This window comes from Knoellia terrae, from assembly GCF_048606435.1.
GTDB lineage: Bacteria > Actinomycetota > Actinomycetes > Actinomycetales > Dermatophilaceae > Knoellia > Knoellia terrae.
The window spans coordinates 1-55785 of the sequence record NZ_JBMBWH010000008.1 but is presented as its reverse complement, the minus strand read 5'-3'; the positions used below and the strand labels follow the sequence as shown (position 1 = coordinate 55785).

General features: G+C 71.8%; 57 protein-coding genes, 1 tRNA gene and 1 pseudogene (1 of these 59 only partly in view). 34 read left to right on the top strand and 25 right to left on the bottom strand.

Annotated elements, in window-relative coordinates; all coding sequences use genetic code 11:
* The 5 genes from ACOJV9_RS12115 to ACOJV9_RS12095 form a co-directional block, all read left to right on the top strand.
* Positions 1–126, top strand: the end of a protein-coding gene (locus ACOJV9_RS12115) for an aspartate kinase (RefSeq protein ID WP_420185582.1). Its footprint begins 1149 nt before the window's first position; 126 of the gene's 1275 nt are visible here — the last part of the coding sequence; the start codon falls outside the window, past its left edge; it ends in the stop codon at positions 124–126.
* Between the two features lie 16 nt (positions 127–142).
* Positions 143–1210: an aspartate-semialdehyde dehydrogenase gene (locus ACOJV9_RS12110; RefSeq protein ID WP_420185473.1), complete on the top strand. Its 1068-nt coding sequence runs from the start codon at positions 143–145 to the stop codon at positions 1208–1210.
* A 125-nt stretch (positions 1211–1335) separates the two neighbouring features.
* Positions 1336–2412, top strand: a complete 1077-nt coding sequence (locus ACOJV9_RS12105) for a LytR C-terminal domain-containing protein (protein WP_420185472.1) — start codon at positions 1336–1338, stop codon at positions 2410–2412.
* Between the two features lie 99 nt (positions 2413–2511).
* Complete coding sequence (locus tag ACOJV9_RS12100; protein WP_420185471.1) at positions 2512–3711, top strand: pyrophosphate--fructose-6-phosphate 1-phosphotransferase; 1200 nt, start codon at positions 2512–2514, stop codon at positions 3709–3711.
* 90 nt (positions 3712–3801) lie between these two features.
* Positions 3802–4764, top strand: a complete 963-nt coding sequence (locus ACOJV9_RS12095; RefSeq protein ID WP_420185470.1) for a hypothetical protein — start codon at positions 3802–3804, stop codon at positions 4762–4764.
* 27 nt (positions 4765–4791) lie between these two features.
* Here ACOJV9_RS12095 and ACOJV9_RS12090 read toward each other — a convergent pair whose 3' ends face one another.
* From ACOJV9_RS12090 to ACOJV9_RS12080, 3 genes are all read right to left on the bottom strand, one after another.
* Positions 4792–5640 carry an SDR family NAD(P)-dependent oxidoreductase gene (locus tag ACOJV9_RS12090; protein WP_420185469.1) on the bottom strand — a complete coding sequence of 283 codons (849 nt, stop codon included), beginning with the start codon at positions 5638–5640 and terminating at the stop codon, positions 4792–4794.
* A gap of 93 nt (positions 5641–5733) precedes the next feature.
* Positions 5734–6504 carry a sulfite exporter TauE/SafE family protein gene (locus tag ACOJV9_RS12085; protein WP_420185468.1) on the bottom strand — a complete coding sequence of 257 codons (771 nt, stop codon included), beginning with the start codon at positions 6502–6504 and terminating at the stop codon, positions 5734–5736.
* Between the two features lie 6 nt (positions 6505–6510).
* Entirely contained in the window at positions 6511–7158 is a 648-nt protein-coding gene (locus tag ACOJV9_RS12080; RefSeq protein WP_420185467.1) for a FadR/GntR family transcriptional regulator, read from the bottom strand.
* Between the two features lie 124 nt (positions 7159–7282).
* Between ACOJV9_RS12080 and ACOJV9_RS12075 the strand changes: the two genes are divergently transcribed.
* Genes ACOJV9_RS12075 through ACOJV9_RS12065 form a run of 3 tightly spaced genes read left to right on the top strand, consistent with a single transcriptional unit; the run spans position 7283 to position 11348 of the window.
* The gene (locus ACOJV9_RS12075) at positions 7283–8650 is read left to right on the top strand and encodes an SLC13 family permease (RefSeq protein WP_420185466.1); all 1368 of its coding nucleotides are present in this window, start codon (positions 7283–7285) and stop codon (positions 8648–8650) included.
* Positions 8641–9837 (top strand): CaiB/BaiF CoA transferase family protein, encoded by a 1197-nt coding sequence (locus ACOJV9_RS12070; protein ID WP_420185581.1) that lies wholly within the window; start codon positions 8641–8643, stop codon positions 9835–9837. The genes ACOJV9_RS12075 and ACOJV9_RS12070 overlap by 10 nt, the downstream gene beginning before the upstream one ends.
* Positions 9834–11348 carry a carboxyl transferase domain-containing protein gene (locus ACOJV9_RS12065; protein WP_420185465.1) on the top strand — a complete coding sequence of 505 codons (1515 nt, stop codon included), beginning with the start codon at positions 9834–9836 and terminating at the stop codon, positions 11346–11348. Before ACOJV9_RS12070 ends, ACOJV9_RS12065 begins: the two co-directional genes overlap by 4 nt.
* A 117-nt stretch (positions 11349–11465) precedes the next feature.
* Here the strand turns inward: ACOJV9_RS12065 and ACOJV9_RS12060 are convergent.
* Together ACOJV9_RS12060 and ACOJV9_RS12055 are read right to left on the bottom strand one after the other, a co-directional pair.
* Positions 11466–11542 (bottom strand) — tRNA-Pro (locus ACOJV9_RS12060).
* 101 nt (positions 11543–11643) lie between these two features.
* Positions 11644–12588 carry a metallophosphoesterase gene (locus tag ACOJV9_RS12055; protein WP_420185464.1) on the bottom strand — a complete coding sequence of 315 codons (945 nt, stop codon included), beginning with the start codon at positions 12586–12588 and terminating at the stop codon, positions 11644–11646.
* Positions 12589–12630: 42 nt separating this feature from the next.
* Here ACOJV9_RS12055 and ACOJV9_RS12050 point away from each other — a divergent pair, with 42 nt between their 5' ends.
* Positions 12631–13092, top strand: coding sequence for a GatB/YqeY domain-containing protein (locus ACOJV9_RS12050; protein WP_420185463.1), 462 nt, complete (start codon positions 12631–12633; stop codon positions 13090–13092).
* A 7-nt stretch (positions 13093–13099) separates the two neighbouring features.
* Here ACOJV9_RS12050 and ACOJV9_RS12045 read toward each other — a convergent pair whose 3' ends face one another.
* Positions 13100–15553, bottom strand: coding sequence for a transglycosylase domain-containing protein (locus ACOJV9_RS12045; protein ID WP_420185462.1), 2454 nt, complete (start codon positions 15551–15553; stop codon positions 13100–13102).
* Positions 15554–15761: 208 nt separating this feature from the next.
* Between ACOJV9_RS12045 and ACOJV9_RS12040 the strand changes: the two genes are divergently transcribed.
* On the top strand, positions 15762–16073 hold the full coding sequence (locus ACOJV9_RS12040) for a WhiB family transcriptional regulator (RefSeq protein WP_420185461.1): 312 nt from the start codon (positions 15762–15764) through the stop codon (positions 16071–16073).
* A gap of 100 nt (positions 16074–16173) precedes the next feature.
* On the opposite strand, the gene bagB is transcribed toward ACOJV9_RS12040, so the two are convergent.
* Both bagB and bagA read right to left on the bottom strand, forming a co-directional pair.
* Entirely contained in the window at positions 16174–17334 is a 1161-nt protein-coding gene (gene bagB, locus ACOJV9_RS12035) for an ArsA family ATPase (RefSeq protein ID WP_420185460.1), read from the bottom strand.
* Positions 17334–18347 (bottom strand): ATPase BagA, encoded by a 1014-nt coding sequence (gene bagA / locus ACOJV9_RS12030; protein ID WP_420185459.1) that lies wholly within the window; start codon positions 18345–18347, stop codon positions 17334–17336. Before bagA ends, bagB begins: the two co-directional genes overlap by 1 nt.
* Before the next feature lie 39 nt (positions 18348–18386).
* On the opposite strand from bagA, the gene ACOJV9_RS12025 reads away from it, so the two are divergent.
* The 3 genes from ACOJV9_RS12025 to ACOJV9_RS12015 are packed head-to-tail and all read left to right on the top strand — an operon-like array spanning position 18387 to position 19729.
* Complete coding sequence (locus ACOJV9_RS12025) at positions 18387–18545, top strand: Sp36 family protein (protein ID WP_156996655.1); 159 nt, start codon at positions 18387–18389, stop codon at positions 18543–18545.
* 2 nt (positions 18546–18547) lie between these two features.
* Complete coding sequence (locus tag ACOJV9_RS12020) at positions 18548–19021, top strand: RidA family protein (RefSeq protein WP_420185458.1); 474 nt, start codon at positions 18548–18550, stop codon at positions 19019–19021.
* Positions 19022–19036: 15 nt separating this feature from the next.
* Positions 19037–19729 (top strand): NUDIX hydrolase, encoded by a 693-nt coding sequence (locus tag ACOJV9_RS12015; RefSeq protein ID WP_420185457.1) that lies wholly within the window; start codon positions 19037–19039, stop codon positions 19727–19729.
* Positions 19730–19846: 117 nt separating this feature from the next.
* Here the strand turns inward: ACOJV9_RS12015 and ACOJV9_RS12010 are convergent, their stop codons facing one another.
* Positions 19847–20737 (bottom strand): hypothetical protein, encoded by an 891-nt coding sequence (locus tag ACOJV9_RS12010; protein ID WP_420185456.1) that lies wholly within the window; start codon positions 20735–20737, stop codon positions 19847–19849.
* A 177-nt stretch (positions 20738–20914) separates the two neighbouring features.
* Here ACOJV9_RS12010 and ACOJV9_RS12005 point away from each other — a divergent pair, with 177 nt between their 5' ends.
* On the top strand, positions 20915–21712 hold the full coding sequence (locus ACOJV9_RS12005) for an MBL fold metallo-hydrolase (RefSeq protein ID WP_420185455.1): 798 nt from the start codon (positions 20915–20917) through the stop codon (positions 21710–21712).
* An 18-nt stretch (positions 21713–21730) separates the two neighbouring features.
* Here ACOJV9_RS12005 and ACOJV9_RS12000 read toward each other — a convergent pair whose 3' ends face one another.
* Complete coding sequence (locus ACOJV9_RS12000; protein ID WP_420185454.1) at positions 21731–22408, bottom strand: Crp/Fnr family transcriptional regulator; 678 nt, start codon at positions 22406–22408, stop codon at positions 21731–21733.
* Between the two features lie 14 nt (positions 22409–22422).
* Here ACOJV9_RS12000 and nth point away from each other — a divergent pair, with 14 nt between their 5' ends.
* Both nth and ACOJV9_RS11990 read left to right on the top strand, forming a co-directional pair.
* Positions 22423–23274, top strand: a complete 852-nt coding sequence (gene nth, locus ACOJV9_RS11995) for an endonuclease III (protein WP_420185453.1) — start codon at positions 22423–22425, stop codon at positions 23272–23274.
* The gene (locus ACOJV9_RS11990) at positions 23271–23942 is read left to right on the top strand and encodes an NUDIX hydrolase (RefSeq protein ID WP_420185452.1); all 672 of its coding nucleotides are present in this window, start codon (positions 23271–23273) and stop codon (positions 23940–23942) included. The genes nth and ACOJV9_RS11990 overlap by 4 nt, the downstream gene beginning before the upstream one ends.
* Before the next feature lie 9 nt (positions 23943–23951).
* Here the strand turns inward: ACOJV9_RS11990 and ACOJV9_RS11985 are convergent, their stop codons facing one another.
* From ACOJV9_RS11985 to acs, 3 genes are all read right to left on the bottom strand, one after another.
* Positions 23952–24338, bottom strand: a complete 387-nt coding sequence (locus ACOJV9_RS11985; RefSeq protein ID WP_420185451.1) for a phage holin family protein — start codon at positions 24336–24338, stop codon at positions 23952–23954.
* Positions 24339–24396: 58 nt separating this feature from the next.
* Positions 24397–25746: a Na+/H+ antiporter NhaA gene (nhaA, locus tag ACOJV9_RS11980; RefSeq protein ID WP_420185450.1), complete on the bottom strand. Its 1350-nt coding sequence runs from the start codon at positions 25744–25746 to the stop codon at positions 24397–24399.
* A gap of 170 nt (positions 25747–25916) precedes the next feature.
* The gene (acs, locus tag ACOJV9_RS11975; RefSeq protein ID WP_420185449.1) at positions 25917–27896 is read right to left on the bottom strand and encodes an acetate--CoA ligase; all 1980 of its coding nucleotides are present in this window, start codon (positions 27894–27896) and stop codon (positions 25917–25919) included.
* 360 nt (positions 27897–28256) lie between these two features.
* Between acs and ACOJV9_RS11970 the strand changes: the two genes are divergently transcribed.
* Positions 28257–29150, top strand: coding sequence for a phenylalanine 4-monooxygenase (locus ACOJV9_RS11970; RefSeq protein ID WP_420185448.1), 894 nt, complete (start codon positions 28257–28259; stop codon positions 29148–29150).
* Positions 29151–29164: 14 nt separating this feature from the next.
* Here the strand turns inward: ACOJV9_RS11970 and ACOJV9_RS11965 are convergent, their stop codons facing one another.
* The 3 genes from ACOJV9_RS11965 to ACOJV9_RS11955 form a co-directional block, all read right to left on the bottom strand.
* Positions 29165–29701 (bottom strand): AMIN-like domain-containing (lipo)protein, encoded by a 537-nt coding sequence (locus ACOJV9_RS11965; RefSeq protein WP_420185447.1) that lies wholly within the window; start codon positions 29699–29701, stop codon positions 29165–29167.
* A gap of 208 nt (positions 29702–29909) precedes the next feature.
* Positions 29910–31550 (bottom strand): solute symporter family protein, encoded by a 1641-nt coding sequence (locus ACOJV9_RS11960; protein ID WP_420185446.1) that lies wholly within the window; start codon positions 31548–31550, stop codon positions 29910–29912.
* Between the two features lie 3 nt (positions 31551–31553).
* On the bottom strand, positions 31554–31895 hold the full coding sequence (locus tag ACOJV9_RS11955; RefSeq protein ID WP_420185445.1) for a DUF485 domain-containing protein: 342 nt from the start codon (positions 31893–31895) through the stop codon (positions 31554–31556).
* Positions 31896–32127: 232 nt separating this feature from the next.
* Here ACOJV9_RS11955 and ACOJV9_RS11950 point away from each other — a divergent pair, with 232 nt between their 5' ends.
* The 4 genes from ACOJV9_RS11950 to ACOJV9_RS11935 all read left to right on the top strand — a co-directional run bounded on the left by ACOJV9_RS11950 (position 32128) and on the right by ACOJV9_RS11935 (position 35509).
* A complete protein-coding gene (locus ACOJV9_RS11950; RefSeq protein WP_420185444.1) occupies positions 32128–32631 on the top strand; it encodes a GNAT family N-acetyltransferase in 504 nt (167 codons plus the stop codon).
* Between the two features lie 28 nt (positions 32632–32659).
* Positions 32660–33700 carry an L-threonine 3-dehydrogenase gene (gene tdh / locus ACOJV9_RS11945; RefSeq protein ID WP_420185443.1) on the top strand — a complete coding sequence of 347 codons (1041 nt, stop codon included), beginning with the start codon at positions 32660–32662 and terminating at the stop codon, positions 33698–33700.
* 80 nt (positions 33701–33780) lie between these two features.
* Positions 33781–34980 carry a glycine C-acetyltransferase gene (locus tag ACOJV9_RS11940; protein WP_420185442.1) on the top strand — a complete coding sequence of 400 codons (1200 nt, stop codon included), beginning with the start codon at positions 33781–33783 and terminating at the stop codon, positions 34978–34980.
* A 64-nt stretch (positions 34981–35044) separates the two neighbouring features.
* Positions 35045–35509 carry an SRPBCC family protein gene (locus ACOJV9_RS11935; RefSeq protein ID WP_420185441.1) on the top strand — a complete coding sequence of 155 codons (465 nt, stop codon included), beginning with the start codon at positions 35045–35047 and terminating at the stop codon, positions 35507–35509.
* Positions 35510–35539: 30 nt separating this feature from the next.
* On the opposite strand, the gene ACOJV9_RS11930 is transcribed toward ACOJV9_RS11935, so the two are convergent.
* The 7 genes and pseudogenes from ACOJV9_RS11930 to ACOJV9_RS11900 form a co-directional block, all read right to left on the bottom strand.
* On the bottom strand, positions 35540–36025 hold the full coding sequence (locus ACOJV9_RS11930; protein WP_420185440.1) for a heme-degrading domain-containing protein: 486 nt from the start codon (positions 36023–36025) through the stop codon (positions 35540–35542).
* A gap of 98 nt (positions 36026–36123) precedes the next feature.
* A complete protein-coding gene (gene arr, locus ACOJV9_RS11925; RefSeq protein WP_420185580.1) occupies positions 36124–36576 on the bottom strand; it encodes an NAD(+)--rifampin ADP-ribosyltransferase in 453 nt (150 codons plus the stop codon).
* Between the two features lie 114 nt (positions 36577–36690).
* Positions 36691–37044 (bottom strand): annotated as a pseudogene (locus ACOJV9_RS11920) (putative immunity protein); the annotation flags it as partial.
* 84 nt (positions 37045–37128) lie between these two features.
* Positions 37129–38661 carry a sodium/solute symporter gene (locus ACOJV9_RS11915; RefSeq protein WP_420185439.1) on the bottom strand — a complete coding sequence of 511 codons (1533 nt, stop codon included), beginning with the start codon at positions 38659–38661 and terminating at the stop codon, positions 37129–37131.
* Entirely contained in the window at positions 38658–39050 is a 393-nt protein-coding gene (locus tag ACOJV9_RS11910; RefSeq protein WP_420185438.1) for a hypothetical protein, read from the bottom strand. The genes ACOJV9_RS11915 and ACOJV9_RS11910 overlap by 4 nt, the downstream gene beginning before the upstream one ends.
* A gap of 2 nt (positions 39051–39052) precedes the next feature.
* Positions 39053–39862, bottom strand: a complete 810-nt coding sequence (locus ACOJV9_RS11905; RefSeq protein ID WP_420185437.1) for a LytR/AlgR family response regulator transcription factor — start codon at positions 39860–39862, stop codon at positions 39053–39055.
* Positions 39863–39880: 18 nt separating this feature from the next.
* Positions 39881–41074 carry a sensor histidine kinase gene (locus ACOJV9_RS11900; protein WP_420185436.1) on the bottom strand — a complete coding sequence of 398 codons (1194 nt, stop codon included), beginning with the start codon at positions 41072–41074 and terminating at the stop codon, positions 39881–39883.
* Between the two features lie 72 nt (positions 41075–41146).
* Between ACOJV9_RS11900 and ACOJV9_RS11895 the strand changes: the two genes are divergently transcribed.
* The 11 genes from ACOJV9_RS11895 (at position 41147) to ACOJV9_RS11845 (ending at position 49487) form a co-directional block, all read left to right on the top strand.
* The gene (locus ACOJV9_RS11895; protein WP_420185435.1) at positions 41147–41956 is read left to right on the top strand and encodes a thioesterase family protein; all 810 of its coding nucleotides are present in this window, start codon (positions 41147–41149) and stop codon (positions 41954–41956) included.
* Positions 41953–42822, top strand: coding sequence for a Fic family protein (locus tag ACOJV9_RS11890; protein WP_420185434.1), 870 nt, complete (start codon positions 41953–41955; stop codon positions 42820–42822). Before ACOJV9_RS11895 ends, ACOJV9_RS11890 begins: the two co-directional genes overlap by 4 nt.
* 540 nt (positions 42823–43362) lie before the next feature.
* Complete coding sequence (locus ACOJV9_RS11885) at positions 43363–44073, top strand: CpaE-like family protein (protein WP_420185433.1); 711 nt, start codon at positions 43363–43365, stop codon at positions 44071–44073.
* Positions 44070–45332 (top strand): TadA family conjugal transfer-associated ATPase, encoded by a 1263-nt coding sequence (locus ACOJV9_RS11880; protein WP_420185432.1) that lies wholly within the window; start codon positions 44070–44072, stop codon positions 45330–45332. Before ACOJV9_RS11885 ends, ACOJV9_RS11880 begins: the two co-directional genes overlap by 4 nt.
* Positions 45329–46048, top strand: coding sequence for a hypothetical protein (locus tag ACOJV9_RS11875; RefSeq protein ID WP_420185431.1), 720 nt, complete (start codon positions 45329–45331; stop codon positions 46046–46048). Before ACOJV9_RS11880 ends, ACOJV9_RS11875 begins: the two co-directional genes overlap by 4 nt.
* On the top strand, positions 46045–46623 hold the full coding sequence (locus ACOJV9_RS11870) for a type II secretion system F family protein (protein ID WP_420185430.1): 579 nt from the start codon (positions 46045–46047) through the stop codon (positions 46621–46623). Before ACOJV9_RS11875 ends, ACOJV9_RS11870 begins: the two co-directional genes overlap by 4 nt.
* A gap of 236 nt (positions 46624–46859) precedes the next feature.
* A complete protein-coding gene (locus tag ACOJV9_RS11865; RefSeq protein ID WP_420185429.1) occupies positions 46860–47432 on the top strand; it encodes a hypothetical protein in 573 nt (190 codons plus the stop codon).
* A 423-nt stretch (positions 47433–47855) separates the two neighbouring features.
* Positions 47856–48290, top strand: a complete 435-nt coding sequence (locus ACOJV9_RS11860; RefSeq protein WP_420185428.1) for a class F sortase — start codon at positions 47856–47858, stop codon at positions 48288–48290.
* Between the two features lie 140 nt (positions 48291–48430).
* The gene (locus ACOJV9_RS11855; RefSeq protein WP_420185427.1) at positions 48431–48625 is read left to right on the top strand and encodes a DUF4244 domain-containing protein; all 195 of its coding nucleotides are present in this window, start codon (positions 48431–48433) and stop codon (positions 48623–48625) included.
* A gap of 149 nt (positions 48626–48774) precedes the next feature.
* Complete coding sequence (locus tag ACOJV9_RS11850) at positions 48775–49101, top strand: TadE family type IV pilus minor pilin (RefSeq protein ID WP_420185426.1); 327 nt, start codon at positions 48775–48777, stop codon at positions 49099–49101.
* Positions 49098–49487, top strand: coding sequence for an Rv3654c family TadE-like protein (locus ACOJV9_RS11845; RefSeq protein WP_420185425.1), 390 nt, complete (start codon positions 49098–49100; stop codon positions 49485–49487). Before ACOJV9_RS11850 ends, ACOJV9_RS11845 begins: the two co-directional genes overlap by 4 nt.
* Before the next feature lie 92 nt (positions 49488–49579).
* On the opposite strand, the gene ACOJV9_RS11840 is transcribed toward ACOJV9_RS11845, so the two are convergent.
* Together ACOJV9_RS11840 and ACOJV9_RS11835 are read right to left on the bottom strand one after the other, a co-directional pair.
* A complete protein-coding gene (locus tag ACOJV9_RS11840) occupies positions 49580–50068 on the bottom strand; it encodes a hypothetical protein (RefSeq protein ID WP_420185424.1) in 489 nt (162 codons plus the stop codon).
* A gap of 56 nt (positions 50069–50124) precedes the next feature.
* On the bottom strand, positions 50125–52416 hold the full coding sequence (locus ACOJV9_RS11835) for a DEAD/DEAH box helicase (protein ID WP_420185423.1): 2292 nt from the start codon (positions 52414–52416) through the stop codon (positions 50125–50127).
* Between the two features lie 110 nt (positions 52417–52526).
* On the opposite strand from ACOJV9_RS11835, the gene ACOJV9_RS11830 reads away from it, so the two are divergent.
* Together ACOJV9_RS11830 and ACOJV9_RS11825 are read left to right on the top strand one after the other, a co-directional pair.
* Positions 52527–52898, top strand: coding sequence for an STAS domain-containing protein (locus tag ACOJV9_RS11830; RefSeq protein WP_420185422.1), 372 nt, complete (start codon positions 52527–52529; stop codon positions 52896–52898).
* A 158-nt stretch (positions 52899–53056) separates the two neighbouring features.
* Positions 53057–55537 (top strand): sodium-translocating pyrophosphatase, encoded by a 2481-nt coding sequence (locus tag ACOJV9_RS11825; RefSeq protein WP_420185421.1) that lies wholly within the window; start codon positions 53057–53059, stop codon positions 55535–55537.
* Positions 55538–55785: the final 248 nt, after the last annotated feature.

The window sequence follows — 55785 nt, the reverse complement described above, 5'->3', positions numbered from 1 at the left end:
GAGATCCGCATCTCCGTCGTCACCCGCAGCGAGCTGCTCGACGAGGCCGTCCGCGCGGTCCACACCGCCTTCGGGCTGGACTCCGAGGACGGCGAGGCCGTCGTCTACGCCGGCACGGGCCGCTGAGGGGCCGACTGCAGGGATGAGCCTCTCCACCGCAGGACCCACTCTCGCGATCGTCGGAGCCACCGGTGCCGTCGGCACCGTCATGCGCGACGTCCTGCCCATGCGCCGTCACGTCTGGGGTGAGGTGCGCCTCGCCGCCGGAGCCGAGGACGTCGGCTCCATCTGCCGGGTGGCCGACGAGGACCTCAAGGTCGAGGCCCTCACCCCCGACTTCTTCGACGGCGTGGACGTCGCCGTCGTCGACATCCCCCCGGAGATCTCCGCCGAGTGGGCCGGGGTCGCAGTCAGCCGCGGCGCCGTCGTGGTCGACAACAGCCCCACCTTCCGACGCGACCCCCTCGTCCCGCTCGTCGTGCCCGAGATCAACCCGGAGGCCGTGCACGAGCGCCCTCGCGGCATCATCGCCAGCCCCGGAGCCACGGTGATGACGATGATCGACGTCCTCGCCGTGCTCCACGCGCAGTGGGAGCTGACCGAGCTCGTCGTGACGAGCTTCCAGGCGGCGTCGGGCATGGGCCGCGCCGGGATGACCCGGCTGCACGACGAGATCGCCGTGGTCGGCGGCGACCGGAACCTCGGAATGCGTCCGGGCGACGTGCGACGCGCCATCGAGCACGAGCTCGGACCCAGCCTCTTCGGGGGGCCGCTTGCGCTCAACGTGCTGCCCTGGGCGGGGACGCACGTCGGTGAGGGGTGGAGCTCGGAGGAGTCGAAGATCCGTCACGAGACGCGCAAGATCCTCGACATGCCCGACCTCCGGGTATCCGCGACCTGCGTGCGAGTGCCGGTCGTCTCCACCCACTCGGTCTCGGTCCACGCGACCTTCGCGAGGTCGATCACCGTGGACCGGGCGCGGCAGGCCCTCGTCGAGGCGCCGGCCGTCGTCGTCATGGACGACCCCGAGAACGGCGACTACCCCACCCCCGTCGACATCGTCGGCGCCGACCCCCGCTTCGTCGGGCGCATGCGCCAGGCCATCGACTTCCCCCGCACGATCGACCTCTTCGTCTGCGGCGACAACCTGCGCAAGGGCGCGGCGCTCAACATGCTCCAGACCGCCGAGCTCGTCGCCGCGACGCTCTGACCGACGCCGGGGTGGACGGCCGGTCTCGGTTCGATGACGGAATGTGCGTGTTGCTCATGGGACTCATGTGACTCGTGGTGTGATTCGTGCAGAGCCACCGTCGTCGACCTGGGTGAGGAGGAACGGTGTTCGGACGTCAGTCACGGTCGGAGCGACCCGAGGGCGTGGTCGAGGGCCACGTCGAGGATCTTTTCGGCGACGAGAGGGCGGGCGACTCGCCCACCGCGGATCGAGCTCAGCGCCAGCGTCTGCCGGTGCGCACCGCCTCCGCGGCTCGCGACCTGGCCCGTCGAGGCCTCGGCCTGACCCGTGACACCGTCCACGAGAACCTCCTCGTCCGGGCGCGTGCCGCGGAGGAGCTCAGCGACGACCAGATCTGGCGCCGCTACCAGTTCCGCCACCTCGCGGCCTTCGTCACCATCCCCGCACTGCTGCTCGGGACGGCCAGCATCGCCGCCGCCTATGGCACCGGTCTCATGACCGACGAGCCGCCGGCGCCCACCTGCGAGCCGGTCAAGGTGCCGGCGCCGCCGGTGGGGTCGTTCAAGGTCACCGTCCTCAACACCTCGGGCCAGGACGGCGCCGCCCACGCGGTCGGGCGCAACCTCAGCCGTCGCGGCTTCAACGTCGTCAGCATGTCGAGTGCTCCTCGGTCCCTCTACGTCAAGGCTCCGGCGCGGATCTACCACGGCAGGGCCGGTCTCGACCAGGCGCTCCTGGCCGCCCAGACCATCGCCGGTGCCGAGCTCGAGTACGACGGCCGCGCGGGCACGTCGATCTCCTTCGTCCTCGGCGCCGACTACACCTCGCTGCTCCCGGCCCCGCCGCCCAAGCCCCCGAAGATGTCCTCCTACACCGTCAACGTCTACAACACGACGTGGCGCTCGGGCCTCGCGAAGTCCACCCTCGCCGACCTCACCTCCCGAGGCTTCAAGGGAGGCAAGCAGGGCAACGACCCCGACGGCTCGTTCCTGCCCAACGAGGTGGCGGTGATCAGGCACGGTCCCGATGCCGACCTCGCCGCCGCACAGGTGGCCAGGCACATCGACGGCGCCATCCTGGCCCAGGTGCCCCGCGACAACATGACCATCGACGTCGTGCTGGGCAACAGGTTCGACAAGGTCACCCCGGTCGCGCAGATGCCGCCCAAGCCTGCGGTCCGCAAGGACCCGCCGCCGACGGTCTCGCGCCCCTGCGAGTGAGGCCGGCCGTCCGAGGGGCGAGCAGGCGGTCACTGTGGCTGCGGTCACACTGAGAGACTGGCTGCTGTCCGTTCCCCTCGCCTGAGGAGCTGTACGTCCATGCCCGTCCAGACCGTTGCCCTGCTCACCGCGGGCGGCCTCGCTCCCTGCCTGTCCTCCGCCGTCGGCGGACTCATCGAGCGCTACACCGAGGTCGCTCCCGACGCCCGGATCCTCGCCTACCAGAACGGGTATGCCGGCCTGCTCACCGGCCGCTCGGTCGAGGTCACCCCGGAGGTCCGCGCCGGCGCCGGTCTGTTGCACCGCTTCGGCGGATCTCCGATCGGCAACAGCCGCGTCAAGCTGACCAACGTCGCCGACTGCGTGAAGCGGGGACTCGTGCGGGAGGGACAGAATCCGCTGCACGTCGCGGCCGAGCAGCTCACCGCGGACGGGGTGGACGTCCTGCACACCATCGGGGGCGACGACACGAACACCACGGCAGCCGACCTCGCGGCATACCTCGCGGAGAACGACTACCCGCTGACGGTCGTCGGCCTGCCCAAGACGATCGACAACGACGTCGTGCCGATCCGGCAGTCCCTGGGGGCATGGACCGCGGCCGAGCAGGCGGCGATCTTCGCCCGCAATGTGCTCGCCGAGCACTCCTCGAACCCGCGGATGCTCATCATCCACGAGGTGATGGGCCGACACTGCGGCTGGCTCACGGCCGAGACCGCCCGCCGCCACCACGCCTGGGTGGGCGAGCAGGAGTGGCTGCCCGGCATCGGGTTGGACTCGCGCCGCTGGGACGTGCACGCGGTCTTCGTGCCGGAGGCACCGATCGACCTGGCGGGCGAGAGCGCCCGGCTCAGGGCGGTCATGGACGAGATCGGCTGCGTCAACATCTTCCTCTCCGAGGGTGCCGGGGTCGCCGAGGTGGTGGCCGAGCTCGAGGCCGCCGGCCTCGACGTCCCGGTCGACCCGTTCGGTCACGTGCAGCTGGACAAGGTCAACCCCGGCGCGTGGTTCGGCAAGCAGTTCGCGCAGCGGCTGGGTGCCGAGAAGGTCATGGTGCAGAAGTCCGGCTACTTCTCCCGCTCGGCGGCCGCCGGTCCCGAGGACCTCGAGCTCATCCGCCGCTGCACCGACCACGCGGTCGACGCTGCCCTGCGCGGTGAGTCGGGCGTCATCGGCGAGGACGAGGAGCGCGGTGACGAGCTGCGCACCATCGAGTTCCCGCGGATCGCCGGCGGCAAGACGTTCGACGTGTCGGCGCCGTGGTTCGGCGAGCTCCGCACCTCGATCGGGCAGGGCTGACGGCAGCGGGCGGCATACCGGGTCTATGAGGTATCTGCGCGGGTCGTGACGTCTCCTCTGGGGTGACCACGTCACGAGAGGGGACCACTGATGTCCGAGACCGGGACCGAGACCTCGCCGGCGACCGTCGCCCAGCCGGTCACCAGTCCGGGGGTGCGTGCCAGCGCCGCCGTGCGGACGTACCGCTACCTGCGGCTCAGCCTCGTGGGGCTCGTGCTGCTGCTCCTGCTCGCCGTGTGGCTCGAACGGCTCGACGGCCTCGAGGCCAACCGCCACCTCGGCTCGATCAGCGCCTACTACTACACGCCCGCGCGCAGCGTCTTCGTCGGCGCGCTCGTCGCCATCGGCATCAGCCTCGTGGCGATCGTGGGGCGTCGCGGGTTCGAGGACACGGCGCTCAACATCGCCGGGATGCTCGCGCCGGTGGTCGCGTTCGTGCCCACCCCGCGCGGGGCCGGTGGCGCGCCCTGCGACCCGGACGGGCGCTGCTCCGTTCCGCCGGAGTTCGTCCCCGCCGTGGAGAACAACATCACGAGCCTCATCGCGCTCGGCGTGGCCGGCGTGGCTCTCGGTGGCCACGTGGTGGTGAGGCGCCGGAAGTCCTCGCGCGCCACGAGGATCGGGCTGGCGCTGGCGATCGTGGTCTTCGCCGGGTTCGTCCTGTGGTTCGGCCTCGCCCGCGAGTCCTTCCTCGACGTGGCCCACTTCGGGGCCGCCACGCCGCTCTTCGCCCTCGTCACCGGCGTGGCCTACGTCAACGCCCGCAGGGCACGGAGCCGCCGCGACGACGCCGCTCGGGCACGGGCGGGGAAGGCGTACGCCGGGGTCTACGCCGCCGTGGCCGGTGTCATGGTTGTGACGTTCCTGGCGGCGATCGCCCTGGCCGTCATGGACCAGCTCGGCGTCGGCGACACCCCCGACGAGTGGGTGCTCTGGGTCGAGGTCGTCCTCCTGCTGTCGTTCGCGACGTTCTGGCTGGCCCAGACCTTCGACTTCTGGGCCGACGGGCTGCCCGAGGACGCCTCCGTGCTCCCGTCGGTCCCGCCGGCCTGAGGCTCGCCCCGTGGGACGTTGCGGAGGTCAGGCGGCCGACTGGCGGACCATGTCCTCGGACGCCTCCCACAGCGCTGCGGCGAGGGTGTCGTCATGCGCTGCCGCGGCGGACCTCGTCACCCGCCGCTTCTCGTAGTAGGCGCCGGGCTCCCAGTCGGACCCCGGCGTCGACTGCGCCAGCCAGACGAGCTGGTCCGCGCCCTGGTCGGGCGAGGTCGTGAAGAGCCGGTTGAGGCCGGGCGTGTGGTAGATGAACCGCATCAGGCTCGTGGAGTCGCTGGCGAAGTTCGTGCCCACGATCCCGGGATGGAACGCCACGGCCGCGATCCCGTCGGCACCGTGCCGGCGCTGCAGCTCGCGGGTGAAGAGGATGTTCTCGAGCTTGCCGTTGCCGTAGGCCTTCTGGGGCGAGTAGGCCTGCTCGTTCTGCAGGTCGTCGAGGTCGAAGCGACCGAACAGCCGGGCCGCCGCGCTCGCGGTCTGGACGACCGTGGCCCTGCTGCACACGAGGGTCGGCAGGAGCAGCTGGGTGAGCAGGAAGCCGGCCAGGTGGTTGACCTGGAAGGTCCTCTCGAAGCCGTCGACGGTCAGGGAGCGCTCGCCCATGATGCCGCCGGCGTTGTTGGCCAGCACGTCGATGCGGGGATGGGCCTCCTGCAGGCTCCGGGCGAGGGAGCGGACCTGTGAGAGGTCGGCGAAGTCGGTGACGTGGAACGGCGCCCCGAGCTCCCCGGCGACCGCAGCGGTCTTCTCGGGGGACCTGCCGACGATGACGACCTCGTGGCCGGCGGCTGCCAGGGTGCGGGCGGCGGCAGCCCCGATCCCGTCGCTGGCGCCGGTGATGACGATGGTGCGCGAGGTGGCCTCGGGGTTCACGTGGGCTCCTGGTGGCTGGCGTCGCACGTGCCGGGTGGCGGCACTCGCGTGGTGGCCAGTATGCGGAGGCGCGCCGGCGCCCCGGACACCGCGTCACGACCAGAGGTGCACGGCGGCGGCGATCCCGGCCACGACGACGAGAGCGCGAAGGACCGGCTCGGGAAGGAGGCGGCCGAGGTGTGAGCCGACGTAGCCCCCCACCACCGAGCCGGCGGCCAGCGCGAGGACCGCCGGCCAGTCGACGGGAGCGATGACGACGAAGACGGCGGCCGCGACGAGGTTCGCCACCATGACGGCATACGTCTTGAGGGCGTTGAGGATCCTGAACTCGAGCGACGTGCCGAGCCCGAGCACGGCCAGCATCATCACGCCCGAGCCAGCGCCGAAGTAGCCGCCGTAGACCCCGGTCAGGGTGGCGAACAGACGGGTTGACACCGTCATGCGGGAGGCGGGGTGGTCATGACCGGGCTGGGCGCTGCGTCGTGACCGGGCCCAGGCCTTGAGACGGGGCTGAGCGCCAACGAGCAGGCAGGTGCCGAGGATGAGCCACGGCACGACCACCTCGAACACGCGGCTCGGGAGTCCCAGCAGGAGCGCCGACCCGACGACCGCTCCGAGCGCCGACGTCACGAGGACCACGCGCGTCGCCCCCGGGTGCTCACGCAGCTCTCGGCGGTAACCGAAGGACCCGCTCACCCCTGCGGGCGCCATGCCAATCGTGTTCGAGGTGTTCGCGACCACCGGTGGCAGGCCGACGGCGAGGAGCACCGGGAAGCTGACGAGGGAGGCCACGCCGACCGTCGAGGTGAGGATGCCGGCGACCAGCCCGGCCGCGAGGACGAGACCGACCTGCGAGGGGTCCACGCGGTCTCAGGCGCCCAAGACGGCGCGCACCGCGCCGGGCACCTCGTCCGTCCGGCCACGGCGGACGGCCTCGGCGAGGTCGCGCACGTGACCCGGGTGCGCCCCTGCACCGCCGAGCTGGCGCACACGTTCGGCCAGGGCGGCGTCGATGCATGCGAGGAGCGACTCCCCGTCGGTGAGCCGCAGGATGCAGTCCCACACCTCCTCGAGCTCGCGGTGCCCGCCGTCGTCGGCGAGGAGGGCGGAGCGCCGTGCGCTGTCCGGGTGCACCGCGGCCAGGCCCGCGAGCTCGGTCATCGTCGTGATCCGCGTCGCCACGAGCTCGTGCAGCGGGACGTCGTCGAGCGGTGGGAGGGTCACGCGGGTGTGCGGGTCGCGCACGACCGCCCCGTCACCGTGGCGGACCTCGAGTCGGCCGCGGACCTCGAGGGCCACCAGGGCGCGGCTGAGGGTCGCCCGGCTGACGCCCAGGTCCTTGGCGAGCCGGCGCTCGGGAGGCAGCCGGTCACCGGGCGCGAGGCCCTGCGCCTCGATGAAGTCGGCGATGTGGTCGGCCAGCTGCTCGTAGAGGCGCGGACGCAAGAGCTTGCGCGGACCCTCGGCGCTGCCACCTCCCCCGACGTCCCCCGGCCCCAGGGGGGCAGCGCTGCTCACCGCTGGTCCGCGGGGCAGGAGGAAAGGCGCATGGGCCCAATCTATTGACAAGATGGCCCGTTGGCCAAGAGGCTAGGCCACTGAACCACCGAGGCGCTCGGCCTCGATGAGCAAAGGAGCTCACATGAACGACGTCATCGCCCTCGGGGTGCTCGTCCTCGTCTTCCTCGTCGCCACGGTGCGGTCGATCAACATGGGCGCCCTCGCGCTCGTGGCCGCCGCAGTCGTCGGCGTGACCGTCTTCGACGTGGGTCCCGCCGAGGTCGTCGGCGGATTCCCGGCCACCCTCTTCGTCATCCTCGTCGGGGTCACCTACCTCTTCGCGCTGGCCAAGAACAACGGCACGGTCGACTGGATGGTCCATGCGAGCGTCCGGGTCGTCCGGGGGAGGGTCGCGCTCGTCCCCTGGGCGATGTTCGGCATCTGCGCCGTCATCGCGGGCATCGGCGCCGCCACCCCCGCCACCGTGGCCATCGTCGCGCCGGTCGGGATGGGCTTCGCTGCCCGCTACCGGATCAGCCCTGTCCTCATGGGCATGGCCATCACCCTCGGCGCGACCGGCGGCTCGTTCTCCCCGATCGGCATCTTCGGGGCGATCACCAACGGTGTCGTCGACGACAACGACCTCCCGGGCAACCCGGCGCTGCTCTTCGCGCTCTCGGTCATCTCCTGCTTCGTCATCACCGCCCTCGCGTTCGTCCTCTTCGGTGGTCGCGAGCTCATCAGCCGGGGCCGGGACGTCGAGGCCGAGAGCGAGCTCAGCGAGACCGCCGTCGCCGCGAGCCGGACCGCCACCCGTTCGGCCGTGACCGGCACCCCCGACGCCGCCGTCGAGCGCGCCCGCTCCGGTGGTGTCGCCACGGACGACCAGCCGGCCGAGGACGACGACACCCGGCTCAACACCGAGCGCATCCTCACCCTCGTCGGCCTCGCGTTCCTCGCGATCTCGGCGCTGCTGCTGAAGTTCGACGTCGGCTTCACCGCCCTCGGTGTCGCGGTCGTCCTCACCCTGATCTACCCCGAGTCGGCCAAGGGCGCCGTCGACAAGATCGCCTGGGGCACCGTCCTGCTCGTCGGTGGCATCGTCACCTACGTCACCCTGCTCCAGGACCAGGGCACGGTCGACTGGCTCGGTGAGCAGGTCGCCGGCGTCGGCGCCCCGCTCCTCGCCGCGCTGCTCATCTGCCTCATCGGCGCCGTCGTCTCCGCGTTCGCGTCGACCACGGGAATCCTCGGCGCACTCATCCCGCTCGCGGTGCCGTTCCTGCTCACCGGCCAGATCGGCGCCGTCGGTGTCGTCATCGCCCTGGCCATCTCGTCCTCGGTCGTCGACATCAGCCCGTTCTCGACCAACGGCGCGCTGTGTGTCGCCAACGCCGAGGCGCGCGAGCGCGACCTCGTGTTCCGCCAGCTCATGCGCTGGGGCATGAGCCTGGTCGTCCTCGCGCCGCTCGTCACCTGGGGCCTGCTCGTCGCCCCGGGCTGGCTGTGAGTGCCGGGCCGCTGAGCGGCACCCTCGTCGTCGACCTCAGCCGCGCACTCGCCGGACCCCATGCCGGCATGATGTTCGGCGACCTCGGCGCCCGCGTCATCAAGGTCGAGTCACCCGGCCACGGCGACGACACCCGCGGGTGGGGGCCGCCGTTCGTCGACCGCGACGGTCGGTCGGCAACGCCCGCCGAGGGCGTCTCGACCTACTTCCTGTCGTGCAACCGCAACAAGGAGTCGATCGCCCTCGACCTCAAGTCCGACGAGGGGCGCGAGGTGCTGACCGCGCTCGTCGAACGCGCCGACGTCCTCGTCGAGAACTTCCGCACCGGCGTGCTCGACCGTCTCGGCTTCTCGGCGGAGCGCCTGCTCGAGCTCAACCCGCGGCTCGTCGTGCTCAGCATCACCGGCTTCGGCCACGACGGCCCCGAGGGTGGCCGTGCCGGCTACGACCAGATCGCCCAGGGCGAGGCCGGGCTCATGTCGGTCACCGGGTCCGGCCCCGAGGACCCGCAGCGGGTCGGGGTGCCCATCGCCGACCTCCTCGCCGGGATGTGGGGCGGCTACGGCGTCCTCGCCGCGCTCCTCGAGCGCGAGCGGACCGGTCGCGGTCAGGTGGTGCGCACCTCGCTGCTCGCCGGCGTCGTGGGCATCCATGCCTTCCAGGGCACCCGGCAGACCGTCGCCGGCGAGACCGGACGCGCCCAGGGCAACCACCACCCCTCCATCTCGCCCTACGGCCTGTTCCGGTGCCGCGACGGTGCCGTGCAGATCGCCGTGGGCAGCGAGGGGTTGTGGCGCCGCTTCTGCGAAGCCTTCCGGCTGGACGCCCAGGCGCCCGGCATGGCGACCAACCCCGAACGCGCCGCCCACCGCGAGGAGGTCATCGACCTCGTCGAGGCTGCGTTCGCCCCCTTCGACAGCGCCGACCTGCTCGAGAAGCTGTCCTCGGCCGGCATCCCCGCCGGCAAGGTCCGGACGCTCGACGAGGTCTACGACTGGGACCAGGTGCGCTCGCAGGGCCTGCTCGTCGAGGTCGAGCACGCCTCGCTGGGACCGGTCACGCTTCCCGGACCGCCGCTGCGCTTCTTCGACGGGGCCGGCGCCGAGACGACGATGACGGCGCACTCGGCCCCGCCGCTCCTCGACGCCGACCGTGACGCCGTGCTCGCCTGGCTGGACCGCTCTTGACCCGTCGCCTCTCGGCCCACGACCTTCTCGGTCTGGTCCTCGACACCGGGTCGTACCGCTCCTGGGACGAGGCGCTCGTCGACGTCGCACCCGACGAGGCGTATGCCGCTGCGCTCGCAGCTGCCCGCGCGAAGTCCGGGGTCGACGAGGCCATCGTCACCGGTGAGGGGCTGTTGCGCGGCCGCCGGGTGGCCGTGGTCGCGGGCGAGTTCTCGTTTCTTGCCGGCAGCATCGGCGTCGCGACCTCCGACCGCCTGACCCGGGCCGTCCGGCGCGCCACCGAGGAGGGGCTGCCCCTCCTCGCCGCGCCGGTCAGCGGTGGCACGCGGATGCAGGAGGGCACCGTCGCGTTCCTCCAGATGGTGCGGATCACATCGGCCATCACCGCACACAAGGCTGCCGGGCTGCCGTACCTCGTCTACCTGCGCAACCCCACGACGGGGGGCGTCCTCGCCTCCTGGGGCTCCCTCGGCCACGTCACCGTCGCCGAGCCCGGCGCCCTCATCGGCTTCCTCGGCCCGCGCGTCTACGAGGCTCTCTACGGCAGGCCCTTCCCCGAGGGCGTCCAGCTCGCCGAGAACCTCTTCGCCCACGGGATCGTCGACGCCGTGCTCGAGCCGGAGCGGGTGGCCGACGTCCTCGATCGCGCCCTCACCGTCCTCTCCGCGCCGCGGACGCCCGCCGTCCCGGCGCTGCCGGACGGGCTCGACGACCTCGTCCGGGACGTGCCGGCGTGGGAGTCGGTGACGACGTCACGGCGCAAGGAACGACCCGGCATACGCCGGCTGCTCCGGTATGCCGCACGCGACGTCGTGCCGCTCAACGGGACAGGGGCGGGGGAGTCCGACCCCGGCCTCCTGCTGGCCCTCGCCCGCTTTGGCGAGGTGCCGTGCGTCGTGCTCGGCCAGGACCGCCGTGGCCAGACCGAGCACCGACCGATGGGACCGGCTGCCCTGCGCGAGGCACGGCGTGGGATGCGCCTCGCCCGTGAGCTGCGGCTCCCGCTCGTCACCGTCATCGACACTCCCGGGGCCGCCCTGTCCCGGGAGGCGGAGGAGGGCGGGATGGCCGGCGAGATCGCGCGGTGCCTCGCCGAGCTCGTCGACCTCGAGGCGCCGACCCTCTCGGTCCTCCTCGGCCAGGGGACCGGGGGCGGGGCACTCGCGCTCGTGCCGGCGGACCGCACGGTCGCTGCCCAGCACGGCTGGCTCTCCCCGCTGCCTCCCGAGGGGGCCTCGGCCATCGTCCACCGCGACACCGACCACGCCCCCGAGATGGCGCAGGCCCAGGGGGTGCGCTCACTGGACCTGCTGGCTCATGGCCTCGTCGACCGGATCGTGCCGGAGCTGCCCGACGCTGCCGCCGAGCCCGAGGCGTTCTGCCTGCGGCTCGGCGTGGTCCTGCAGCACGAGCTGGCCACGCTGCTCGCGACCGAGCCGGGCGTCCGTCACGCGGCCCGTCTCGCCCGCTTCGCGGCGCTCGGAAGTCTGCCGGTCCCTGCCACGGGATGACGGGGCCGTGGACCGGCACCGTCGAGGAGCGCCGGGGTTGACCGGTGCGCGCCTGGTCCGGCGGCACGAGCAAGGCCCCTGACCAGCATCTCTGCTGGTCAGGGGCCTTCTCCCTGCTGGTCGGGGTGACAGGATTTGAACCTGCGACCTCTTCGTCCCGAACGAAGCGCGCTACCAAGCTGCGCCACACCCCGTGGCAGTGCGCGGCACCATCCGGCTCCGCGACACCCGAGGATAACCGACGCCTGCCCCCCGCCCGAAATCCGATCCCCCGAGGTGTCCCGGGGTGGCGCGGTCAGCGCGCGACGAGGGTCAGCAACGTGGCCTCCGGACGACATGCGAAGCGCACGGGCGCGTAGGGCGAGGTCCCGAGACCGGCCGACACGTGCAGGTATGCCGCGTCGTCCGGTGCCGCTGCCGACGGCGTGGCCCCGGCTCCCGGCCACCAGCGCGACACCCCCTTGGCTCGTCGCCGGTCGAGGTCGCAGTTGGTGACGAGGGCGCCGAAGACGGGCAGCGCCAGCTGGCCACCATGGGTGTGGCCGGCGAGGACCAGCCCGGCTCCATCGGCGGTCATCGCGTCGAGGACGCGCTGGTAGGGGGCGTGCACGAGACCGATGGTCAGCGCGACGTCGGCGGCCGCGGGAGCCGACACCGCGGCATACCGGTCGCGCTCGATGTGGGGGTCGTCGACTCCCACGAGCTCCACCCGGTGCGCGCCCATCGTCACCGTGGTCCGGGTGTTGTCGAGGTCGGACCAGCCGCCCGCGCGCAGGCCGTCGACGAGCGCGTCGACCGGCAGCGCCGTGCGGGGCATCCTCGGCGGCCGCGCGTGGCGAGGGGTGAGGTAGAGCGCGGGGTTCTTGGGCACCGGCGCGAAGCGGTCGTTCGAGCCGAGGACGAAGGCGCCGGGGAGATCCAGGAGCGGCTCCATCGCCCGGAGCAACGGCGGCACGGCGTCGACGTGGGCGAGGTTGTCGCCCGAGTTCACGACGAAGTCCGGGGCCAGCGTGGCCAGATCCCGCACCCACTGGATCTTGCGCTCCTGACGGGGCATGAGGTGGAGGTCGCTCACCTGGAGGATGCGCACCGGCGCGGCCCCCGAGGGCAGCACGGGGACGGTCGCCGACCGCAGGGCGAACCAGTTGCGCTCGACGAGCCCGGCATAGGCGACGCCCATGACTCCGGCTCCGGCGACTGCGGCAAGGGAGCGGATCACGGTCCCGGTCGTCGACGTCATCGCACCAGTATCCGGGTTGACGCCGGGTGCCAGACTGGGGCCATGACCGACCCGAGCCTCAAGTCCACCCTCCGGAGCGACCTCCACGACGCCATCCGCAGCCAGGACAAGGTCCGTTCGGGCACGCTGCGGATGACGCTCACCGCGATCACCAACGCCGAGGTGGCCGGCACCGAGGCCAGGGAGCTCTCCGACGACGAGGTCCTCAAGGTCATCGCGAAGGAGGCGAAGAAGCGCAAGGAGGCGTCGACGGCATACGTCGGAGCCGGCCGCACGGAGCTCGCGCAGACCGAGGACGCCGAGCTGGCCGTCCTCGAGGCGTACCTGCCCCAGCAGCTCGGTGACGACGAGCTGGAGCGCATCGTGCGGACCGCCGTGGCGTCGAGCGGTGCCACGGGGATGGCGCAGATGGGACAGGTCATGAAGGCCGCGCAGGGCGAGATCGCCGGCCGCGCCGACGGCGGCCGGGTCGCGGCGATCGTCCGGCAGGTCCTCGCCGGCTGACCTCCGCTCAGGGGCGCTTCGGCGGCTTGGTCGGCTTGACCTTGGGAGTCGGGCCGGGCCTGACGGGTGCCGCCTGTTCCGGCGTCGGCTGCGGTGCTAGCTGGGCGATGGGTCGTCGGGGTTCGGTGACCCGGGCCGGCGTGACCGGGGTCGACTCGAAGCCTCGCGAGATGAGCAGCGTCACCGTTCCGCCCTTGGGGGCGCGGTTGGCCGGGCTGGTCCGGGCGACCCGGCCCTCCTCGATCGTGCTGTCGACGCGCGCTCCGACCTTGACCTTGAAGCCGGCTGCCTCGAGCTTCTCGGTGGCCGTGCTGACCGCGTTGCCGATGACGTCGGGGAGGGGGACGTAGTTGCCGTTGAGGACCGCCTGCGAGGGCGGTGTGAACGGGACGACGGGGAGGCCGGCGGTCGCGGCCGTCATGATCTCGCTCCACACAGGGGCCGCGACGGTGCCACCGAAGACGCTGCGCTTGCAGCCGTAGTCGCCGAAGCACTTGCCGTTGAGGGTGATCAGCTTGCCGTCGGCCCGGGCCGGCTTGACGTTGCCGATCCACACGGAGGCGGCGCGCTGCGGGGTGTACCCGACGAACCACGACTGGTTGTGGGCGTCGGTCGTGCCGGTCTTGCCCGCCGCCGGCCGAGCGCTCACGTCCCACAGGCCGCGGGCGGTGCCGCGCCGATCCGCGAGCGGGCCCTGGAGCAGCTGGTTGACACCGTCGGCGATGTCCGCGCGGACGACCTGCTTGCAGATCGCCGGTGGCACGGCGATGACCTTGCCGTCGGACGCCGTGATGGACGCGATCGGGGTGGGCTCGCAGTGCTTCCCGCGGGCGGCCAGCGTGGCGTAGGCCGCGGCGATCGACATCGGGGTGACCGTCCCGGCGCCGAGGGTGATCGACGAGATCGAGGAGCTGATCGGCTTGCCGTCGCCCTGGTGGATGCCCATCCGGGTCATGACCTCATGGACCTTGCAGCCGCCGAGGTCGATGACGAGCTGGCCGAAGGCGGTGTTGATCGACTCGGCGGTGGCCTGGGCGAGCGTGAGCTGACCGCCACTGCGGTAGTCGTTCTCCACCGGCCACGGGTCCTGCGCGTTGCAGCGGTCCTTCATCTCCTTGGTCTCGAAGACGTGGGGGTCGTCAGGTGAGGCGGAGGGCGCGTCGATGGTCCCGTCGAGCGGCATGCCCGACTCGAGGGCCGCGACGAGGGCGAAGGTCTTGGCGGTGGAGCCGAACTGGTAGCCGTACTGGCTGCCGCCGTAGCGCTGGTCGGCGTTGAGGTTGAGCTGGCTCTTGCTGAAGTCCGTCGACTGGGCCATCGCGAGGATCTTGCCGGTGCCCGGCTCGAGGACGGTGGACGCGGCGCCGAGGTTGCTCCGGTTGTTGATCGGCACGGCCTTGGTGAGCTCGCGCAGCGTCGCCTGCTGGAGCTTGGGGTCGAGCGTGGTCTTGATCGTCAGGCCGCCCTGGTTGATGTTCTTGAGGCGCTCGGCCGGGGTCTTGCCCAGCACGGCCATCTGCGGCGACTTCTGGAGGTACTCCATCATGTAGGCGCAGAAGAACGGCTCGGACGAGCGCTGGCAGACGCCCTTGGGCGGCTTGCGGTTGCCCAGCATGCTCGCCACCGGGACCTTCTTGGCCGCGGCGACGTCCTTGGCGGTGGCCATGCCGAGGACCTGCATGCGGTCGAGGACGGCGTTGCGCCGGGTCTGTGACTGCTTCGGGTTCTGCACGGGGTTGTAGGTCGTCGGCTGCTGCACGATGCCCGCGAGCAGCGCGGACTGGACCAGGGTCAGCTGGCTGGCCTTGACGCCGAAGTAGTTCTGGGCCGCGGCCTCGACGCCGTAGGCCTGGTCGCCGTAGTAGACGAGGTTGAGGTACCCGGTGAGGATCTGCTCCTTGGTGTAGTTGCGCTCGACGTCCAGCGCGTACTTGAGCTCCTGCAGCTTGCGGGTGTAGGTCTTGGCGACGGCGGCCTTCGCCGCGTCCTTGTCGTCACGTCGAAGGGCGTTCTCCTGCAACGTGATCTTGACGTACTGCTGGGTCAGCGTCGAGGCGCCCTGCACGTCGCCGCTCTGGAGGTTGGAGACCATGGCCCGGGTGAAGCCACGCACGTCCAGCCCTCCGTGCTCGTAGAAGCGGGCGTCCTCGATCGCGATCTGGGCCTTCTGCATCCACGGCGAGATGTTCTTGAGCGGGACGATGATGCGGTTCTCGTCGTAGGGGTTCGCGATGAGCCGGCTGCCGGCGTCGACGATGCGTGACTGCTGCGCCAGGGGCGAGACGGAGAACTCGCTCGGCAGCTCGTTGAACGCCTCGACGCCGCTCTTGGTGGCGCTGCCACCGGCCCCGATCGCGGGGATGGCCAGGCCGGCCATGAGCAGCCCCATGAGGGCGCTCAGGACGACGAGCCCCGTGAGCAGACGGAGCACGTGGGCGATATTGTGGGCACGGCCTTCCATGCCAGCAGGGTAACGCGACAAGTTGTGGCCCCGTCCGAGGCGCACCACGCCCGGGTGCACGGCCCTGCGCGTGCTCGGCCCAGCCTGGAACTAGTCACTAAGAGCCACATAACTAGTCCCATTTTCGTCATGGTGGCGATTTTGGCTACTGCCTAGTTTTCCCTTAGCGCCATTCGGGAGGGAATGGTCTTCTCAAGGGACAGTTCGCATGACGATCACAGCACCTGCCAGCATCACCCTCAACCAGGGTACGTCCGACTGGTCCACTCGTGGAACCTGCGTCGGCACCGACCCGGACGCGCTCTTCGTCCAGGGCAAGGAACAGCGCGCGGCCAAGGTCGTGTGCCGCGGATGCCCCGTCGCGCTCGACTGCCTGTCCGACGCCCTCGACAACCGGACCGAGTTCGGTGTGTGGGGCGGCATGACGGAGCGCGAGCGCCGTGCGCTCCTGCGTCGCCACCCCGACGTCCGCTCCTGGCGGGGCGTCCTCAGCAAGTCCATGGGGCGCCCGCAGGGCTGAGCTCCGGCTCGGTCCGCCCACTCCGGCATACGTCCGTGATCCGCTCCGGGCGAATGCCGGCTCGACGGGACGGTCCGTACCGGACCACGGGGTGTGCCGGTCAGCCGGCGAGCAGCCCGCCCACCGCACGGAGTCCGTCGAGGTCGTGGATGTCGGTGGCCGACGCGGCCACCGAGGCCATCGGCACGTCGGGGTGCGACCTCGCGAACCGGGAGACCACGGCGTGCTGGCGCGCGGCCGTCGAGGCGAGGTCGGCGTGGAGCGCCAACAGCCCGGCCGTGAGCGTCTCGCCGCGGCCGGACTCGAGGAGCTGCTCGACGCCGTCCTCGGCGCGGGAGGCCGAGAGGGCACTGGCCCCGAGCGCCTGGAGACGGTTCACGACGACCCCGGCGAGAGGCATACGCTCCGCACCGAGCCGGTCCACGAAGAAGGCTGCTTCGCGCAGCGCGTCGCGGTCCGGGGAGGCGACGACGACGAAGGCCGTCGTGTCCTCCTTGAGCAGCGCGTAGGTGACGTCGGCGCGCTCGCGGAACCCGCCGAACATCGTGTCGAGCGCCGCGACGAACGTCTGCACGTCCATGAGCAGCTGACCGCCGAGCACCCGGCTGACGGTGCGCTGGGCGAGGTCGACGCCGACGCTGAAGACCTTGAGGTAGGCACGGCCCCCGGCCTTGGCCGGCGCCATGAGCAGCCGGACGAAGCGGCCGTCGAGGAAGGAGCCGAGCCGCTTCGGGGCGTCGAGGAAGTCCAGGGCGGAGCGCGACGGCGGGGTGTCGACGACGATGAGGTCCCACCGGCCGTCGGCGTCGGCCTGGGAGCGCAGCTGCCCGAGCTTCTCCATGGCCATGTACTCCTGCGTGCCCGCGAACGAGCTGGAGACGGCCTGGTAGAAGGGGTTGGCGAGGATCTGCTCGGCCTTCTCGGGTGTCGCGTGCGTCTCGACGACCTCGTCGAAGGTCCGCTTCATGTCGAGCATCATCGCGTCGAGGGAGCCACCGGCAGCCAGGTCGACTCCCGCGACCGGGCGCGGGGTGTTGTCCAGCTCGGTGAGGCCCAGGGCCTGGGCCAGCCGGCGGGCGGGGTCGATGGTGAGGACGACGACCTTGCGTCCGGACTCGGCGGCGCGGATCCCGAGGGCGGCCGCCGTCGTCGTCTTTCCGACCCCGCCCGAGCCGCAGCAGACGATGATGCCGACCCCGGGGTCGGCGAGGAGGTCGTCGACCTCGAGCCGGGGGTGCTCGGCCTCCTTGCGCGCGGCCATCAGGCGACTCCCTGCTCGAGCAGCTCGTCGGCCAGCACACCGATGCCGCCGTCCTCGACGCCGCCGGTGAGGGCGGGCAGCTCGAGGACCGGGCGTCCGGCATCGGCGATCTCCGCGGCCATCGCCTCCTGGAGGGCGAGTCGCTGGGCGTGGTCACGGCCCTCTCTCATCAGGCCGGTGACCATGGGGTTGGTCGGTCGCAGCCCGGCAGCCGTGAGCTGCTCGCGCAGCGTCTCGTCGAGCTCGTCGTCACCATGGGCGAGCACCTCGAGGTGGGTGGGGGAGAGGTAGGGCTCGCGGATCTGGTTGACGATGATCGCGCCGAGGTGGAGCTGGGCGTCGGCAAGGTCACGCAGCCCGTCGAGGCTCTCCTGGACCGGCATCTCCTCGAGCAGGGTCACCATGTGCACGAGCGTGCGCCGGTCGCGGAGCATGCTCGTGATCGAGTCGGCCTGGGAGCGGATCGGCCCCACCTTGGCGACGTCGGCCAGGCCGGCGTTGACGTTGAGGAAGCGCACCGCCCGGCCGGTCGGCGGGGCGTCGAGCACGAGCGCGTCGTAGTGCAGGGCCTTCTGCTTCGACCCGCGACCACCTCGGGGACGCCCGGCGGCCTCGTAGACCTTGCCCGTGAGCAGAACGTCGCGCACGCCGGGGGCGATGGTGGTGGCGAAGTCGATGGCGCCGACCTTCTCGAGGGCCGACCCGGCGCGGCCGAGCTTGTAGAAGAGCTGGAGGTACTCCAGCAGCGCGGCCTTGGCGTCGACCGACAGCCCCCAGAGCTCGCCGCCGCTGTGGTGCTGGACGAGCCGGACCTCCTCGGTGCCGAGCGGCGGGACGTCGAAGGTCTGCGACAGCCCCTGGCGTCCCTCGACCTCGATGACGAGGACGCGCTTCCCCGTGGTGGCCAGAGCCAGGGCGAGCGACGCGGCGACGGTCGTCTTTCCGACCCCGCCCTTGCCGGTGACGATGTGGAGTCGGGCCGACGCGAGGTCGGCGACGGCAGGGGAGGGCACGGGTGAAGCGTACGTGCCGGTCGCACTAGGGTGGTCGGCATGCAGAAGTGGGAGTACGCGACGGTGCCGCTCATGATCCACGCGACCAAGCAGATCCTCGACCAGTGGGGCGAGGACGGCTGGGAGCTCGTCCAGGTCCTCACCGGTCCGGACGGCAACGGTCTCGTGGCCTATTTCAAGCGTCCGAGGGGAGCCTGACGATGGGCGCGGTCGAGGACCGCCTCGCCGAGCTCGGCCTCACGGTGCCCGAGGTCGCGGCGCCCGTGGCGGCCTACGTCCCGGCCGTGCAGGACGGGTCGCGGGTCTTCACCTCCGGTCAGCTGCCGATGGTGTCCGGCTCGCTCGCCGACACGGGCAAGGTGGGCGAGGGCGAGGGCCACGTCACGCCCGAGCGCGCCAAGGAGCTCGCCCAGATCTGCGCCCTCAACGCCATCGCCGCGGTGAAGTCCGTCGTCGGTGACCTCGACCGGATCGAGCGGGTCGTCAAGGTCGTGGGCTTCGTCGCCTCCGACCCGGCGTTCACCGGCCAGCCGGGTGTCGTCAACGGCGCCAGCGAGCTGTTCGGCCACGCCTTCGGTGACAAGGGCGTCCACGCCCGGTCCGCCGTCGGTGTCGCCGTCCTCCCCCTCGACGCACCCGTCGAGGTCGAGGTCATCGTCCACGTCGCCGACTGAGGCGACCGTATGCCGGTGCGCGAGTTCGCTGCCCCGCGCTCGGCGTCGTGGGAGGAGACCGCTCGCGCCTGGCTTGCCGAGCCCCATGACGGGCTGGTGCCGCGGGGTGCCGCGACCGTGCTCGTCGTCCGGGACACCCCGGAGGGGCCGTCGGTCTTCGTCCAGCGTCGGGTGCCGACGATGGACTTCGCGCCGTCCATGTACGTCTTCCCCGGAGGCGGCGTCGACGCCGAGGACGCCACCGCCGAGCTCGACCCGGACGCCGTCGCGGGCCTCGCCGACCGGATGGGGCTGGACGTGGCCGCGGCGACGCCCTTGGTCGCCGCTGCGGTGCGCGAGGTCGAGGAGGAGTGCGGCCTCCGTCTTGCTGCCGCGGACCTCGTCGTCCGCGCGCACTGGGTCACCCCACCTTTCGAGAAGCGCCGCTACGACACCTGGTTCTTCGCGGCCGCGATGCCCGAGGGCCAGAGCCCGTTGGGGGCCTCTGGCGAGACCGACCACGACGCGTGGGTCCTCCCGCGGAGTCTCCTCACGGCATACGCCGAGGGTCGGGCGGTGATGCTGCCGCCGACGGTGGTCGCGCTGGAGCAGCTGGCCGAGTTCGCGACGGTGGCGGACTTCCTCGCCGACCGGCCGGCGATCACGACCATCGAGCCCGTCCTCGTCGACCTCGGCGACCGGCTCGTCATGCGCTCCGACCTCCCCTGACGTCACCCAGGAGCCAGAGCCGGCACAGTGCGCGGCAATGCCGACCCCCTCAATCGGGTTCGTGCGCCGGTGAGGTCTGTACCCCGGGCCGGGCAGGTGGTTTGCCGCGCGACGTGATCAGTGTGAGCGGCGCGGTGGCCGTCCGGGCGGTCGGCCGCACCTGACGTCGACCCACGACGTGAGAGTCCAGCGGACCCACTCCTGCTCGAACATCGCGTCCTCGTAGGCATAGCGCAGCGAGGTCCAGCCGAACACGGCGAACTCGGTGTGCCGTCGGCAGTCGCGGCGCAGCCCCTTGCGCGTCCCGTGGGTCCCGTAGCCCTCGGCCTCGATGATGAGCCGCAGCTTCTCGTCGCCGAGGTCCACCGTGGCGTACATCCCTGACTCGGCCACCTGTAGCTGCGGCGTCATCACCAACCCCACCTCGATGGTCAGTGCCCTCAGTACCGACTCCAAGGGGTTGGCAGCGCCTCGGTGCGCATGAGCCGCCACTCGCCGGACTCCGATCGACCCCGGTCCGCGGGTCATCTGCGCAGCCTCACGCAGCTCGGTCCGGCCGACCTTCCCGGAGCGCAGGGCCGAGTCGGCGACGGCGAGTGCCTCGTCGAACGGCAACCTGCGGGCACAGTCCAGCACCGTACGCAGCGGAGTGGTCACCCGACGCTTGCGCTCGGGACTCGTCAGGTCGCCGTGGTGAAGATGCACCGGTCCGACCTCGATGCGCAGTGCCCCTCGACGTCGCGGCACGGTGACCCAGGTCCGGTCAGGGACCGTCTTGATCGGCCAGCCATGCAGAAGGGCTGCGCTGAGGTGGCTCACCGTGCCACCGATCCGGATCGCCTCGCGGGTGGCCTCGACGGTGGTCGGCAGCGTGTAGCGGTTACGCGCCACCCTGATCACCGAGCCGTCGGACAGGCCGCGTTCGATGGCTCGGCGAGAGTGCACGGCGCGCAGGTCCCGCCAGGCGCACCAACCGCCGTGCCGTTCGATCGTCAGCGCCACCGTCACCTCCGAAGCGTGCCCGCACCGGTCGCACCGGCCGTCGCGTTACCCACAGGCCTGTGCACAGTGCGCGGCAAGCGACTCGACGTCTCCGCGTCCTCGGCCCAGTTCCGTGCAGACACGGCGGCAGCTCGGCTCATTGCCGCGCGGTGTGCTGAAGCAGGGGGTGGCAGGGTGGTGGGTATGGGTGAGACGGCGTGGAGTGGTGGGCAGGTCACGACGCGGGCGCACTGCGTGCTCGCGCCGAACCCCGGCCCCATGACGCTCGACGGCACGAACACGTGGGTTCTGCTCGAGCCGGGCGCAGCCGAGGTCATCGTCATCGACCCCGGCCCGCTCGACGAGGGTCACCTGCAGCGGGTATGCCGGGTGGTCGCCGATGCCGGCGCGCGCGTCACCGAGACCGTGCTCACCCACGGGCACCACGACCACGCCGAGGCCGCGCCGCGGTTCGCCGAGCTCACGGGCTCACGCATCCGTGCCGTCGGACGCGGCCACGACGACCTCGCCGACGGCGCCGTCCTGCGCGCCGGAGGCCTCGAGCTGCGGGTCGTTGCCACGCCCGGCCACACCTCCGACTCGGTCTCCTTCGCCCTCGCCGCCGACCACGCCCTGCTCACCGGCGACACGGTCCTGGGTCGCGGCACCACGGTGGTGGCGCACCCGGACGGTGAGCTGGCGGCATACCTCTCGTCGTTGGACCGGATCGCCGACCTCACCGGCAACGGGGAGGTGACCGGGATCCTGCCCGGCCACGGTCCGGTGGTGCCGGACGCGTCGGCGATGGTGGCCTACTACCGCACGCACCGCCGGGAGCGGCTCGACCAGGTGCGCCAGGCGCTGCTCGACGGAGCGGCCGGGGAGGACGACCCGGTCGAGGGTGTGCTCACCAGGGTCTACGCCGAGGTGCCGCGTGAGGTCTGGCCGGCGGCGCGGATGAGCATCCGCGCCCAGCTCGACCACCTCGGCGTGCGCTACTGAGGTCGAGCCTCGACCAGGTCAGCGCGCTCGGCGCTGGAGGCGCTCCATGTCCTGCACGAGCACGGCGCGCGCCTCGAGCCGCAGCCAGCCGCGGGTGGCGAAGTCGGCCAGCGCCTTGTTGACCGTCTCGCGCGAGGCGCCGACGAGCTGGGCGAGCTCCTCCTGGGTGAGGTCGTGGCTGACCATGACGCCACCGTCGACCGGCCGCCCGAAGCGACCGGCGAGGTCGATGAGGGCCTTGGCCACGCGGCCGGGGACGTCGGTGAAGACGAGGTCGGCCAGCGACTCGTTCGTGCGGCGCAGCCGGCGGGCCAGCGCGGCCAGCAGCGTGGAGGCGGCGTCGGGACGGTCGGCGAGGAAGGCCTTGAGCTGTTCGTGGGTCAGACCGACGACCTGGGTCTCGGCGACGGCGGTCGCCGTGGCCGTGCGGGAGCCCGGGTCGAACAGGCTCAGCTCGCCGAACATCTCACCCGGACCGAGGATGGCGAGCAGGTTCTCGCGGCCGTCCGCGGAGGATCGGCCGAGCTTGATCTTGCCCTCGCCGATGACGTAGAGCCGGTCGCCGGCGTCGCCCTCGTGGAACAGCACGTCACCGCGCTCCATGTGCTGCAGTGTCATCGAGGCGATGAGGGTCTCGGCCGGCTCGTCATCGAGGGCAGCGAAGAGCGGGGCTTTGCGCACGACGTCGTGGTCCACGGCGACAGTGTGCCATGCGGCCTCCCGCCGCCGCCGGAGTCACCGCGGGGCCGTCGGTGCCGCGCCGTAGTCTGGCCGACGTGCCTGTCTCCCCACTCGCGTATGCCGCTGAGTCACCGGTCGCGCGCACGCGCCGGGCCCGCCGCATCTACCGGGCGCTCGTCGATCGCTACCCCTATGCCCACGCCGAGCTCGACTTCGAGACGCCGCTGCAGCTCCTCGTCGCCACCGTGCTGTCGGCCCAGACGACGGACGTCACCGTCAACAAGGTGACGCCCGAGGTGTTCTCCCGGTGGCCGTCGGCCGAGGCGCTCGCCGCTGCCGACCGGACCCAGATGGAGGAGGTGCTCAAGCCCACCGGCTTCTTCCGCGCCAAGACGAACTCAGTCATCACGCTCGGCCAGGCCCTCGTCGACCGGTTCGGCGGCGAGGTGCCGCCACGGCTCACGGACCTCGTCACCCTTCCGGGCGTCGGGCGCAAGACCGCCAACGTCGTCCTCGGCAACGCCTTCGGGATCCCCGGCATCACCGTCGACACCCACTTCGGCAGGCTCGCCCGCCGCTTCGGCTGGACCGAGGAGACCGACCCGGTCAAGGTCGAGCACGAGGTCGGGGCGCTCTTCCCGCGCAAGGACTGGGTCATGCTCAGCCACGTCCTCATCTTCCACGGCCGCCGCACGTGCCACGCCCGCAGACCGGCCTGTGGGGCGTGCCCGGTGGCCCGGCTCTGCCCGTCCTACGGCGAGGGCGAGACCGACCGCGAGCTCGCGATGAAGCTCCTCAAGTACGAGCTGGCGCCCGGCGCCGAGCTGCCCGACCCGCCGCCGGGACCGCTGCCGGGCGAGCGCCGCGAGGAGCCGGCGTGACGGCTCCTCGCCCCGTCTGGATGGAGCGGGTGCTGGCGGAGGTCGAGCGGGAGCAGCCCGCCGCCTTCGAGATCTTCGCTCCTCCGGTGGACCCGGAACGCCGCTCTGCCGTGCTCATGCTCTTCGGCCCCGGCCCCGGCGACGACGGGGAGGTCGACGTCGTGCTGACCGCGCGCTCGCGGGACCTGCGCGCCCACCCCGGTCAGGTGTCCTTCCCCGGCGGTCGGGTCGACCCCACGGACGCCGGACCGGTCGAGGCGGCCCTGCGCGAGGCGCACGAGGAGGTCGGTATCGAGCCCTCGAGCGTCGACGTCGTCGGCTCGATGCCGCCGCTGTTCCTCACCCCGAGCGGCAACGCGGTCACCCCGGTCCTGGGCTGGTGGCCGGTGCCGGGGCCCGTCAGGGTCGTCGACCCGGCGGAGGTGGAGCAGGTCGAGCGGGTCCCGCTGGCGGAGCTGCTCGACCCGGCGCGACGCTTCACCGTCGTCCACCCGTCGGGCTACAGCGGGCCCGGGTTCGAGGCCAGTGGCCTCTTCGTCTGGGGCTTCACCGCGCTGCTGCTCGGTGCGGTCCTCGACCTCGCCGGCCTGGCACAGCCGTGGGACCCGAGCGTGCAGCGGCCGATCCCCGAGCACGTCCTCTCGGACTGGATGCGCAACCGCGGCTGACGGGCCCCGTCAGGACTTGAGGGTGGCGACCGTCTGCTTGGCCTCGGCGATGGCGCGCGACGGAGCGGGCTTCGCCTTGTCGAGGGCCTTCTTGCCGAGGAGCCCGAGGACAGCGGCCACGACGAAGAGGAGCAGCGTGACGATGGCGTAGCTCGCCGAGATCGGCAGCCAGATGTCGAGGACCCGCGCCAGGGTGTGGAACAGGAAGACGAGGCCGAGCAGGCCCACGAAGGCGGCCCCGCCGAGCAGCCCGGCACCCTTGCCCATCACCTTGGCGCCCGAGGAGACCTCGGCCTTGGCGAGCGCGACCTCGCTGCGGATGATGCCCTGCACGTCGTGGGTGGCGTCGGCGACGAGCTGGCCGACGGTCCGCTCGGGTCCGGTCTGGGTTGTCATGCGCTCACCTTCGCAGGTCATGAGGGGTCAAAGCGATTTGGTTCGACCTTACCCAGTGTCAGGCCCCTGGATGTGGCCCGTCCTGACGCGCCTGCTTCTCGTAGACGTCGGGCACTCCGTCCGCGTCCTCGTCGACCTGGTCCTCGAGGTGGATCCGGCGGTAGACCACGTTGCGACGGCGCAGCACCGTCGAGGCCAGGATCGCGGCGACCACGGACCCGGTGATGATCGCCAGCTTGGCGTGCTCGTCGCGGTCGGACCCCAGACCGAAGGCGAGCTCGCCGACGAGCAGTGACACGGTGAAGCCGATGCCGGTGAGCAGGGCCAGGCCCACGACGTCGCTCCAGGCCAGGTCGTCGTCGAGCTCGGCCCGGGTGAACTTCGCCATGACGAAGGTGCTGCCGAGGACACCGACGAGCTTGCCGAGCACGAGTGCGAGGACGATGCCGATCGCGACCGGGTCACGCACCGCCTCGCCGAGCCCGCCCCCGAGAACCGTCACCCCCGACGCGAAGAAGGCGAAGACGGGCACCGCGAACCCGGCCGACAGCGGACGCAGCCGGTGCTCGAAGCGCTGCGCCACGTCCACCCCGGCCGGCAGCGTCGAGATGCTCGGCACCGACGCCCGTGGCTTGACGGGCACGACGAGCCCGAGCAGCACGCCGGCGACGGTGGCGTGGATGCCGGAGGCGTGGACGAGTGCCCAGGTCGTGAAGGCCAGCGGCACGAGCAGCCAGACGAGGACGATCCGGCGCTGCACGAGGAACGCGAACACCCCGAGCGGGACGAGTGCCAGCACGAGGGGGAGGACCTCGAGGCCCTCGGTGTAGAAGATGGCGATGATGGTGATGGCGATGAGGTCGTCGACGACCGCGAGGGTGAGCAGGAAGGCGCGCAGGCCCGAAGGCAGGTGCGACCCGATGACGGCGAGCACGGCCAGCGCGAAGGCGATGTCGGTGGCGGTCGGGATCGCCCAGCCGCGCAGGTCGGACGAGCTGCCGCCCGCCGCGAGCACCGTGACCGTGAAGACGATGGCAGGGCCCACGACCCCGGCGACGGCCGCGATGACGGGCACGGCGGCCTTGGCGGGCGTGCGCAGGTCGCCGACGAGGAACTCCCGCTTGAGCTCGAGCCCCGCCACGAAGAAGAAGATGGCGAGCAGCCCGTCCGCGGCCCAGTGGCCGAGGGTGAGCTCCAGGTGCCACGGCTCGTAGCCCACGGAGGTGTCGCGCAGGCCGGCATACGCCTCACGCCAGGGCGAGTTCGCCCAGAGAAGCGCGGCGACGGCCGCGACGAGGAGGATCGCCCCGCCGACGGTCTCGGTGCGCAGCGCGCGGGTGACGGCCTGGGCCTCGGGCCACGACGGCCGCCGGAAGAGCCGGTCGCGGGAGGGGCTGGGCTGGCTCATAAGGCCTTCCGGGGTCGACTGTGTTGTTGCCGACCAGACTTCCCGGCGCACCTGGCGTCAGTCTACCGGCCGCCACCGCCGCACCTCGTGCCCAGGACCACCGCAGCGGGCCCGTCTGCGGGTCTGTGCGGTGGTCCCGGGGCACGAGGTGCGGCAGCAGCGAGCCACGATCAGTCGGACGGGGCCTTCATGCCTTCGGAGATGAGGCTCATGACCGAGGAGTCCGCCAGCGTCGTCACGTCGCCGACCTCACGGTTCTCCGCCACGTCCTTGAGGAGGCGGCGCATGATCTTGCCGGAGCGGGTCTTGGGCAGCTCCGCGACGATCATGATCGAGCGCGGCTTGGCGATCGGGCCGATCTCCTTGGCCACGTGGTCGCGCAGCTCCTTGACGAGGTCGGCGCCCTCGCCCTGCTCGTCGGCACGCTCGACGTACTCCGAGCGCAGGATCGCGAAGGCGACGACGGCCTGTCCGGTCGTCTCGTCGGACGCGCCGACCACGGCCGCCTCGGCGACGGCCGGGTGCGACACGAGGGCCGACTCGATCTCGGCCGTCGACAGCCGGTGACCCGAGACGTTCATGACGTCGTCGACCCGGCCGAGGAGCCAGATGTTGCCCTTCGGGTCGTACTTGGCGCCGTCGCCGGCGAAGTAGTACTTCTCGCCGAACCGGCTCCAGTACGTCTCCCTGTAGCGCTCCGGGTCGCCCCAGATGCCGCGGAGCATCCCGGGCCACGGCTTGGTGAGCACGAGGTAGCCGACCTTGTCCGGCTCGGTGAACGGCTTGCCGTCGTCGTCGAGGATCTCGGCGCTGATGCCGGGGATCGGGCGCTGCGCGGAGCCGGGCTCGAGGGTGGTGACGCCGGGCAGCGGGCTGATCATGATCCCGCCGGTCTCGGTCTGCCACCAGGTGTCGACGATCGGGGCCCTGTCGCCGCCGATGTTCTTGCGGTACCAGAGCCACGCCTCGGGGTTGATCGGCTCACCGACCGAACCGAGCACGCGGATCGAGGACAGGTCGAACTTCGCCGGGATGTCGGCGCCCCACTTCATGAACGTCCGGATCGCGGTGGGCGCGGTGTAGAGGATCGACACCTTGTACTTCTCGATGAGCTCCCACCAGCGACCCTGGTGCGGGGTGTCGGGCGTGCCCTCGTAGAGCACCTGCGTGGCACCGTTGGCCAGCGGCCCGTAGACGATGTAGGAGTGGCCGGTGACCCAGCCGATGTCGGCGGTGCACCAGTAGACGTCGCTCTCCGGGTGCACGTCGTGCACGACGGAGTTCGTGTATGCCGCCTGGGCCAGGTAGCCGGCCGTCGTGTGGAAGATGCCCTTGGGCTTCCCCGTGGTCCCGGAGGTGTAGAGGATGAAGAGCGGGTGCTCGGACTCCATCGGCTCGGCCGTGTGCTCCGTGCTCTGGCCGTCGACGAGGTCGTGCCACCAGATGTCCCGGCCCTCGGTCCACTCGACGTCGGTCTCGGTGCGCCGGACGACGAGCACCTTCTCGACCGGAGTGCTGTCACCCTCGAGGGCCGCGTCCACGGCGGCCTTGAGCGGGGCGGCCTTGCCACGCCGCCACTGGCCGTCGGCGGTGACGACGACCTTGGCCTCCGCGTCGTTGATGCGGGTGCGCAGCGCCTCGGCGGAGAAGCCGCCGAAGATCACCGAGTGGGGAGCGCCGAGACGGGCGCAGGCGAGCAGCGTCGCGATCGCCTCGGGGATCATCGGCAGGTAGACCGCGACCCGGTCGCCCTTGGTGACGCCGAGCTCGGTCAGCGCGTTGGCCGTGCGGCACACGTCGTCCTGGAGCTGGGCGTAGGTGATGGTGCGGGTGTCGCCGCCCTCGCCCTCAAAGTGGATGGCGACGCGGTCGCCGTTGCCGGCCTCGACGTGCCGGTCGACGCAGTTGTGGGCGACGTTGAGCTCCCCGCCGACGAACCACTTCGCGAACGGGGCCTGGCTCCAGTCGAGCGTGGTGTCGAAGTCCTTGCTCCACGTCAGGCGCTCGCGCGCCTGCTTCGCCCAGAAGGCCTCGTAGTCAGCGTCGGCCTCGGCGTAGAGGTCCTCGGTGCCGTTGGCGCCCGAGGCGATCTCGTCGCTGGGGGAGAGGTCGAGCTCGGCCAGGTGGCTGGAGAGGTTCTCGTCGGTCACAGCAGGCTCCTCGTCGTTGGGGATGGCGGCGCTGGACCCAGCCAACCGCGTTCGTGGCCGCGCATCAACACCGGGTCGCACCGGGGTCGACGGGAGGCGGGTGCCCTGCGGCAGACGGTGGGCGGAGGTGCGACGAGCGGCGCCCGCGGGTCCGTCGGCCGGGCCAGCCCTTCGTGGTGCCGCGACTGGGCGGCTGGGCGGACGGCATACGCCACGGGCGGACAAGTGCGCAAAGTGCCCGGTATGCCGGGCAGTGGGGTGGGCGGAACGTGCACTCTGTGCCCAGCGTGTCGCACAACGGTTCCGTTCTGCCCGGTGCGGTGGTTCCCTGAGAGGGACACGACCACAAGGAGGTGGGCCATGTTCGAAGAAGGCCAGCTGTACTCGCCGGTGACCCGGCGCGAGGACGGGACCGCCGAGGTCCATCTGAGCGAGAACCACCCGGGGCGCAACGACCCCGAGTACCTCGCGCGACGCGGCCAGATCGCCGGCGCCGCGCTGTCCTGGACGCGTGGCGAGCCCATCCCGCAGATCGCCTACACCGAGGCCGAGCACGAGATCTGGCGCACCGTCAGCTCCGAGCTCGCCCCCAAGCACGACAAGTACGCCCACAGCGAGTACCTCCGGGCCAAGCACGCGCTCACGCTTCCCACCGAGCAGGTCCCGCAGCTGGACGAGGTCAGCGCACTCCTCGAGCCCCTCACCGGGTGGACCTACGTCGCCGCCCCGGGCCTGGTGCCGTTGCGCGAGTTCTACGGAGACCTCGGGGGGCGGACGTTCAACTCGACGCAGTACCTCCGGCACGGCAGCCAGCCGCTCTACACGCCCGAGCCGGACATCATCCACGAGGTCATCGGCCACGGGAACCAGCTCGCGTCACCGCGGTTCGCCCGGATCACCGAGGCGGCCGGGCAGGCGTCGCTGCGCCTCGAGACCGACGAGGCGATGAAGTTCGTCGCCGACGTCTTCTGGTTCTCGATGGAGTTCGGCATCATGCGCGAGCACGGCGAGGTCAAGGCCTACGGCGCCGGGATCCTCAGCAGCTACGGTGAGATGGACGAGTTCACGCACATGGAGCACCGGCCGCTCGACCTGGCCGACATGGGCACGCTCAACTACGACATCACGGCCTACCAGCCGGTGCTGTTCTGTGCCGAGAGCGTCGACGAGCTCGAGGGCGTCGTCGGCTCCTTCTTCGAAACCGTGGACGACGACCTCGCCGCGAAGCTTCGCGCCGAGGCCGCCGCTCGCTGACCCCGGAGGTCAGCTCACCACTGGTGGGCGACGTCCACGACGAGTCGGCTGGTGCCGGTCGCCGTGTCGTTGATCGTGAAGACCCGGAACGGCAGCCGTGCGCGGACGCCGAGACCGACGGTCGACTGGCCCTCGTGGAAGCCGGCCCACTTGACGTCGCGGAAGGTCGTGTAGCCGCTCACGTTGGGCATCGCCGGTGCGGGGGCGTAGCGGGTGCCGTGCGTGATGACCTGCAACTTGGCCCCGCCCGAGACCGGCACGACGAAACCGGAGCCGTCCTGGGTGATCTGCGAGACGTAGCTGACGTGGTAGCCGCTCGCCCGCCCGCGGTGGTCGATGACCAGTCGGTCGAAGCAGGCGTGGCGCCCGGCGCGAAGGCCGGTGACGGCCGGGGACGTGCTCACCGACGACGACTTCGCGAGGGAGCCCCAGGTGATGCCGCAGTAGGGAGCGGCGGAGGCGCCCGAGGCGCCGACGGCGGCGGGTGCGGTGGCGGCGGCGATGCCCAGGGCGAGGGCGGCGGCGCTGCGGCGGAGAGTGGTGCCTTTCATGGTGTCCTCCTGGGTGGGTGTGTGGCTACCGGGGAGACGCCTCAGCGGCCTCCTCGGTTGACCTGACGACCGGGCAGGTCCGGTCACGGGAGGAAGGAGCCACGAGCGGCCTCGCAGATACACCGGTCGGGAGCGGGCGGCATACGCCCCAACGCCGTGTGCCCCAGCGGGAGCCAGGGCTTCCGCTGGGGCACACGAGAGACGGGACTCAGTGGTCGAGCGCCTTGGCCACACCGTGTCCGGTGAGGCTGCGCACCTCCATCTCGGCGTACTTCTGTGCGTTGTACTCGGTGCTCGTCACGGTGCCCAGCCAGCCGAGGAAGAAGGCCAGCGGGATGGTGATGAGACCGGGGTTGTCGAGCGGGAACCACGAGAAGTCGATGTCGGGGTTGGTGATCATCGACGGGCTCGGGCCGCCCTCGACCAGCGGTGCCTTGCCCGACACGACGGGGCTGAAGATGATCAGCCCGATGGTCGAGATGAGGCCGCCGTAGATGGACCACAGCGCACCACGGGTGTTGAACCGCTTCCAGAACAGCGAGTAGAGGATCGTCGGCAGGTTCGCCGAGGCCGCCACCGCGAAGGCCAGCGCCACGAGGAAGGCGATGTTCTGGCTCTTGGCGAACATGCCACCGAGGATGGCGACGAGGCCGATGACGACGGCCGAGATCCGGGCCACCCTGACCTCTTGGTCGGACGTCGACTTCCCCCGCGTGATGACCTCCTTGTAGATGTCGTGCGCGAAGGTCGCACTCGCCGTGATCGTCAGGCCGGCGACGACCGCGAGGATCGTCGCGAACGCGATGCCCGAGACGATGCCGAGGAACGGGCTGCCACCGAGCTCGAACGCGAGCAGGGGAGCGGCCGCGTTGGCCTTGCCCGGAGCCGCGTTGATCGTGTCGGCGCCGACGAGCGCACCGGCGCCGTAGCCGACGACGAGCGTGAGCAGGTAGAACCCACCGATCAGCCAGATCGCCCACTCGACCGACTTGCGGGCCTGCTTGCTCGTCGGGACCGTGTAGAAGCGCTGGAGCACGTGCGGGAGGCCGGCGGTGCCGAGCACGAGGGCAAGGGAGAGCGAGATGAAGTCGATCTTCGTCGTCGTGTTGACGCCGTACTTCACGCCCGGCTCCAGGAGCTTCTCGCCGACCTTGGGGTTGTTGTCGATGGCGGCCTGGAAGAGCCCGGAGAGGTTGAAGCCGTACTTGCCGAGCACCCAGACCGTCATGATCGCCGTGGCGGCGATGAGGAGGACGGCCTTGATGATCTGCACCCAGGTCGTGCCACGCATGCCACCGATGAGGACGTAGGCGATCATCACCAGGCCGACGACGGCGATGACGATGTTCTGCGCACCCTCGCCCTCGACGCCGAGGAGCAGCGAGACGAGGCCACCGGCGCCGGCCATCTGGGCCAGCAGGTAGAAGAACGACACGGCGAGCACGGACGTCGCGGTCGCGATGCGCACCGGACGCTGCTTGAGGCGGTAGGACAGCACGTCGGCCATCGTCAAGCGGCCGGTGTTGCGCATGAGCTCGGCGACGAGCAGCAGGGCGACGAGCCACGCGACGAGGAAGCCGATCGAGTAGAGGAAGCCGTCGTAGCCCTGCAGCGCGATGGCGCCGGCGATCCCGAGGAAGGACGCCGCGGACAGGTAGTCACCCGCGATGGCGACACCGTTCTGGCGACCGGAGAAGCCGCCGCTGGCGGTGTAGAACTCGCCGGCGCTCTTCTTGCCGCTGGCCAGTTTGATGATGACGACGAGCGTGACGAGCACGAAGCCCGCGAAGATCGCGATGTTCAGCGTGGGGGAGCCGACCTGGGTCGCCTCGGTGGTGAGCGAGGTCATGTCTCAGTGCTCCTTCTGGCCGTCGAGGGTGGCACCGATGGCGTCCGCGAGCGGGTCGAGCTCACGGTTGGCCCAGCGGGCGTAGATGAACGTGATCGCGAAGGTCGTGACGAACTGCCCGAGGCCGAACAGCAGGCCGATGGTGATGTTGCCGAAGACCTTGGTGCCCATGAAGCCGGGCGCGAAGATCGACAGCAGGACGTAGACGAAGTACCAGACGAGGAAGAAGGCCGTCATGGGGAAGACGAAGCCGCGGAACTTCTTGCGCAGCGCCTGGAACTCGTCGGTGGACTGCATGGCGACGTAGGGGTCCTCGTCGCCACGGGTGCGAGCGTCGTTGCTCACGGGTGCACCTCCAGTTGTCGGTCCCGGCGTGGGTCCGGGTTCACCCACACTGTCCGTGCTCCGGTATGCCGTCCGCACGCCTGCACGCTCACCTCTCGCCGGGCGGGTGGGCACCCTCGCCCGGTGGCGTCGGGTCCGGCGACGAGCGGCAGGTGAGGTGCGACGAGCGGTCATGGACGGCGGGCCACCGTGGGATTCGTCGTGGTCGGCCCCATGTTGTTGGATGGGCCGCGTGGAGTTCGACCGTCCAGCCCTCGTCCTCACCGATGCGCCCTTCGTCGACGAGAGGGTGCAACGGCTCGTCGACGAGGTGCAGTCGCACTACGTCGTCATCTACGGCACGCCGGACGAGTCGCCGGTGGACCCGACCGAGTTCACCCCGCCGCACGGGCGCTTCGTGCTCGCCCTGCTCGACGACGAGCCCGTCGGCATGGGCGGGTGGCGCTGGCGTCGTGACCTCGCCGAGCGCTTCGAGGGGGCCCCGGTCGCCGAGATCAAGCGCATGTTCGTCACGCCGGTCGCGCGGGGGCGCGGTGTGGCACGGCGGGTGCTCGCCCACCTGGAGGACTCGGCGCGGTCAGAGGGCGTGGAGCGGTTCGTCCTCGAGACGGGGACCATGCAGCCCGACGCGATGGCGCTCTACGAGGCGAGCGGCTACGGGCCGGTCGTGCCGTTCGGCCACTATGCGCACTCGCCGTTCGTGCGCTGCTACGGCAAGCACCTCCTGACGCGCTGACCCCGCGGGGGTCGGCATGATGTCCCTCGTGCGCGCCCTCGTGAAGACCGAAGCCGGACCAGGACTGCGGATGGTCGACGTCCCCGAACCGGAGTGCGGTGAGGCCGACGTCAAGATCCGGGTGCTTCGAGCAGGCCTGTGCGGCACCGACCTCCACCTCGAGCAGTGGGACGACTGGGCAGCCTCGGTGGTGACCGCGCCCATGACGATCGGGCACGAGTTCTACGGCGAGGTCGTCGAGGTGGGTCCGCTCGTCGACCACATCGCCGTGGGCGACCGGGTCTCCGGGGAAGGCCACCTCATCTGCGGCAGCTGCCGCAACTGCCGCGCCGGTCGGCGCCACCTCTGCATCAAGACCGTCGGCGTGGGCGTCAACCGCGACGGCGCCTTCGCCGACCTCGTGGTCATCCCCGCCATGAACGCCTGGGTCCAGCCGGCCGACCTCGACCCGGACCTCGGCGCGATCTTCGACCCGCTGGGCAACGCCACCCACACGGCCCTGCAGTGGCCGGTCATCGGGGAGGACGTCGTCGTCACCGGTGCCGGGCCGATCGGGGTCATGGCCGTCGCGATCGCCCGGCACGCCGGGGCGCGCCGCATCGCCGTCACCGACCTGAGCGACGAGCGCCTGGCCCTGGCCAAGGGTGCGGGTGCTGACCTCTGCGTCAACGTCGGTCGCGGTGAGGACCTCGCCTGGGCACAGCGGCAGCTCGGCATGCTCGAGGGCTTCGACATCGGGCTCGAGATGTCCGGGGCGCCCCCTGCCGTCGAGGACATGCTCGCCAACCTCAACCACGGTGCCCGGGTCGCGATGCTCGGCCTGCCCAAGGACCCCTACCCGATCGACTGGGGGCGGGTCATCACGCACATGATCACCATCCGCGGGATCTACGGCCGCGAGATGTTCGAGACCTGGTACCTCATGGGCTCGATGCTCGCGACGAGCCCAGCGTTGCGGGAGTCGGTGCAGTCGGTCATCACCCACCGCTTCCCCGCGGAGGAGTGGCAGCAGGCGTTCGACGTCGCCCGGTCGGGCCGGTGCGGCAAGGTCGTCCTCGACTGGAGCTGAGCGTTCGGGGGGAGCACGGACGAGGTGGCTGGACGGCATACGCTCGGTCGTGTCTGCCACCCGCGAACGAGAGGTATGCCGTGTACGGAACCGTGAAGGACGAGTTCGCCACGACGCTGGCCGAGATCGAGGCGGCCGGCCTCTACAAGCGGGAGCGTGAGCTGACCACGCCGCAGTCCTCGCACGTCGGCACGAGCGGTGGTGAGGCGCTGAACTTCTGCGCCAACAACTACCTCGGGTTCGCGGACCACCCCGACGTCGTCGACGCGTCGAAGGCGGCGCTCGACGAGTGGGGCTTCGGGATGGCGTCGGTGCGCTTCATCTGCGGCACGCAGACGCAGCACTCGGTGCTCGAGCGGCGGCTCAGCGAGTTCCTCGGCATGGAGTCGACCATCCTCTACTCCTCGTGCTTCGACGCCAACGGCGGCGTCTTCGAGGTGCTCTTCGGCGCCGACGACGCGATCATCAGCGACGAGCTCAACCATGCCTCGATCATCGACGGCATCCGGCTGAGCAAAGCCCAGCGCTACCGTTACCGGAACGCCGACATGACCGACCTGCGCGCGCAGCTCGAGGCGGCGGTGTCGGCGGGAGCCCGGCGCAAGGTCATCGTCACCGACGGGGTCTTCTCGATGGACGGGTTCTACGCGCCGCTCGACGAGATCTGCGACCTGGCCGACGAGTTCGAGGCGATGGTGCTCGTCGACGACTCGCACGCCGTGGGCTTCGTCGGGGCGAACGGGCGTGGGACGCCGGAGCTGTTCGGCGTCCAGGACCGCGTCGACATCGTCACGGGGACGCTCGGCAAGGCGCTGGGCGGCGCGTCCGGTGGCTACGTCACCTCGCACCGTGAGGTCGTCGACCTGCTGCGCCAGCGCTCGCGGCCCTACCTCTTCTCGAACTCGGTGGCGCCGGGAGTGGTGGCCGGCTCGCTCAAGGCCCTCGAGCTCGTCGACACCTCGAGCGAGGCGCGAGAGACGTTGCAGCGCAACACTGCCCTCTTCCGCGAGCTGATGACCGAGGCGGGCTTCGAGCTGCTCCCGGGGTCGCACCCGATCACGCCGGTGATGTTCCCCGGCGACGACGGCGCCCGGGTCGCGGCCGAGGTCGCCGACCGGATGCTCGCCGACGGCGTCTACGTCATCCCGTTCTCGTTCCCCGTGGTGCCGCGCGGGAAGGCACGCATCCGGGTGCAGCTGTCCGCCGCGCACTCGGAGGAGGACGTCCGTCGCTGCGTCGACGCCTTCGTGAGCGCCCGCGAGGCCGACACCACGTCCTGACCGTTCCCGGGCTGGTCCCGACGGGTGGTTCAAGACCGCGGGGGCACGGAGCATCCTGAGTCCCATGGGAGACGTCGAGCTCGACCTTGAACGCACCATCGACGCGCCGATCGAGGACGTCTTCGCCCGCTTGGTCGACGTGGACGGCTACGACGCCTGGATGCCTCGCAAGGGCAGCATCCGCCGCGGCTCCCGCCAGACCTCGACCGGGCCGCCCGCGGTGGGGACCACGTTCGTCGACGACACGGTCTTCGGGCCCACGCCGGGCGAGATCGTGGAGCTGCGGGCGCCCGACACGGTGCTCTTCCACTGGTGGGACGACTCGCGGTCCGGCACGCGCCATGCCGAGGGATGGCCGGGGTACGCCCTGGAGCGGGTGGACGACCAGACCACGCTCCTGCGGCACCATGCCCGCATGCGGACCTACCGGCACTACCGGCCGGCCACGCCGGTCCTGCGCCGGATCGCCCTGCGGGAGCGCGCCACGACGGTGGACGCGCTCGCGGCGTCGTTCCGGGCTCCGGCCTAGCGCCGGCGGCGTCGGTTCTCCCTCGTGCCCTCAGTCGCGGGTCGCGGCGAGATGCTCGTCGAGGATGCGCACGACGAAGGCGTGGTCGTCGCGCTGTGGCAGGCCGGACACGCCGATCCACCCCACGACCCCGGAGTCGCGGGTGCGGAGAGGGAAGGCGCCGCCCGCGGCCGCGTACTCGTCCGCGGGCAGCAGGAACTTCTCGGCGAGCGTGGTGTCGAGGTCGCGGCAGAGCTGCCCCATGTAGAGCGAGGAGTGCTCGAAGCGGGTCACGACCCGACCCTTGCGCTGCAGCCACGCGTCGTTGTCGGCGCTCGACCCGGGCAGGGCACTGTGGAAGAGCTGGTGCTGGCCGCGCCAGATGCCGACCACGATGGGGAGCTCGTCCTGCCAGGCGGCGTCCGTCGCCCGCTTCCCGAGCTCGTAGGCGAGCCGCTCGCTCAGGCGGGGAAGGACGAGCTCGGCCTCGTGCCGACCGAGCTCCTCGAGGGTGGGCCATGCGTCGCTGCTGGGCACTGTCTGTCCTCCAGAGGATGTGCTCGACGGGTGTGAGCCTGCGCGGAGCGTATCCACCGAGCTCGACGGCGGCAACGGCGCCGGTCACGAACCGTCCTTCAGTCGTCCATGGCTTCGATGCCGAGCTCGGCCAGCTCGCCCAGTCGGGCCCTCAGGTGCCGGACCAGCTCTGGTGAGGGAGGAACCCAGTCGGTCAGCTCCTCGACCACCCGCAGCGGCTCGGTGGTCCGGTAGGACCGGGTCGGGTTCCCCGCGAACCGCTTGTCGGTGACGTTCGGGTCGTCCTCGATGGTGCCCAGCGGCTCGACCCGGTAGACCCGCCCGCGCCCCTCGCCGCGGGCCAGCTCGGCCGCAAGTGGCGCGCCGTCGCGGCCGGCCGTGAGGTAGATGTGCCTGGACTGGCGCCGGGAACCGTAGTTCGACCGTCGGCCCGGCGTCAGCAGGTCGCCCGGGCGCAGCTCGGCCCTGGTGCCGTGGAAGAACGGACCGGGGTCGTCCACGACGCGGGCGGCCGGCGGAGGGTCGCGCAGGAGGCCGTCGAGACGATGCATGAGGACAGCGACGCGGCTGCGGCCGAGGGGGGCGCGGGGGTAGCGGTCGAGCACCTCACGCACGACCGGCGTGGCCCTGGCGGCGGCGCTGCTGACGACGTACTCGGCGACCACCGCGTCGTCACCGCGGGCCAGCTCGGCAGCGTGCGCGGCGTGGGCCGCGGCCCCGAGGATGTGCCGCAGCTGGGTGGCTGTCGCCAACGGATGGAGGTAGGCGGCTGCGGCCGCGTCGCCGGCAGCGGTGGCGGCGTGCCGGCCGGCGTCGGTCCCCGCGTCCTTGGCGGCTCGGTGCGCCTCGATGGCGGCAGTGCGCTGGAGCCGCGTACGAGGAGCGCCCTCGGCGAAGACCCGCGCGGCCCGGATCGCCTCGGCGGGACGGGGGTCGGCCGGGCGGTCACGGCGGAACAGGACGAGCACGGGTTCGGCGCAGGCGGCGGCATACCCGGTCACGGCACGCAGCTCGTCCATCGTCAGCTCGACCTCGCCCGAGCGTCCATCCACCCGATCGAGTGTGGCACGGCGCGCCGCCGTGGACGAGTGGCCTAGCTGCTGTCAGTCGGCGATCCGGCTGTGGTTCAGCTGGACCCGTTCAGGGGTGTGCAGCCGGACCATGACCCGGGTGGTGTCGCGGGGGACCGACCCTGGGGTCGCCAGGGAGACCACCACGGCGACGCTGAAGGCCAGCGGTGTGCACCACGCCGCAGGGTTCGCGAGCAGGGCGCCGGCCCACCCGGTCAGTGGCGCCGCCACCACGGTCGCCGTCGCCGCCGCGGTCGCGGCCACGGCTCCCACGACGAGACCGGCTGCTGCCCCCACGGTGGAGAGCCGGCGCCACCAGACCCCGAGCATGAGCAGCGGCGCGAAGGTCGCTGCCGCCAGGGAGAACGCGAACCCCACGGTCGTCGCGATCCCGATCGGCTCGACGGCCCGCGAGAGCACGAAGGGAATGACGACGGCCACGGCGGCGGCGACCCGGAAGCCGCCGAACCCCATGGCGTCACCGCCGGTCAGCCGGGCGAGGCGGGGCCGGATGAACTCCTGGTGCAGCACCCCCGTCACCGACATCGCGAGCCCCGAGGCCGTCGACAGCAGCGCGGCGAAGGCGCCGCCGGCGAGGATCGCCGTGAGCACGTCACCGCCGATCCCCTCGACGACCCGCCCCGGCAGCTGCAGCACGACCGTGTCGGACCGGACCCCCGACGGCAGCGAGGGCAGGTGCACCCGGCCGAGCGCGGCATACACGGGCGGGAGGAGGTAGAAGGCACCCAGCAGCGCGACGACCGTCACCGTCGTCCTCCTGGCGGCGACCCCGTCCGGGTTGGTGTAGTAGCGCACGAGCACGTGCGGCAGTCCCATGGTGCCCAGGCACAGCGCCACCATCATGGACGCCGACCGGTAGACCGGGTGGTCGCCCGCCGCGTCCGCGACGAAGGGCTGTGACCACGATGCCGGGACCTCGGGTGCCGCTGCGCCAGCACGCATCCAGAGCGCCAGGAGCACGAAGGCGGGGACCGCGAGGGCGGTGAGCTTGATCCAGTACTGGACCGCCTGGACGAAGGTGATCGACCGCATCCCGCCGGCGCCCACGGCGAGGGCGACGACGACCGTGACGACCAGCGCGCCCACCCACTGCGGCGCACCCGTCACGAGCTGGAGCGCCAGTCCGGCCCCCTGGAACTGCGGCACGAGGTAGAGCCAGCCGATCGCCACGACGAGCAGCGCGGCGAGCCGGCGGATGACCACCGACCGCAGTCGCGCCTCGGCGAAGTCGGGCAGCGTGTAGGCGCCGGACCGCCGCATCGGTGCCGCCACCATGACGAGCAGCACGAGGTAGCCGACGGTGTAGCCGACCGGCAGCCAGAGCAGGTCCACCCCTTCGTCGTAGATCAGGCCCGCGACTCCGAGGAAGGATGCGGCAGAGAGGTACTCGCCGGAGATCGCACTGGCGTTGAGCCGCGGTGACACGGTCCGGCCCGCGACGTAGAAGTCCGACGTCCGGCGCGAGAGCCGCAGCCCCAGGCCACCCACCACCACGGTCGTGAGGCACACGAGGGAGACCGCAAGGATCGAGAAGGTCGGGGTCACAGCGGGTCCGACCCCGGCGACACGACGTCGGCGAACTCCGCCTCGATCCGTTCGGCCTGTCTCACATACGTCCTCGCGGCCAGCCACGTCGCCGGGTAGACGGCCACGCCGAGGACGAGCCACGGGAGCGGCAGCCCGAGCACGACCGCCGTGCGCAGGGCGGGCACGGCGAGGAGCAGCACCGAGAAGCCGACGACGGTGAGGACGAGCACGCCCAGGACGCTCAGGCTCAGGCGCAGCTGCGCCCGCATGAGCCCGCCGAGATAGACATCACCGAGCTCGGTCTGCTCGTCCAGGTCGGTGGCGAGCGCCCGGCCACGCGGTGAGACCGCGCTGCGGCGTGAGCTGGTGACCCGCACCCGGGCCGGGGTGACGCCCCGCTCCGACACCGTCAGCCGCCACCGGAGGGCAGGCGCCGCTCTCCGAGTGGCCGCCTCAGCAGCATGTCGCGCAGTGCGCGGGTATGCCGTCTGCTCACCTGGAGCTCGACGTCGCCGATGAGGACCGAGCACCTCCCGTGGTCCATCCGGACCTCGGTGACGTGGGAGAGGGCGACGAGGGTGGAGCGGTGGATCCGCACGAAGCCGTGCTCGCCCCACTTGTCCTCGAGGACGGCCAGCGGGACGCGGATGAGGTGGCTGGCGTCGCCGGTGTGCAGCCGGGCGTAGTCGCCGGAGGCCTGTGCGTAGCGGATCTGCGAGCGCGAGATGAACCGGGTGACGCCGGCGAGCTCGACGGGGATCGTCTCGTCCTCCTCGGCCGGGTCGGTCCCGGGGACCGGGGCGCGGGTCCCACGCTCTGCGTGGGCCGGCATACCGGCCTCGTCCTGCTTGGCCACGACGCGACGGACGGCCTCGGCGAGTCGTTCGCCCCGGACCGGCTTCATCACGTAGTCGGTCGCGGCGAGCGCGAAGGCGTCGACCGCGTGCTGCTCGTGGGCCGTGACGAAGACGAGCTGCGGTGGGGCCGCGAAGCGAGCGAGCACCCTCCCGAGCGCCATCCCGTCGAGCCCGGGCATCGAGATGTCACTGAAGATGACGTCGACGTCGTGCGCCTCGAGCATCCGGAGGGCCTCGGTGCCGTTCGTCGCCGTGAGCACCTCACCGACCCGCTGGTCCTGGCTCAGCAGGAAACGGACCTCCGAGAGGGCGGGGAGCTCGTCGTCGACGACAAGGGCCCTCAGGGAGCCGTCACTGGCCATGCGGTCGAGGATACGGCGTCAGTCGTCGTGGACCGCGGGTGAGAACTTCGGCACGCGGAAGCTCACCCGGGTTCCGGCACCCACCGCTGTCTCGACGACGAGCCCGAACTCGTCGCCGTAGACCTGGCGCAGTCGCGCGTCGACGTTCCCCAGGCCCACGGAGTCCGCCGTGGACTGCCCGTCGAGGACGCGCTGCACCTGGTCCGGGTCCGAGCCGACGCCGTCGTCGTCGATGGAGATCTCGGCCATGCCGCCCTGGTCGGAGGCCGTGATGGTCACGTGCCCGACACCCTCCTTGCCGGCGAGCCCGTGCCTCACGGCGTTCTCCACCAGCGGCTGGACCGCGAGGTAGGGGACGCGCACCGGCAGCACCTCGGGAGCGATGAGCAGGGAGATCTGCAGCCGCTCGCCGAACCTCGCCTGCTCGAGCACGAGGTAGCGCTCGACGTTGCGCAGCTCCTCGGCCAGCGTCGTGAACGTCCCGCCGCGCCTCAGGGCGTAGCGGGTGAAGTCCGCGAACTCCAGCAGCAGCTCACGTGCCCGCTCCGGGTCGGTGCGCACGAACGAGGCGATGGCCCCGAGGGAGTTGAAGATGAAGTGCGGGCTGATCTGCGCCCGCAGCGCCCTCAGCTCCGCCTCCATCGCGCGCGTCCGGGTGCGGCCCAGCTCGGCGACGTCGAGCTCGGCCGAGACCCAGCGGGCCAGCTCTCCCGTCGCCCGCGCCAGGCCGGCCGATGCCGCCGGCGCGTAGGCCGTGAGGGTCCCGACGACCTTGCCCTCCGCCAGCAGTGGCGAGATGACGGCCGACCTGATCGGGCAGTCGGGGTCGGAGCAGGTGACGACGTCGGCGCCGAGCACCGAGGTCGTCCCCGACGTGCGGGTCGCTGAGGCGTGGGCGTGGGCGTCCGGGCCGTGGTGCTCGCCGGGTCCGGTCCAGCCGAGCAGCCCAGCCGCGTCGCAGATCGCGACGGCCCGCGCGCCGAGGATGGACAGCAGGTGCCGCCCCGCCTTGTCGGCCGCGTCGGGGGTCAGCCCGTCACTGAGGTGGCGCGAGGCCAGCGATGCCGTGTGCAGGGTCTGGTAGGTCACCCGGTCGACCGTCGACAGGAACCCGCGTCGCCGACCTCGCCGTGCGACCCAACGGACGAGGCCCCCGAGCAGCACCGCGGCGAGGACCACGACCGCCGTCGGCCAGTGCAGCGAGGACACCATGGCCGTCACCCTAGGGGCGCGTTGCGCCACACCGCTCGGCATGCACGCATCCCCCCGGCATACGCTCGCGGGATGACGGAGTTCGACGACCTGGTGCGCATCGAGGACGGCCGAGCGGACATCTCCACGGGCTGGGTGGTGGGAGCGGCCGTCAACGGCGGCGCCCTGATGTCGCTCGCGACCCGGGCCGCCATCGAGGCAACCGGTGCGGTCGACGCGCACACCGACCCGGTGGCGTTCAGCACGACCTTCCTCGCGGCGGTCCAGCCGGGCCCGGTGGAGGTCGCCACCGAGGTCCTGCGCGCCGGCCGGTCCTTCTCGACGTCGGAGGTGGCGCTGTCGCAGAGCGGCGTCGTCTGCGTCCGGCACACCGCGACGTTCGCCGACCTCGACGTCCACAGCGAGCCGGTCCACCTCGCGGACCCGCCGCCGGAGCTGCCCGACCCGGAGTCCTGCGCGCCCGCCGTCCGAGGGGGCTTCGCCGAGCAGATCACCATCCTGGACCGCCTCGACCTGCGCATCGACCCGGCGACCGTCGGCTGGGCCCTGGGCCAGCCGGCCCATGACGGCGAGATGCGCGCCTGGATCCGGTTCGCCGACGGCCGGGAGCCGGACACGACCGCGCTGCCGTTCTTCCTCGACGCGATGCCGCCCGTCACCTTCACGTTCGGTGCCCTCGGCTGGGCGCCGACGATCGCCTTCTCGGGGCACGTGCGCTCGCGCCCGGCACCCGGCTGGCTGCGGATGCGGATCACGACCCGCAACGTCGTCGGTGGCCTCTTCGAGGAGGACGCGACGATCTGGGACTCCCGCGACCGCGTGGTGGCGCAGTCGCGCCAGCTCGCCGGAGTCCGTATGCCATCCGCGCCTGTCGCGTCGTGAGCCGCACCACCGTGGCCGACACCGCAGCACAGATCACCTCCGCCGTCACGGCGCTCGCCGAGCTGCCCGGCGTGGCCGAGAAGATCGACGCCGCCCGGGAGGCGTGCACCAGCCTGCGGTGGCACAACGCCCTCCGCCGTCGCATCCCCGAGGCTGCCGCGGAGTCGCGGGTGCGCGGCGCCTGGGCGAGCGGCGAGCTCGACGGGGCCCGGCTGTCCGTCGACATCGTCCGCGACCTCATGCGGGGTGCGGTCACGTGGCACGAGGACCCGGACCCTGTCGAGCAGGTCATGCGGGGCGTCATCGCGGCGACCGCAGAGACCGAGCGGCTCGGCCCGGTCGTGCTCACCGCGCCGATGCAGGCCCTGGCCCGGCTGCACACCGCCGCGGCAGCGGGACAGGTGCCCGACTCCGAGCTGGGCCGGCCCAGGCTCGACGGGGAGGACTGCCGCGAGTTCGTCGAGATCGGCGCGGCCCCCCCGGCAGCGGAAGCACGAGCGCGGCTGCAGCGCGTCGTCGCCGTGCTCGCCCACACCCGTGCCCTGCCCGTGCCCGTGGTCGCCGCACTGGTCCACGCGGAGATCGTCACGGCCCGCCCGTTCACCCGCGGCAACGGCGTCGTCGCCCGGGCGGCCGAACGAGCCGTCATCCAGGCCGGTGGGCTCGACCCGACCGGGGTCGCGGTGACCGAGGCTGGGCACGGCACGGGAGGTGGGCCGGCCTACCTCGGCGGGCTGACGGCATACACCCGCGGTGACGTGGCGGGAGTCGGCCTCTGGGTGACGCACTGCTGCGACGCGATCGTGGCCGGTGCGGACGAGGGGCAGCGGATCGCCGACGCGGTGCTCGCCGGACGCCTCACCTGAGCGTTCTGTCAAGTCTTGTCCTCCCCTTCTGACGGGAGTACACATGACCCATCGGACAGGCCCTGCCGGGAACCGGCCGACTAAGAACAACCGCGGGACGCAACGGGTACCCACGCGCGGGCAGTCCACTAATGGACCGGTCTGTTCGGGCTCGACCCGATACGACGGCGAGGAAATGCACGCTTGGTCGCCCTGCTCGCTCGCGGCGGATGAGGCCTCTTTCGGGGGGCCTCATCGTTCTGCAACACCCGAAATGACCAGTTTTGGGCAGTTATCCGCGTTTTGGTTGCGGCCATCGGATCGATGAGCAACGATGGAGCCATCGCTCCCCTTCGGGGTCGTAGCGAAGGGCGGTCCGGCTCCTCCCCCCCGGAGCCTGGCCCGTCCGACGGCCCCGGTCATCCCCCCGACCGGGGCCGTCGCCTTTCCTCGGCAGGTCGGTGAGGGCGTCCTCCACAGCGGTCGTCTGCCGTCCCTGCCGTCCACAGATCTCCTCGCGAGTGCTGGTCGATGACCGTGCCCGGCGGCAGCCTCGTCCGCATGGCGTCCCTCTCCTCACCCTTCATCATCGTCCTCGGAGCCAGCGGTGGCCTCGGTGCGTCGACCTGGTCGGCCGCACTGGCGCGACGTCTGTCCCTGCACCTCGGCGAGTGCCTGCTGGTCGACGGCGACCTCCGCGGAGGTGGGCTGGACATGACGTGCGGCATCGAGCACGTGCCGGGGCTGAGATGGCCGGACCTGGCCCGGCTGCGCGGGAGGACGCCCTGCGAGCGGCTGCTCGCTGCGCTTCCGCAGGGCGAGGTCCCGGTGCTGTCGGCAGGCGGACACGGTGCCTCGGTGACGACAGCGGTCGTGGATGACGTCCTGGCGTCGGTGCGCGGGCTGGTTCCTGTCGTCCTCGACCTCCCGGCCCGGTCGGTCGTCGAGCCCGACCTGCTCGCCGGAGCCGCTGCGACTCACGTGGTGGCCGGGGTCTCGGCAAGGCAGCTCGCCGACGCAGGCGTCACCCTGGGCGCGCTCGGGGACGCTGCCGTGGGTCTCGTGACGCGGTCGGACAGTGCGCTGCCCTCCGACCTCGACGAGGTGCTCGACCAGCTGGCGGTGAGGCACCTGGCGCACGTGCGCACCGATCCCCGGGTGCGTCGCGACGGTGAGCGCGGCGAGTGGCCCGGCGGGCGGGGCCCGCTCCGGGACGTCGCGGACCGGGTGGCCCTCGACCTGGTCGACGCCCTGTCGGAGGGGGTGGCGTGAGCGGTCGCGGCGTGGCCCGTCCCGGCTCCGTGGACGAGGTCATCCGGTCCGGTCGCGCACCGGACGCGAGCCTGATCGCCGACCTGACCGACGTCGTCCAGCTCGGCGCCGACGGCGCAGCCACCGAGGGCCGGCGGCTCAGCGACCAGGTGGTGGGCCTCGGCCCGCTCACCCCGTGGGTCGCGCGCCCCGACGTCACCGACGTGCTCGTCAACGGAGACGGTCGGGTGTGGGTCGACCGAGGTGAGGGCCTCGAGGACACGGGCATGGCGATGGATGCCGCCGGTGCGCGGGCCCTCGCGGTGAGGCTGGCCGGGCTGTCGCGGCGACGCCTGGACGACGCACAGCCGTGGGTCGACGGCGTGCTGCCCGGACGAGTGCGGCTGCACGCGGTCCTGCCGCCCGTGGCCGAGGCGGGGACGCACCTCAGCCTGCGCGTGCCGCGGCGCCAACCCGTGGGCGTCGACGGGCTAAGGGACCTCGGTGCGGTCGGTGACGAGATGGCCGAGGTGCTGCGCCGCGTCGTGGCCGCGCGCTTGTCCTTCCTCGTCGTCGGAGGGACGGGGGCGGGCAAGACCACCGTGCTGGGTGCCCTCTTGGCCGAGTGCGGGCCGCGCGAGCGGCTCGTCGTGGTCGAGGACGTGCGTGAGCTGGCGCCGCACCACGCGCACGTCGTCCGCCTCCAGGGCCGCACGCCCAACGTGGAGGGAGCCGGAGCCGTGACGATGGTCGACCTGGTGCGGCAGGCGCTGCGCATGCGTCCGGACCGCCTGGTCGTGGGCGAGGTCAGGGGAGCGGAGGTGCGTGAGCTCCTGGCCGCCCTCAACACCGGACACGACGGCGGTGCCGGGACGTTGCACGCCAACGGGATCGACGAGACCCCTGCGCGTCTCGAGGCGCTGGGCGCGTTGGCCGGTCTGGGCCGGGAGGCGGTGCACGCGCAGCTCAGGGGCGCGGTGCAGGTCGTCCTCGACGTCGCCCGGTCGGGCCCGACGCGCTACGTGCGCGCGGTCGGGGTGACGCGCTGGGCCGGATCGGAGGTCGTCGTCGACGAGGCCAAGGTCGTCGGCGACGGTCTCGCGACCCGTCCTGACGGATCCCCGGGGGACGCCGGCGTGGACCTGGACGACGTGCGGACGGGTCCGGGAGATGCCCGTCTCGACGACCTCCTGCGTCGTCGTGGGGTCGGTGCCGAGCAGCGGGGAGGCCCACCGGAGCCGGTCCTCCCCGCTGCCGGGTGCCCCTCGTCACTCGCATGACGACGGTGCTCGCGCTGCTCATTTCGATGGCCGTGCTCCTCTGGCCCCGGAGTCGCCCGGCGCGCCCGGTGCTGCGTCCGGCCCGGGCCGGGGGCGGCGAGCTGCCGGGCGGCCTGCGCGCCGGCTTTCGACGTCTCTGGTCGACGGAGGTGCACGTCCGGAGGGCTGACCGGGGGTGGGTGGCCGAGTTCGCGGAGCTGTCGGCGGTCGGGCTCGACGCCGGTCTGCCACCCGGGGAGTCGGCCCGGTTGGCCTGTGCCGTCGGAGCCACCACGTCGACGCAGATGGGACGTCTCGGCGAGGTGCTGGCCGAGACGGAGTCCGAGGGCGGGCTGCTCGGTGAGGCCCTGACGCAGGTCGCGTCCGACGACCGGGACCTGGCCTTCCTCGCCGCTGCGTGGCAGCTGTCCGAGGAGCTGGGTGCGGCCGCGGCACCCGCGGCCCGGCTGACGGCCGAGGTGCTGCGGGAGCGCAGCGCGAGTGAGGAGCGTCGGACCGTGCTCGCGGCCGGTCCGCGGGCGTCCATGTGGCTGCTCACCCTGCTGCCCCTCACGGGACCGCTCGTCGCGATCCTGCTCGGCCTGCCGGTCTCGGCGGTCTACGGCACCAGTGCCGCGGTGACCGCCGGCCTCGTCGGTCTCTGCCTCACCGCCTCGGGATGGGCGTGGTCGAGGCGGTTGCTCGGGCGGGCCCTGCGGCCATCGGTCCTGCCGTGACGCTGGTGGTGGCGGTCGCTCTCGTCCTCGGAGCAGTCCTGCTGTGGCCTCCGGCCCGGCCATCGCCCCCACGGTCGCCCTCGCTGCGGGCGGGAGGCGAGGGCAACCGCGCCAAGGATCCGGGGGTCCCCGGTCCCGCCACCGTGGATGCCGCAGCGGACGCCCTGGTCCTCGTCGCCCTCGCCCTGCGTTCTGGGCTGGCGCCGGTCGAAGCCCTCGAGGCCGTCGCGGACATGGTGCCCGGACCGGTCGGTCACCAGCTGCGGGTCGTCGCGAGTGCCCACCGGTGGGGTCAGGACGCTGCCACCGCGTGGTCATACGTCGACCAGGCCTGGCGACCGGCTGCCCTGGCGTGGGTGGCGGCCGAGAGGTCCGGGGCGGCACCGGGCGGCGTGGTGCTGGCGGCCGCCGGGCGGATGAGGCGTCAGGAGGCCTCGAGGGTCGAGGCTGCGGTCCAGCGCGCCGGGGTGCTGCTCGTCCTGCCGCTGGGCCTGTGCTTCCTCCCCGGGTTCGCCGCCACGACGGTGGTACCGGTCGTCCTCCATCTCGCTCGCTCGGCGCTGAGTGCTGGTTGAGCCACCCCCTATAGCCCGAATGAACACCGCGGGGTGACCGTTGTTGCCATGCGTGCTAGCCCAGGCTGGGCATTTCGAATGATCCACTGCCACAAGGGTTTTGGCGTCCGTGATGCAGGTTACGTTCGGGAAACGGAAGCAGCACGGCGGGACCGCTGCTCACTGACCTCGACCGCACTCGGCCGGGGCGACATCAGCGCTGACCGTACCCGGCCAGCATGACGAGGGAGTACTGCATGAGCACCATGACAAGGATCAGCCGTGGGGTGGCGGCCACCGGTGTCGCCGGCCTGATGAGCCTCGGACTCGCGACGACCGCCTTCGCCGACCACATCGACCCGCCGAGCGACAGCGCTGCCAACCAGGCTGAGAACTGGGTCGACTACGTCGAGGCCCACGGCTACTCGGACGTCGTTTGCAAGAAGATCACGGAGGGCTGGGAGGGCGACACCTGGACCAGCGACGCCGACTACGCGCTGGTGGCGCTGAAGGCCGGCTCGGACCAGAGCAGCGACGGCGGCCCCCACACGATCACGTGGGATGTCGAGGAGGGTGACACCCTCATGACCGAGGACGAGAAGGAGATCTCCCACATCATCGCCTGCACCGGCGAGAAGGAGACGCCGACGTCCACGCCCACCACGTCGACCCCCGGCACCAGCACGCCCCCCGGCCCGACCGGTCCGGTCGTCGAGACCGACATCCCCGAGTCCGGCGGCAGCTCCCTGCCGACCATCCTCGGTGGCGCTGCGCTCCTGGCCGGCCTCGGAATCACCGCCGGTGCGATGCGCCGCAAGGGCCAGCACTGATCCGTCGGCAACCGACAGCTGATCCCGGTCACCATGGGTAAGCACTCGCAGAGGCGGGCGGCGCCGGCAGGCGCCGCCCGCGTCTCGACGCCCCGACGCAGGGTGGCGTCCTTCGGGATGGCCCTCGCGGTCGCCGGGACGACACTGCTCGTCCAGGGCTGTGGCGGCGGGAGGGACGAGGCGCGGTCGACCACCCCTCCGGTCGCCCTGTCCTCGTCCCCCTCGTCGTCCCCGTCGCCGACCGTGACGGCCACTCCGACGCCCACGCCGACCACGCCGAAGCCGAAACCGTCGCCCTCGGTCAAGCCGTCGCCGACCAAGGTTGCGCAGAAGGCGCCGACACGCACACCGTCGCCCACCCGCAAGCCGTCGCCCCCAGCGCCTCGCAGGACGAGTCCTCCCAAGGCCGTCACGGGTGCGCCGATGTCCATCTCCGTGCCCGCGATCGGCGTCAACAGGTCGATGCGACGGATCTCGGCCGTCGATGGTGTGGTCAACCCGCCAGCGGGAAGCGTGGCGTGGATCCGTGGCTACAACCGTGTTCGGCCCGGAGAAGTCGGCACCGCCGTCATCGCGGGGCACGTGGTCAACGGCCGTCGCGCGGACGTCTTCTACAATCTCCAGAACCTCCGTCGCGGGGCCAAGATCACGGTGTTCGACGCCAACGGCAAGCGCGTCGTGTACACCGTCACGGCCACCCGGGTGGCGACCAAGCAGGCCGTGAGCCGCGACGCGGCGGTGTGGGGCTCCAACCGCTCCGTCAAGCGCATCGCGCTCATCACGTGCGACGACGACGACGGGTTCAGGGCCGACGGCCACCGAGTGTCCAACTTCGTGGCAATCGCCGAGGCGCGCTGACGCTCCTCCCGTCGTGCACAGGTGCCCGACGGCGTTTCCCTCGTCCACAGCGGACCGGTCTCGGGCTGGCGACGCATGACTCGTTCCGGTGGACTCGATCCAGGCAGGGAGAGGCCCTGCACCGATCGAGGAGCACACCTGTGACACAACGTCTCTCGCGCCGGATGGCGCGACTCAAGCAGTCCGCCGAGGCGGGGATGACCACGGCGGAGTATGCCGTGGGCACCCTGGCCGCATGCGCGTTCGCCGCGGTCCTCATGGCCGTCGTCCGGTCGGGACCGGTGAAGTCGGCCCTGGCCAAGGTGATCACCGCGGCCCTCGGCACCGGCTCGTGAGCCCAGGGGAGTCGGTCCCCTGCCGGCTCTCCGCCCCTGCCCACCGCCCTCGATCCCGGCGTGGCGAGCCCCCGGGTGGCACCACTCGGTCCGATGCGTCCCGGCCGTCGGCACCGCCCCGCAGGCGAGGCGGTGCCGACGGCGGAATGGTGACGGCAGAGATCGCCGTCGCTTTGCCGGCGCTCCTCGCCGTCGTGGCCATCGGCCTCAGCGCGGTCTCGATGGTCGCGGACGAGGTGCGGTGCGTCGACGCAGCCCGGGTGGGCGCCAGACTGCTTGCCCGGGGTGAGACGGCCGAACAGGTGCGTCTCGAGGTGGCTCGTCAGTCCCCTCCCGGCGCCCGTGTCGTCCTGGGTGGCTCAGGCGGGCAGATCCGTGTCGAGGTCTCCGCCGAAGCGCCCGGGCTCGTCCGACTGCTCGGCGTGACGGCTCGCCCACACGCGGTGGCCCACGCGGTGGCGGAGTCTCCCTCGTGAGCGCGCCAGCTCGTCGTCACGACGCACCGAGGGCCCGTCCCGAACTCGGCTCCGGGACGGTGCTCACGGTCGGCGGGATGGGAGTCGTCTTGGTCCTGACAGCCGCCGCCCTGCACCTGGGGGCGGCCTCCGCGGCAGCGCATCGAGCGCGGGCGGCGGCCGACCTGTCGGCACTTGCCGCGGCGTCGGCGGTGCAGTCAGGCATCGCAGACCCCTGCACGCCGGCCGGCGTGATGGCGCGTCGCAACGGAGCTCGGCTCGCCGGCTGTGAGGCGGCGGGCGGTGAGAGGGTGCGAGTCCACGTGGTCACCGGCGTGGCCCTCAGCTGGCCGGGTCTGCCTGACGATGCCATGGCATCCGCCGTGGCCGGACCGGCCGACCCCTAGGTCGGGTCACCGTCGAACGCAGAGGCGCTGGGTCGAACGCAGACTGCGGTCGGATGTCGAGCCCAGACTCCGGCCGGATGTCGAGCCCAGAGTCAGGCCCGGGTGTCGGGGCGACCGTCGGGGCGGTTGCGCAGGTCGTTCTCCGCGATCTCCGCGCGGCGTCGCGCCTCCTCGGTGGAGAGGTGCTGCTCCTCGACGCGCTCGTCGGCGTCGCGGCGCAGCGCTGAGGTCTCCTGCTCATGGCGCCGACGCTCCTCGGCGAGGGTCCGCTCGCGCTGGGCGAACTCGTCCTGCATGCGGCGCTCGTCCTCGACGCGGCGCTGCTCGACGAGGGCCGCCTCCTCCTTGGCCTGACGACGCCGGCGTCGGCCGCGCTTGATGCCGGAGCTCATCAGCGCCCAGCCCAGCCAGAAGATGCTGATGACGGCCGCACCGGTCAACAGCAGCGCCAGCGGGGGCAGGCTGATCGTCCCGTTGAGGATGTCGATGTCCACCCCGTCGGTGAGGGCGGCGGTGCCCTGGAACAGCAGGATGCCCGCGAGGATCGCGAGCAGGACGAGGATGAGGCCGAGGATGATCACGCCTTGGAGGCTAGCCTGAAAATCCGTCGTCGGGCCTGTTCAGGAGGCGTGTTCGATCACGACGGTCGAGACATGAGGACGATGTCGAGCAGCCGGACGGCCCTGTCCTTGTCGAGCGGCTCGTTGCCGTTGCCGCACTTGGGCGACTGCACGCACGAGGGGCATCCCCGCTCGCACCGGCACCTCGCGATCGCGTCGCGCGTCGCCTCGATCCACTCGCCGAAGGACGCGTGGGCCCGCTCGGCGAAGCCTGCCCCGCCCGGATAACCGTCGTAGATGAGGATCGTCGGCAGCCCCGTGTCGGGGTGCTGGTCGGTGGACACCCCACCGACGTCCCACCGGTCGGACGTGGCCACGAGCGGCAGCATGCCGATCGCCGCGTGCTCGGCTGCGTGCGCGGCGCCGGGCACCTGCGCCTCGTCGATCCCGGCCTCCTCGAGCAGGTCCAGGGGCATGGTCCACCACACCCCGCGGGTGACGAGCGAGCGCTCGGGCAGGTCGAGCGGATGGGTGCCGAGCACCTCACCCGACGGCAGCCGCCGCAGGAACGAGACGACCTGCGTCGTGACCCGCACCGAGCCGAAGCAGACGTCGATCTCGCCCCACCGGGACGTCCGCTGGGCGCCGAGGATCTCGAACGACCCTCGTGACTGCGAGGAGGTGCTCCAGCCCGGGTCGCCCCGGACGACCGTGGCCACCGACTGCTCGAGGTCGAGGTCGGTGACGACGAACGGGTCGCCCTGGTGCACGTGGACGGCCCCGGTGTGGACCTGCGAGTGGGCGGAGGCCTCGTCGATGGTGCCGAGCACCCGACCGCTGCGCCGCTCGACGATCGAGACGACCTCGGTGGTCCCGCGCAGGTTGAGGTGGTCACCGGGGCGGTCGTCACGGGCCCAGAACCAGCCGGCCGGGCGGCGTCGCAGGATGCCCCGGGCGACGAGCAGGTCGACGACCCCGCGGGCGCTGGTCCCGAACATGGGCAGGTCGTCCTCGGTGAGCGGCAGCTCGTGCGCGGCGGCCGCGAGGTGCGGCGCGAGCACGTGCGGGTTGGCGGGATCCATCACGGTCGACTCGACGGGGGCGCCGAAGATCGCCTCGGGGTGCTCGAGCAGGTAGGTGTCCAGCGGATCGTCGGCCGCGATGAACACCGCGAGAGACTCCCGCCCGGACCGCCCCGCACGCCCGGCCTGCTGCCAGAGGTTGGCCCGACGCCCAGGCCACCCGGCGAGCAGCACCGCGTCGAGGCCGGTGATGTCGACACCGAGCTCGAGGGCGTTGGTCGCCGCGAGCCCGCGCAGCTCGCCCTCGCGCAGCGCGCGCTCGAGCTCGCGCCGCTCCTGCGGCAGGTAGCCACCCCGGTATGCCGCGACCGTCGCCCCCGGCGTGCCCCCGACCTGACCGAGTCGCCGTCTCGCGGAGGAGGCCAGGGCCTCGACGCCCGCGCGACTGCGGGCGAACGCGAGGGTCTGGACGTCCGCCTCGACGAGGTCGGCGAGCAGCTCCGCCGCCTCCGTCGTCGCCGAGCGCCGGGTGTCGTCGACCATGGGCGGCTCCCAGAGGGCGAAGGTGAGGGCCTCGCGAGGTGAGCCGTCGGTCTCGACGGCGGTGACCGGCATACCGATCAGGCGGGCGGCGTGCGACGCCGGCTGGCTCACGGTCGCGGAGGCGAGGACGAACGTGGGCTCGGAGCGGTAGCGGCGGGCCACGCGGCGCAGCCGGCGCAGCACCGAGGAGACGTGCGACCCGAAGACCCCGCGGTAGATGTGGCACTCGTCGACCACGACGTAGCGCAGCGAGCGCAGGAAGGGACCCCAGTGCTGGTGGCCCGGCAGGAGCGAGTGGTGCAGCAGGTCGGGGTTGGTGAGGACGACGTTGGCGTGCTCCCGGATCCACCGCCGCTCGTCGGGCGGGGTGTCGCCGTCGTAGGTCGCGGCCCGCACGCCCGGGATCGCGAGGGACTCGATCCGGGTGAGCTGGTCGGCGGCGAGGGCCTTGGTCGGGGCGAGGTAGAGGACGCTCGCCCCGCGGCCGGTGGGCGCCTCGAGGCCGTCGAGCACGTCGGAGAGCGCCGGCACGAGGTAGCCGAGCGACTTGCCCGAGGCGGTGCCGGTCGACAGGACGACGTGCGAGCCCCGGTGGGCGAGGTCCATCGCCTCCCTCTGGTGCGACCACGGACGCTCGATGCCGCTTCCGGTCAGGCTGGCGAGCAGGGGTGGTGCCACCCAGTCCGGCCACTCCGACACCCGCGCGCGACGGGCGGGGAGCCGCTCGACATGGCGCAGCCGGGCGGCGCGATCCCCGGCCGCGAGGGCGGCCAAAATCTCGGTCGGCTCGGCGGAGGATGACACGGGCGTTACGGTAGTGCCGTGCGGTGACAGCGGTCCTCGCACCCGTGCCCGGCGGTTCGCCACCAGAAGGCGCGCTGAGCACTCATGAGAAGAGCGAGGAGCCCGCTGCTGTGAAGCTGACAGTGTCGACGAGCGAGCGCGACGACGTCGTCGTCGTGACCGTCTCCGGTGAGGTGGACGTGTACACCGCGCCACAGCTGAGGTCCGCCCTCGAGGACCGGATCGCTGAGGGCCAGACGGCCCTCGTCATCGACCTCGAGGACGTCGGGTTCATCGACTCCACGGGTCTCGGTGTGCTCGTCGGCCGCCTCAAGGTCGTGCGCAAGGTGGGCGGCTGGCTCAGCGTCGTGTGCACCAACGAGCGCATCCTGCGGCTGTTCGCGATCACCGGCCTCGACAAGGTCCTCCCGGTCCACGACAGCGTCGACTCCGCCATCGCGGCTGCCGGCGCCGAGCTCGCCGAGCCCGACGTCACCGCCTGACGGCAGCCCTTCGAGGGCGTGCGCGACGGCGTGAGAGCAGTCACACCGGGGGGTGATGGCTGTGTGTGACCTGAGTCACCGGGTAAGGTCCACGCTGCGTCTGCCCGTGGGAATCGACCTCCGGGCCGTGACGACGCACACCCGTCAAGGAGGATGGAATGGCTGCACTCGCGCTCGCACCAGCCGAGGCGAGTTCCACGCTGGACCTCACCGGAACGAACGTCACGCTCGTCGTGGGGGTCGCGGTCATCGCCGTGATCGCCCTCGCCATGGGTTTCGTCTTCCGGCAGCAGGTCCTGCGTGCGGACACCGGTACTGACAAGATGCGCGAGATCGGCGCTGCCGTCGAAGAGGGGGCCCAGGCGTACCTCACGCGTCAGTTCAAGACGCTCGCCATCTTCGTCGTGCTCGTCTTCGGGCTGCTGCTCCTCCTGCCCGCGCCCGACTGGAACGTCAAGCTGGGTCGTTCCGGCTTCTTCATCGTCGGAGCGGTCTTCTCCGCGGGGATCGGCTACCTGGGCATGAAGCTGGCCACCAAGGCCAACGTCCGCGTCGCCGCCGCCTCGCGCGGTGAGAACGGCCGCGACGAGGGCATGCGCATCGCCTTCCGCACGGGTGGAACCGTCGGCATGGCGACCGTCGGACTGGGCCTGCTCGGTGCCTCCGTCGTGGTCCTGCTCTACAAGGGCGAGGCGCCGAAGGTGCTCGAGGGCTTCGGCTTCGGCGCCGCCCTCCTCGCGATGTTCATGCGCGTCGGCGGTGGCATCTTCACCAAGGCGGCTGACGTCGGTGCTGACCTCGTCGGCAAGGTCGAGGCCGGCATCCCCGAGGACGACCCACGCAATGCCGCGACGATCGCCGACAACGTCGGCGACAACGTCGGGGACTGCGCCGGCATGGCAGCAGACCTCTTCGAGTCGTATGCCGTCATGCTCGTCGCCGCGCTCATCCTCGGCTCCGTGGCCTTCGGTTCCTACGGCCTGGTCTTCCCGCTCCTCGTCCCGGCCATCGGTGCGATCACCGCCCTCATCGGCGTCTTCATCACCAAGGCGCGGGGCACCCAGAGCGCGCTCGACGCCATCAATCAGGGCTTCTACATCTCGGCTGCCATCGCCGCCGTGCTCTCCTCGATCGCTGCCTGGTTCTACCTGCCCGCGACCTACGGCGAGCTCGAGTCGCGTGACCAGGCCATCGTCCAGTTCCAGGGTGGGACACCCATCGCGGAGCTGGAGGGCAACCCGCGACTCGGCGCCATCTTCGCGGTGGTCCTCGGCATCGTCCTCGCGGCGATCATCCTCTGGCTCACCGGCTACTTCACCGGCACCGACAAGCGCCCGACCAAGGACGTCGCGCGCACGTCGCTCACCGGTGCCGCCACGGTGGTGCTCTCGGGCATCGGGGTCGGCTTCGAGTCGGCCGTCTACACGGCCACGGTCATCGGTGCCGCGGTCTACGGTGCCTTCCTGCTCGGTGGCGGTTCCGTCGCGCTGTCCCTGTTCTTCATCGCCCTCGCCGGTTGTGGACTCCTCACGACCGTCGGCGTCATCGTCGCCATGGACACGTTCGGCCCGGTCTCCGACAACGCCCAGGGCATCGCCGAGATGTCGGGCGACGTCGACGCGGAGGCCGCGCAGATCCTCACCGAGCTCGACGCGGTCGGCAACACGACCAAGGCCATCACCAAGGGCATCGCGATCGCGACGGCCGTCCTCGCGGCGACCGCACTCTTCGGCTCCTACACGGACGCCTGGCAGACGGCGATCGGCGAGATCGACGCCAGCGCGCTCAACCAGGACCAGATCGCGGCGGGCAACAAGGTGATCCAGGACGCCGCGGGCATCGTGACCAACCCGTCCACGCTCGTCGGGCTCCTGCTCGGTGCGGCCGTCGTGTTCCTCTTCTCGGGCCTGGCCATCAACGCGGTGACCCGCGCGGCCGGCGCCATCGTGTTCGAGGTGCGTCGCCAGTTCCGCGAGATCCCCGGGATCATGGAGGGCACGACCAAGCCCGAGTACGGCAAGGTCGTCGACATCTGCACCAAGGACTCCCTGCGCGAGCTCACCACCCCCGGTCTGCTCGCGGCCCTGAGCCCGGTCATCATCGGCTTCGGCCTCGGCATCGGAGCCCTGGCCGGCTTCCTCGCCGGCGCGATCGGCACCGGCTGCCTCATGGCCGTCTTCCTCGCGAACTCGGGCGGCGCCTGGGACAACGCGAAGAAGATCGTCGAGGACGGCAACCACGGCGGCAAGGGCAGTGCGGCGCACGAGGCCACCGTCATCGGTGACACCGTGGGCGACCCGTTCAAGGACACCGCCGGGCCGGCCATCAACCCGCTCATCAAGGTCATGAACCTCGTGGCGGTGCTCATCGCCCCGGCGATCGTCATGCTCACCATCGGCGAGAGCGAGAGCGCGCCGCTGCGCTACGGCATCGCGGCCGTCGGCCTCGTCATCGTGGTGACGGCCGTGGCGATCTCCAAGCGTCGCGACCTCGCCATCGGTGGCGGCGACGACGAGGGTGAGCCCGTGTCCGAGCTCGACGCCTCGGCGCCCGACTCGGGTGCGGTCACCGCCCCCGGCGAGGCCGTCGAGGAGTCGCTCACCCACCACGACCACCTCGAGGCGAACGCCAAGCGCTGAGGCGCGCACACGGCATACGCCAGCACTGAGCGGCGGCCGGCCCACCCGACAGGGTGAGCCGGCCGCCGCCCTCGTCCGGGCGCAGGAAGGACGGGCTGGAGCGGGGGCTTCCGCGGGAGGAGCGGCGCGAGCTCGCGGCAGTCGCCCCAGATGCGTGGGAGTCGGCGCGCGGCAGGGCACGCCGCCCTAGGTGTTCTGACCACGGACGTTAGGTACGGCGGGTCGGCTGGACGATGACGAAGACCTCC

Excerpts from the sequence above, each read along its gene's own strand:
- ACOJV9_RS12110 (WP_420185473.1), top strand. The coding sequence starts at position 143 with ATGAGCCTCTCCACCGCAGGACCCACTCTCGCGATCGTCGGAGCCACC.
- ACOJV9_RS12100 (WP_420185471.1), top strand. The coding sequence starts at position 2,512 with ATGCCCGTCCAGACCGTTGCCCTGCTCACCGCGGGCGGCCTCGCTCCC.
- ACOJV9_RS12095 (WP_420185470.1), top strand. The coding sequence starts at position 3,802 with ATGTCCGAGACCGGGACCGAGACCTCGCCGGCGACCGTCGCCCAGCCG.
- ACOJV9_RS12075 (WP_420185466.1), top strand. The coding sequence starts at position 7,283 with ATGAACGACGTCATCGCCCTCGGGGTGCTCGTCCTCGTCTTCCTCGTC.
- ACOJV9_RS12055 (WP_420185464.1), bottom strand. The coding sequence starts at position 12,588 with ATGACGTCGACGACCGGGACCGTGATCCGCTCCCTTGCCGCAGTCGCC.
- ACOJV9_RS12050 (WP_420185463.1), top strand. The coding sequence starts at position 12,631 with ATGACCGACCCGAGCCTCAAGTCCACCCTCCGGAGCGACCTCCACGAC.
- ACOJV9_RS12045 (WP_420185462.1), bottom strand. The coding sequence starts at position 15,553 with ATGGAAGGCCGTGCCCACAATATCGCCCACGTGCTCCGTCTGCTCACG.
- ACOJV9_RS12040 (WP_420185461.1), top strand. The coding sequence starts at position 15,762 with ATGACGATCACAGCACCTGCCAGCATCACCCTCAACCAGGGTACGTCC.
- bagB (WP_420185460.1), bottom strand. The coding sequence starts at position 17,334 with ATGGCCGCGCGCAAGGAGGCCGAGCACCCCCGGCTCGAGGTCGACGAC.
- ACOJV9_RS12025 (WP_156996655.1), top strand. The coding sequence starts at position 18,387 with ATGCAGAAGTGGGAGTACGCGACGGTGCCGCTCATGATCCACGCGACC.
- ACOJV9_RS12020 (WP_420185458.1), top strand. The coding sequence starts at position 18,548 with ATGGGCGCGGTCGAGGACCGCCTCGCCGAGCTCGGCCTCACGGTGCCC.
- ACOJV9_RS12005 (WP_420185455.1), top strand. The coding sequence starts at position 20,915 with ATGGGTGAGACGGCGTGGAGTGGTGGGCAGGTCACGACGCGGGCGCAC.
- nth (WP_420185453.1), top strand. The coding sequence starts at position 22,423 with ATGCGGCCTCCCGCCGCCGCCGGAGTCACCGCGGGGCCGTCGGTGCCG.
- ACOJV9_RS11985 (WP_420185451.1), bottom strand. The coding sequence starts at position 24,338 with ATGACAACCCAGACCGGACCCGAGCGGACCGTCGGCCAGCTCGTCGCC.
- nhaA (WP_420185450.1), bottom strand. The coding sequence starts at position 25,746 with ATGAGCCAGCCCAGCCCCTCCCGCGACCGGCTCTTCCGGCGGCCGTCG.
- ACOJV9_RS11970 (WP_420185448.1), top strand. The coding sequence starts at position 28,257 with ATGTTCGAAGAAGGCCAGCTGTACTCGCCGGTGACCCGGCGCGAGGAC.
- ACOJV9_RS11965 (WP_420185447.1), bottom strand. The coding sequence starts at position 29,701 with ATGAAAGGCACCACTCTCCGCCGCAGCGCCGCCGCCCTCGCCCTGGGC.
- ACOJV9_RS11960 (WP_420185446.1), bottom strand. The coding sequence starts at position 31,550 with ATGACCTCGCTCACCACCGAGGCGACCCAGGTCGGCTCCCCCACGCTG.
- ACOJV9_RS11935 (WP_420185441.1), top strand. The coding sequence starts at position 35,045 with ATGGGAGACGTCGAGCTCGACCTTGAACGCACCATCGACGCGCCGATC.
- arr (WP_420185580.1), bottom strand. The coding sequence starts at position 36,576 with ATGCATCGTCTCGACGGCCTCCTGCGCGACCCTCCGCCGGCCGCCCGC.
- ACOJV9_RS11905 (WP_420185437.1), bottom strand. The coding sequence starts at position 39,862 with ATGGCCAGTGACGGCTCCCTGAGGGCCCTTGTCGTCGACGACGAGCTC.
- ACOJV9_RS11900 (WP_420185436.1), bottom strand. The coding sequence starts at position 41,074 with ATGGTGTCCTCGCTGCACTGGCCGACGGCGGTCGTGGTCCTCGCCGCG.
- ACOJV9_RS11895 (WP_420185435.1), top strand. The coding sequence starts at position 41,147 with ATGACGGAGTTCGACGACCTGGTGCGCATCGAGGACGGCCGAGCGGAC.
- ACOJV9_RS11885 (WP_420185433.1), top strand. The coding sequence starts at position 43,363 with ATGGCGTCCCTCTCCTCACCCTTCATCATCGTCCTCGGAGCCAGCGGT.
- ACOJV9_RS11875 (WP_420185431.1), top strand. The coding sequence starts at position 45,329 with ATGACGACGGTGCTCGCGCTGCTCATTTCGATGGCCGTGCTCCTCTGG.
- ACOJV9_RS11865 (WP_420185429.1), top strand. The coding sequence starts at position 46,860 with ATGAGCACCATGACAAGGATCAGCCGTGGGGTGGCGGCCACCGGTGTC.
- ACOJV9_RS11860 (WP_420185428.1), top strand. The coding sequence starts at position 47,856 with ATGTCCATCTCCGTGCCCGCGATCGGCGTCAACAGGTCGATGCGACGG.
- ACOJV9_RS11825 (WP_420185421.1), top strand. The coding sequence starts at position 53,057 with ATGGCTGCACTCGCGCTCGCACCAGCCGAGGCGAGTTCCACGCTGGAC.